This is a genomic window from Microcoleus sp. F10-B2, assembly GCF_036704965.1.
Classification (GTDB): domain Bacteria; phylum Cyanobacteriota; class Cyanobacteriia; order Cyanobacteriales; family Microcoleaceae; genus Microcoleus.
On sequence record NZ_JAUBTB010000024.1, the window covers coordinates 25070 to 82740 of the forward strand.

The 57671-nt window shown below is 45.5% G+C and carries 45 protein-coding genes (1 of these 45 cut by a window edge); 31 read left to right on the forward strand and 14 right to left on the reverse strand.

What is annotated here, in order from left to right:
• A partial coding sequence (locus tag QUA99_RS11810) for a DUF4347 domain-containing protein (protein WP_333343395.1) occupies positions 1–2837 on the reverse strand: 2837 nt, incomplete at its 3' end.
• Between the two features lie 532 nt (positions 2838–3369).
• On the opposite strand from QUA99_RS11810, the gene mtnA reads away from it, so the two are divergent.
• From mtnA to QUA99_RS11825, 3 genes are read left to right on the forward strand one after another with little or no spacing between them, the layout of a single operon-like run.
• Positions 3370–4431 (forward strand): S-methyl-5-thioribose-1-phosphate isomerase, encoded by a 1062-nt coding sequence (mtnA, locus tag QUA99_RS11815; RefSeq protein ID WP_333235015.1) that lies wholly within the window; start codon positions 3370–3372, stop codon positions 4429–4431.
• Positions 4432–4435: 4 nt separating this feature from the next.
• A complete protein-coding gene (locus tag QUA99_RS11820) occupies positions 4436–4957 on the forward strand; it encodes a type IV pilin-like G/H family protein (RefSeq protein ID WP_333235016.1) in 522 nt (173 codons plus the stop codon).
• A gap of 3 nt (positions 4958–4960) precedes the next feature.
• A complete protein-coding gene (locus QUA99_RS11825) occupies positions 4961–5818 on the forward strand; it encodes a rhodanese-like domain-containing protein (protein WP_333235017.1) in 858 nt (285 codons plus the stop codon).
• A 118-nt stretch (positions 5819–5936) separates the two neighbouring features.
• On the opposite strand, the gene QUA99_RS11830 is transcribed toward QUA99_RS11825, so the two are convergent.
• On the reverse strand, positions 5937–6284 hold the full coding sequence (locus QUA99_RS11830; protein WP_333189233.1) for a hypothetical protein: 348 nt from the start codon (positions 6282–6284) through the stop codon (positions 5937–5939).
• A gap of 241 nt (positions 6285–6525) precedes the next feature.
• Between QUA99_RS11830 and QUA99_RS11835 the strand changes: the two genes are divergently transcribed.
• Positions 6526–7485 (forward strand): cation diffusion facilitator family transporter, encoded by a 960-nt coding sequence (locus QUA99_RS11835; RefSeq protein WP_333235018.1) that lies wholly within the window; start codon positions 6526–6528, stop codon positions 7483–7485.
• Positions 7486–7689: 204 nt separating this feature from the next.
• Here the strand turns inward: QUA99_RS11835 and QUA99_RS11840 are convergent, their stop codons facing one another.
• Positions 7690–9096 (reverse strand): TIGR03985 family CRISPR-associated protein, encoded by a 1407-nt coding sequence (locus QUA99_RS11840; protein ID WP_333235019.1) that lies wholly within the window; start codon positions 9094–9096, stop codon positions 7690–7692.
• Positions 9097–9208: 112 nt separating this feature from the next.
• On the opposite strand from QUA99_RS11840, the gene QUA99_RS11845 reads away from it, so the two are divergent.
• Genes QUA99_RS11845 through QUA99_RS11880 form a run of 8 tightly spaced genes read left to right on the forward strand, consistent with a single transcriptional unit; the run spans position 9209 to position 19373 of the window.
• Positions 9209–10468 carry a DUF1887 domain-containing protein gene (locus QUA99_RS11845; RefSeq protein ID WP_333235020.1) on the forward strand — a complete coding sequence of 420 codons (1260 nt, stop codon included), beginning with the start codon at positions 9209–9211 and terminating at the stop codon, positions 10466–10468.
• The gene (locus QUA99_RS11850) at positions 10465–12171 is read left to right on the forward strand and encodes a Cas10/Cmr2 second palm domain-containing protein (protein ID WP_333235021.1); all 1707 of its coding nucleotides are present in this window, start codon (positions 10465–10467) and stop codon (positions 12169–12171) included. Before QUA99_RS11845 ends, QUA99_RS11850 begins: the two co-directional genes overlap by 4 nt.
• Positions 12134–12820, forward strand: a complete 687-nt coding sequence (locus QUA99_RS11855) for an RAMP superfamily CRISPR-associated protein (RefSeq protein WP_333235022.1) — start codon at positions 12134–12136, stop codon at positions 12818–12820. The genes QUA99_RS11850 and QUA99_RS11855 overlap by 38 nt, the downstream gene beginning before the upstream one ends.
• On the forward strand, positions 12817–14382 hold the full coding sequence (locus tag QUA99_RS11860) for a CRISPR-associated protein Csx10 (protein WP_333235023.1): 1566 nt from the start codon (positions 12817–12819) through the stop codon (positions 14380–14382). Before QUA99_RS11855 ends, QUA99_RS11860 begins: the two co-directional genes overlap by 4 nt.
• Positions 14382–15854, forward strand: coding sequence for an RAMP superfamily CRISPR-associated protein (locus tag QUA99_RS11865; RefSeq protein ID WP_333235024.1), 1473 nt, complete (start codon positions 14382–14384; stop codon positions 15852–15854). The genes QUA99_RS11860 and QUA99_RS11865 overlap by 1 nt, the downstream gene beginning before the upstream one ends.
• Entirely contained in the window at positions 15847–16434 is a 588-nt protein-coding gene (csx19, locus tag QUA99_RS11870) for a type III-D CRISPR-associated protein Csx19 (RefSeq protein ID WP_333235025.1), read from the forward strand. Before QUA99_RS11865 ends, csx19 begins: the two co-directional genes overlap by 8 nt.
• Positions 16435–16436: 2 nt before the next feature.
• Positions 16437–17036 (forward strand): Uma2 family endonuclease, encoded by a 600-nt coding sequence (locus QUA99_RS11875; protein WP_333235026.1) that lies wholly within the window; start codon positions 16437–16439, stop codon positions 17034–17036.
• A 27-nt stretch (positions 17037–17063) separates the two neighbouring features.
• On the forward strand, positions 17064–19373 hold the full coding sequence (locus QUA99_RS11880; RefSeq protein WP_333235027.1) for a TIGR03986 family type III CRISPR-associated RAMP protein: 2310 nt from the start codon (positions 17064–17066) through the stop codon (positions 19371–19373).
• A gap of 139 nt (positions 19374–19512) precedes the next feature.
• Here QUA99_RS11880 and guaA read toward each other — a convergent pair whose 3' ends face one another.
• Both guaA and cbiD read right to left on the reverse strand, forming a co-directional pair.
• Positions 19513–21114, reverse strand: coding sequence for a glutamine-hydrolyzing GMP synthase (gene guaA / locus QUA99_RS11885; RefSeq protein ID WP_445251001.1), 1602 nt, complete (start codon positions 21112–21114; stop codon positions 19513–19515).
• Between the two features lie 347 nt (positions 21115–21461).
• Entirely contained in the window at positions 21462–22583 is a 1122-nt protein-coding gene (gene cbiD, locus QUA99_RS11890) for a cobalt-precorrin-5B (C(1))-methyltransferase CbiD (protein ID WP_333235029.1), read from the reverse strand.
• Positions 22584–23007: 424 nt separating this feature from the next.
• Between cbiD and QUA99_RS11895 the strand changes: the two genes are divergently transcribed.
• The 5 genes from QUA99_RS11895 to QUA99_RS11915 all read left to right on the forward strand — a co-directional run bounded on the left by QUA99_RS11895 (position 23008) and on the right by QUA99_RS11915 (position 30568).
• Entirely contained in the window at positions 23008–23436 is a 429-nt protein-coding gene (locus QUA99_RS11895; protein WP_333235030.1) for a hypothetical protein, read from the forward strand.
• Between the two features lie 773 nt (positions 23437–24209).
• Positions 24210–25649: an MFS transporter gene (locus tag QUA99_RS11900; RefSeq protein WP_333235031.1), complete on the forward strand. Its 1440-nt coding sequence runs from the start codon at positions 24210–24212 to the stop codon at positions 25647–25649.
• 739 nt (positions 25650–26388) lie between these two features.
• Positions 26389–27435: a DUF2235 domain-containing protein gene (locus QUA99_RS11905; protein WP_333235032.1), complete on the forward strand. Its 1047-nt coding sequence runs from the start codon at positions 26389–26391 to the stop codon at positions 27433–27435.
• Positions 27436–27519: 84 nt separating this feature from the next.
• The gene (locus QUA99_RS11910) at positions 27520–29166 is read left to right on the forward strand and encodes a peroxidase family protein (RefSeq protein ID WP_333235033.1); all 1647 of its coding nucleotides are present in this window, start codon (positions 27520–27522) and stop codon (positions 29164–29166) included.
• 199 nt (positions 29167–29365) lie between these two features.
• Positions 29366–30568, forward strand: a complete 1203-nt coding sequence (locus QUA99_RS11915; protein ID WP_333235034.1) for a catalase — start codon at positions 29366–29368, stop codon at positions 30566–30568.
• A 351-nt stretch (positions 30569–30919) separates the two neighbouring features.
• Here the strand turns inward: QUA99_RS11915 and rpsD are convergent, their stop codons facing one another.
• Entirely contained in the window at positions 30920–31528 is a 609-nt protein-coding gene (gene rpsD / locus QUA99_RS11920; RefSeq protein ID WP_333235035.1) for a 30S ribosomal protein S4, read from the reverse strand.
• Positions 31529–31689: 161 nt separating this feature from the next.
• Complete coding sequence (locus QUA99_RS11925) at positions 31690–31842, reverse strand: hypothetical protein (protein WP_333460341.1); 153 nt, start codon at positions 31840–31842, stop codon at positions 31690–31692.
• Here QUA99_RS11925 and QUA99_RS11930 point away from each other — a divergent pair.
• Together QUA99_RS11930 and QUA99_RS11935 are read left to right on the forward strand one after the other, a co-directional pair.
• On the forward strand, positions 31832–32350 hold the full coding sequence (locus QUA99_RS11930) for a hypothetical protein (RefSeq protein ID WP_333460343.1): 519 nt from the start codon (positions 31832–31834) through the stop codon (positions 32348–32350). The two genes, QUA99_RS11925 and QUA99_RS11930, sit on opposite strands and share 11 nt — an antisense overlap.
• Before the next feature lie 130 nt (positions 32351–32480).
• Positions 32481–32828: a rhodanese-like domain-containing protein gene (locus QUA99_RS11935; RefSeq protein WP_333235037.1), complete on the forward strand. Its 348-nt coding sequence runs from the start codon at positions 32481–32483 to the stop codon at positions 32826–32828.
• A gap of 15 nt (positions 32829–32843) precedes the next feature.
• Here the strand turns inward: QUA99_RS11935 and QUA99_RS11940 are convergent, their stop codons facing one another.
• Positions 32844–34655: an AAA-like domain-containing protein gene (locus QUA99_RS11940; RefSeq protein WP_333235038.1), complete on the reverse strand. Its 1812-nt coding sequence runs from the start codon at positions 34653–34655 to the stop codon at positions 32844–32846.
• A gap of 302 nt (positions 34656–34957) precedes the next feature.
• Between QUA99_RS11940 and metK the strand changes: the two genes are divergently transcribed.
• From metK to QUA99_RS11965, 5 genes are all read left to right on the forward strand, one after another.
• A complete protein-coding gene (gene metK, locus QUA99_RS11945; RefSeq protein WP_333235039.1) occupies positions 34958–36220 on the forward strand; it encodes a methionine adenosyltransferase in 1263 nt (420 codons plus the stop codon).
• A 200-nt stretch (positions 36221–36420) separates the two neighbouring features.
• Positions 36421–37593 carry a family 10 glycosylhydrolase gene (locus QUA99_RS11950; RefSeq protein WP_333235040.1) on the forward strand — a complete coding sequence of 391 codons (1173 nt, stop codon included), beginning with the start codon at positions 36421–36423 and terminating at the stop codon, positions 37591–37593.
• 559 nt (positions 37594–38152) lie between these two features.
• Positions 38153–40069, forward strand: a complete 1917-nt coding sequence (locus QUA99_RS11955) for a HEAT repeat domain-containing protein (protein ID WP_333235041.1) — start codon at positions 38153–38155, stop codon at positions 40067–40069.
• Between the two features lie 57 nt (positions 40070–40126).
• The gene (locus QUA99_RS11960; RefSeq protein WP_333235042.1) at positions 40127–40489 is read left to right on the forward strand and encodes a hypothetical protein; all 363 of its coding nucleotides are present in this window, start codon (positions 40127–40129) and stop codon (positions 40487–40489) included.
• 154 nt (positions 40490–40643) lie between these two features.
• The gene (locus QUA99_RS11965; protein WP_333235043.1) at positions 40644–42608 is read left to right on the forward strand and encodes an ATP-binding protein; all 1965 of its coding nucleotides are present in this window, start codon (positions 40644–40646) and stop codon (positions 42606–42608) included.
• A 113-nt stretch (positions 42609–42721) separates the two neighbouring features.
• Here the strand turns inward: QUA99_RS11965 and QUA99_RS11970 are convergent, their stop codons facing one another.
• From QUA99_RS11970 to mnmG, 6 genes are all read right to left on the reverse strand, one after another.
• Complete coding sequence (locus QUA99_RS11970; protein WP_333235044.1) at positions 42722–43309, reverse strand: hypothetical protein; 588 nt, start codon at positions 43307–43309, stop codon at positions 42722–42724.
• Positions 43296–43919 carry a hypothetical protein gene (locus tag QUA99_RS11975; protein ID WP_333235045.1) on the reverse strand — a complete coding sequence of 208 codons (624 nt, stop codon included), beginning with the start codon at positions 43917–43919 and terminating at the stop codon, positions 43296–43298. The genes QUA99_RS11970 and QUA99_RS11975 overlap by 14 nt, the downstream gene beginning before the upstream one ends.
• A gap of 4 nt (positions 43920–43923) precedes the next feature.
• The gene (locus QUA99_RS11980; protein ID WP_333235046.1) at positions 43924–44745 is read right to left on the reverse strand and encodes a TIGR04255 family protein; all 822 of its coding nucleotides are present in this window, start codon (positions 44743–44745) and stop codon (positions 43924–43926) included.
• A gap of 383 nt (positions 44746–45128) precedes the next feature.
• Positions 45129–45293, reverse strand: coding sequence for a hypothetical protein (locus QUA99_RS11985; protein WP_333235047.1), 165 nt, complete (start codon positions 45291–45293; stop codon positions 45129–45131).
• A gap of 351 nt (positions 45294–45644) precedes the next feature.
• Entirely contained in the window at positions 45645–46379 is a 735-nt protein-coding gene (locus QUA99_RS11990) for a GDSL-type esterase/lipase family protein (protein WP_333235048.1), read from the reverse strand.
• 269 nt (positions 46380–46648) lie between these two features.
• Positions 46649–48565, reverse strand: coding sequence for a tRNA uridine-5-carboxymethylaminomethyl(34) synthesis enzyme MnmG (gene mnmG, locus QUA99_RS11995; RefSeq protein WP_333235049.1), 1917 nt, complete (start codon positions 48563–48565; stop codon positions 46649–46651).
• Positions 48566–49234: 669 nt separating this feature from the next.
• Here mnmG and QUA99_RS12000 point away from each other — a divergent pair.
• The 7 genes from QUA99_RS12000 to QUA99_RS12030 form a co-directional block, all read left to right on the forward strand.
• Entirely contained in the window at positions 49235–49564 is a 330-nt protein-coding gene (locus tag QUA99_RS12000) for a hypothetical protein (protein ID WP_333235050.1), read from the forward strand.
• 199 nt (positions 49565–49763) lie between these two features.
• Positions 49764–51293 carry a photosystem II chlorophyll-binding protein CP47 gene (gene psbB / locus QUA99_RS12005; RefSeq protein WP_333235051.1) on the forward strand — a complete coding sequence of 510 codons (1530 nt, stop codon included), beginning with the start codon at positions 49764–49766 and terminating at the stop codon, positions 51291–51293.
• A 143-nt stretch (positions 51294–51436) separates the two neighbouring features.
• Positions 51437–51532 (forward strand): photosystem II reaction center protein T, encoded by a 96-nt coding sequence (locus QUA99_RS12010; protein ID WP_006635641.1) that lies wholly within the window; start codon positions 51437–51439, stop codon positions 51530–51532.
• A gap of 216 nt (positions 51533–51748) precedes the next feature.
• Positions 51749–52306 carry a transcriptional regulator NrdR gene (nrdR, locus tag QUA99_RS12015; RefSeq protein WP_333235091.1) on the forward strand — a complete coding sequence of 186 codons (558 nt, stop codon included), beginning with the start codon at positions 51749–51751 and terminating at the stop codon, positions 52304–52306.
• A gap of 639 nt (positions 52307–52945) precedes the next feature.
• Positions 52946–54058, forward strand: coding sequence for a 30S ribosomal protein S1 (locus QUA99_RS12020; RefSeq protein WP_333235052.1), 1113 nt, complete (start codon positions 52946–52948; stop codon positions 54056–54058).
• Between the two features lie 390 nt (positions 54059–54448).
• Complete coding sequence (locus tag QUA99_RS12025; RefSeq protein WP_333235053.1) at positions 54449–55858, forward strand: adenylate/guanylate cyclase domain-containing protein; 1410 nt, start codon at positions 54449–54451, stop codon at positions 55856–55858.
• Positions 55859–56095: 237 nt separating this feature from the next.
• A protein-coding gene (locus QUA99_RS12030) for a chemotaxis protein CheB (RefSeq protein ID WP_333235054.1) crosses the window boundary here: on the forward strand, positions 56096–57671 show its 5' end (the start). It continues 2645 nt past the right edge of the window; only the first 1576 of its 4221 coding nucleotides appear in the window; it begins with the start codon at positions 56096–56098; the stop codon falls past the right edge of the window.

Genomic DNA, 57671 nt, shown 5'->3' on the forward strand with positions numbered 1-57671 from the left:
GCACCGAGGATGCCGTCACCGTTGGTGTCTAGGAAAACAGTCACTCCGGCGACGCCAAGTTCTCCGGCAGCTTGAGTACCGTTGCCGTCAGTGTCGTTGAATTTGATGCCGGTGATGCTGCCGAGTACAGCGGGTATTGCTTGGTTGCCGAAATTCACTGTAGCAGGAGTAGTTTGACCCGCAGCCAGCGTTACTGCAACTGGGTTGGGAGTTGTTGGCTGGCTGTTGGCCGGTACAACTTCCCGGACGCTGTAAGTACCAGCAGGCAAGTTGGGGAAAGTGAAGCTGCCGTTGGCGGCGGTAGTTGTGGAAGTTTCGCCGGCACCGAGGATGCCGTCACCGTTGGTGTCTAGGAAAACAGTCACTCCGGCGACGCCAAGTTCTCCGGCAGCTTGAGTGCCGTTGCCGTCAATGTCGTTGAATTTGATGCCGGTGATGGTACTCAGCGGCACGACAACGGGAACAGGCTGTGCGGAAAATTCAGAAGTGTTGCCGGCGGCGTCGGTTGCTGTCGCGGTGATTAATTGGCCTGCGGTGACTGCTGCTGGGAAAGTTTGATTGAAAGCAGCGTTGCCCGTGGCATCAGTAGTTACCGGGACAGAAGCGATGAAGGTTTGACCTTGGGTGCCGGGGGAAGTGTTGGCGAAAAATTGGAGCGTGAAGTTGGTATTGGGGGTGCTGTTGTAAGTTCCCGCGACGGTGACGTTGCCAGCACTGGCGGTAGCGGTGGTGAGTACGGGGGTGTTTTGGAGGTTGTTTGCACCAGTGTCTGCGTCGCCCGCATCGTTGGCGGTGATGCCGTTGTTGCCGAGGTCGATGCCTAGGCCGGCGTTGGCGAATATCGAGTTGTTTTGGATGCTGTTGCCGGTGCCGGAATTAACTGTGACCCCAGCTATAGCGTTATTGGCTATTGTATTCCCCAGGCCAGGTGCTGTGCCGCCGATCGCATTATTGGAAGAGTCAACCAATACCCCAGGAGCGTTATTCGCCACTGCGGTAGTGCCGTCGGTTCCGACGCCGATGAAGTTTCCCCGCACAAAGTTACCTGTAGCTCCGGCATTAATGATGACACCGCTACTGCTATTGCCAGAAATGACGTTGCGCTCGCCTGCCGTCGAGTCCCCGCCAATTGTATTGTTGGTGGCATTCGCAGTGATGGCAACGCCAAAACCGCCGTTGGCGATGGCTGCCGTACCTGCGGTATTGGTGCCGATGAAATTGCCCCGCACACTGTTCCCTGTGGCACCGACACCCGAGATGCTGATGCCACTGCCAACATTGCCAGAAATAATGTTCCGAACCGCTGCTGTATTGCCACCGATCGTATTGTTGAGCCCATTGTCTATGACGACGCCAGCACCGTTGCTCAAGGTTGTTCCAGCGGCATTGAGGCCGATGAAATTGGCTTGGACAGCGTTGCTGCTGCTATTGTCAACAATGCTGATGCCGCTGTTAGCATTACCGGAAATGACGTTGCCAGCACCTGTTGCACTACCGCCAATCGTATTATTGTTTGCGCTTCCCTGGAGAGCTACGCCCACACTATTTGCAACTGCATTGTTACCGCTGACATCTGTGCCGATGTAGTTGCCTAGGAGTTGGTTGTTGATGGCTGCCGTGCCAGCAATGACTGCCCCAGTACCGTTACCGGAAATAATATTGCGGGCAGCAGCCGTGCTGCCCCCAACTATATTGTTAGCTGCCTCTTGGATAACTACTCCGGCACCGATGTTGGCTACTGCAGCCGTGCCCGCTGCATTAGTGCCGATGAAGTTGCCCTGTACAGAGTTGCTCCCGCCAGCAATGATGACACCGAAAGTAGTATTGCCGGAAATGACATTGCGATCGCCCGGGTTAAGCCCGCCAATTATGTTACCGGTCGCACCGGACTGAATAACGAGGCCAAATACGCCGTTGGGCCTGGGCAGAGTGCCGGTGGCATCAAGACCGATGTAATTGCCAGATACTGTGTTCCCATTGCTTTCAACGGAGATGCCGGCGTTGGTGAAGCCATTGATGATTAATCCCCGCACCGTGCTGCCACCGCTACCAGCAGCAAAGATCAGACCGTTTCCAACAGTATTGTTGCCAGATAGCTCGATAAGTGGGATGCCTGCAAATCCAGCCTGCAAGGTAGCGTTGATGATTACGGGAGCGGTAATAGGTGGCAAGAGCGAGAGGGGCGCGATCGTCTGCGGGCCTGTACCAATGGCAAAGTTAATATTGTGCGGCGGTGCGGCCGCTGCATTGGCATCCGTAATCGCTTGTCGCAGCGAACCCGGCCCGGCATCGTTGGTATTAGTAACAGTGAATATCGCCAAGGTGTGCGCGTAATTTGCCATCACCTCCGGCTCGATCGCCAATCCTGTTTTAATCGCTCCTGTCGCGTATTCAAGTACCCAGTTTCCGCCTTTTTTGGCACTCCCCGTAATATCTGCTGAAGCGGCAATATTAGCTTTTGTTAACTTGCTCAGCTTTTGTACAAAAGCTTCTCCTTTTTTACCTGCTGCTATGTTGCAACCATAAAGCAGAATTTCAAATCGATTTTGAACTGAGTTGACAGATGACGAAAACCACCGTTTCAAACAGCCGCGATATGTTTCTAAATTGTCAGAATTTAGGCTAGTTGGCCCTAGCTGCAAACTTCCCGATTCCCCGTGAGAAATAATGTGAACGCTTTCTATACCTTTGCGGCTCTGCAATGCTTCGGCAATTTGTTCGATGCCATCCCGCGTGCGATCGACTAAAATTACCTCCATCCCCGCTTTAACACCGACCGCCAGACTTTGCCAATCTTCAACTGCTGAATCTACGAAGACTATGTGTAGGTTTTTCATAATTACTGTTGCCCCATGCACCTAAGTAGGTTTTCAAAATGTTGTTTCCGTGCGATGATAGTCGCTACTTCAATCCACCACAAATACGGCTACCACAAAACTCGCCTGCAACTCAGTAAAAGTTGTACAGACAAAGCTTTACAATTATCTATTTTTGTGCTTCTTGTAAATCTGTTGGAGCTGGAAAGTTGCTCGATCGCACTTTTTCATTCTCAACTTAAAAAAAACAGACCCCAGGTACACCTAGCTTGTTCCCGATTACGGAAATTTTTCAAAAAATGTAAGTATAATTTACACAACTTAATGTTCGGTTTTTTACTAAGTACACTTTGGTGAAAAAGAATCCAACTCTGTATAAGTTCCAAACCCAGAGAGTGGTAGGTATTCAGCCATTCTTCAATCTCCAATCTCCAGTCTCGAACCTCAAACCGCAGGGCTGGGATTTTGGCAAATTCAGCGTGTCCCTCATAACATAGAGGAATAGTCGCCTTCATGGCATTATAGAAACTTGTCTCTCACATAATTGAAATAGATGACCGCTCAAAACTCCCCTGTTTCCCCCGTCACTTGGATAGAAGACAGAGTTCTGCTAATTGACCAAAACCGATTGCCGAAAGAATACGGTGTAGTCGAAATTAGCCGCTGCGAAGATATGGCTGAGGCGATTAAAACTATGATAGTCCGAGGTGCTCCGGCGATCGGGGTAGCAGCAGCTTACGGGATGTATTTGGGGGCGCGAGACATCGAAACTGGCGATCGCACCGAGTTTTTAACTAAACTAGAACAAGTTGGCGAGTTATTGCGATCGACTCGTCCCACTGCGGTTAATTTGTTTTGGGCAATATCGCGAATGCTCAAAACAGCCGAGAGAACTAGCGGTTCTGTCGAACAAGTGCAAAAAACTTTGTTAGAAATGGCCAAAACCATTCAAGCAGAAGACTTGCAAACTTGTAAAGATATCGGCGACAAAGGTTTAGAAGTTCTGCCAGCTACACCCGAAAAACTAAACTTACTAACTCACTGCAATGCAGGTGCCTTAGCAACAGCCGGCTACGGAACTGCTTTAGGTGTATTTCGTTCTGCTTGGCGAGAAGGAAGACTCGGAAGAGTTTTTGCAGACGAAACTCGGCCCCGTCTCCAAGGTGCAAAACTGACCACTTGGGAATGCGTCCAAGAAGGAATTCCCGTGACATTAATAGCAGACAATATGGCCGCTCACTGCATGAAACTCGGCATGATTCACGCAGTAGTTGTCGGTGCAGACAGAATCGCTGCTAACGGCGACGCTGCTAATAAAATTGGCACTTACAGTTTAGCAATTGTTGCCAAAGCTCACAACGTCCCGTTTTTTGTCGCCGCTCCTCTGTCAACAATTGATTTTGAACTTTCCGACGGCAGCAAAATCCCCATTGAAGAACGCGATCCAGTTGAAATGTATCAAGTTGGAACTACGCGAATTTGTCCTGTGGGAGTCGAATTTTACAATCCCGCTTTTGACGTAACTCCGGCGGAGTTAATATCGGGAATAATCACAGAACACGGCACGGTTGCTCCTGGGGCATTGAAACAGTTTCAGGCAAAACAATTAGTTTGATTGTATGTTCCTCAACCGCTCATTCCACCTGTTGCCTGTGAAATTAAGCAGGATTTATAGCAGCCGCAACTGGCAGCTCAAAGTTGCACTCGCAGTTCTAACTCTGCCAGTTGTTTTGAGTCCAGTCTCGGAAGCTCAAGTCTCACCAACGCTTAAACCTCAAGAATCGCAAGCGAAAAATTTTGTGGGTTCGATGAATAAAGCCCAGCAAGTTTACTATGCTGAAAAAGCAGGCTTTACAAGTTCTGTTTCCAATCTATTGGTTTATATGGGTCTCCAAATTAAACCTAACGCAGCTAATTACAGCTACTCGATCGGCATGGTGAAAAAAGGTGCTGTATTTAACTACGGAGTATCGAAGCAAGCTAATCTCAAAAGTTTTGTGGGGGGAGTCTTTTTGGTGGGAAACAAGACCCAAACAATCTTGTGTCTAAATGTTGCTCCTGGCAAGACTAAACCAGCTAATCCAACTAATACCAAAGGGGTTTTAGCCTGCGGTGCTAATACAGCAAAAGTTGCTCCATAAAATATGTCTAATTTACTGGGTAATTTAGCAAATAACTGGATAGTAAATGCAGATTTAGCTAAGAAATTGCTGGAACAAGAAGCTACATTACTAGATGCTCGCGCACCTATTTTAAAGTGGTTTTGCCGTCTCCCACCAGCTATTCCGGTAACTTGGCAGGAATTTTCGCGATCGGACTTTCCCCAAAAGGGAAAAATTATTGAAAATAACACAGTTTTAACTCAAAAACTGCAAGCAATTGGTATTTATCAAGACAAACCTGTGATAGTGGTTGCCGATTCTGTGAAAGGGTGGGGCGAAGACGGGCGAATTGTTTGGATGTTGCGGACTTTGGGACACGAAAAGGCAGTTTTTGTCGATGGAGGATATCGGGCTTTAATCAAAGCTGGAATTAATCGAGTAAAAGCTGCACACAATCCACCGAAAACAGGAGATTTTGTAGTATCTCGCCGCTCGAATTGGGAAATTCAGCGGGATGAATTGACAGCTATTTTAGGAGATGAGAATTTAGTAGTTATCGACGCCAGAGAACCGCGAGAATATGCAGGTAAAACACCTTATGGAGAAAAGCGGGGCGGTCACATTATCGGGGCGGTTCACCTCTACTACAAACAGTTAACGGACAAACAGGGACAACTGCTGAGTCGCCGGGAAATTGTCGCTATTTTGCAGCAAAAAGGAGTTTTGCAGTCAACTCAAATTGTGAGTTATTGCTCCGGTGGAATTCGCTCTGCATGGTTGACTTCAGTGTTGACAAATGTGGGATTTTGTGCTAAGAATTATGCAGGTTCAATGTGGGAATGGTCGGCGTCGCCTGCAGATAGTTATCCTCTTTCAATAAGCCTTTCAGGGGCGGGCTAGGAGCAACGGCCCACAAGAAAATTTAATGTTTGTAGAACAGGCCGGAAAGCCTGTTCTTGAGAATGGTATCTGAACTCAGATTCAACCTATTAACTACAAACGATCGAGGTTGAGAATCTCAACCGACTTGTTCGATATACTGAGCGAGATCGTCGCGCAGGCGGCTGAGTTCGGCTTCGGTGGTCACGCGCACGCGATCGTCCCGAACCGTAATCAGCACTTTTGCAGCAAAAGGAGTTGGCCAGATATTCGGGTTGCAGAAAACTTCCAAAAATACATCTCCTGCATACCGGTATTCCATCGGTTTTTGGGGAGAAGCTTTAGCGCCAGCGGTTTTGGCGGCTACAGCTTTCAAGCTTTCCATCAAAGCTGCAATTTCGTTTTGCAAATCCCGGGCGGCTTGCGGGGAAAAGCTAAAGGAGACAGAACCTTCGACTAAATTCAGTGTCAGCGGAGAAAGAGACATGGGCAATGAAATTTAACATACAATTGTTAATGATAAAATATACAATAACCTAAAAGAAGTACCTGCCAGCTAAATTGGGATGTGAAACTGGTATTAATTAAAACTTATCTCAAGAAGCTAGCCTAAATTAATGAATATAAATCCAGTCGCAAGCTAGATTCCGCAAGAGTTTTAACCTGTTATGACTTGATAAGCTTTAAACTAGAAACCAGAAAACTTGACGGCTGAGCGAGGAGATTTTATGGTTGCCGATAACCGTTCCGAAGTCCGCAAGGTTTTAATAATTACTTTATTGCTAAATTTGCTGGTGATGGCAATAAAAGCAGCCGTGGGATGGCTGACTGGTTCCCTCAGTTTGTTGGCAGATGCTTTGCACAGCGTCACGGACAGCGCTAATAATATTTTAGGATTGGTAACTAATCATTATGCCAATCCGCAGCCCGATCGCGATCATCCCTACGGACACCAGAAATTTGACGCTCTCGGAGCTCTGGGAATTGCTGTTTTTCTGGGAATTGCCTGTTTTGAAATTCTCAGCGGCGCTGTCGAAAGGCTGATTAACGGGGGTAAAGTTGTCAAAATATCCCCAAATGAACTGTGGATTTTGCTGATTGTACTGGGGATTAATATTTTTGTCACTTTTTATGAGCGCACAGTTGGCCAACGTCTTGGTAGCGCGATTTTAGTGGCTGACGCTCAGCACACGATGAGCGATGTTTGGGTGACAATTATGGTCATCGGCGGGTTGATTGGTGTTTGGCAAGGAGAGGTTTTAAACATACCTCAACTGCAATTCCTGGACGTGTTTTTGTCTTTTCCTGTGGCTGTTTTGGTGTTTAGCAGCGGTTGGAAAGTTTTAAGGGAAAATCTGCCTTGGTTGGTGGATGAAATGGCGATCGCACCGGAGGTTATTCACGCGATCGCAATGGATGTGCCCGGCGTTGTTAATTGTCACTCGATCGCCTCTCGTGGCGTTGTAGGGCGTCAAGTATTTATTGATATGCACATGATTGTGGATGCTGTCGATGTAGAAACAGCTCACCGGATTACAGAAGAAGTAGAAGCCCGTTTGGAAGAACGTTTCAGCCCTGTACGCATCTTAATTCACGTTGAGCCGCCAGCTTACGAGTCCGACCAAATTAGCTACGATTCTGAAGAAAAGGAAGAAGGAAAGAGGAAGCAGGAAGGAGGAAAAATGTAGGCTGTATCCCCAGCAAACAGCAGGTTGAGGGATGAAGGAGGAAGGCGGTTTTTGCGATCGCAATTCCTCCAATTTTTTAAATGCTATCAAGGGAATTAGAGCGATCGCACTTAATTTAGTGCTAGTTTTCCACAGGAAAATGGGGTTTTTCCACAGAAATCAGCAAGTTTTCCACAATAGCTTTGATAATTATCGAGCACAAGACTATTGGTACAAGTTCCGAGTTTTTTGGATTTCTACGGCCATTTTCTGTCGCAAGTCCCAAGGTAGCAGAATTTCGACTTCTGAACCTAAAGCGCGCAACCACCTCAGCGGGTAGTAGTCTGTCTCTCGGTAAGTGACTTGGTAGTAAGCATCGTCGGTTGGGCGAGACTGGAGGATTTGTAAAAGTGCTTCTCGCTGTTCTGGGTTGGGAGTATATTGTTTGATTAATGTGGCGGCGCGATCGATATCTATGGCGGTAAAAGTATTATGGATGCTGATTCCTTGAAGGTAGGAGCGAGCAAAAGTGCGATCGAACCGCAATACCATTAGCGCAGTTTCTTTATAAAAATCGCAGCCCCAAGCTTCTTTTAACATATCGTTAACTGTTTTGGGAGTTGGCAGGTTATTTTCCTGATATTTTTCCTTGAGTAATTGGGGAACCCGAGCATCTTGCCAATCCAAGGATTCTAGACGTTTTGAAATAATGCGATCGAGCCGATATTTGTACCAATTAATTTCATCTCTGGGAGTGCTGCCGTAGGCACACAAATATTTAGCTCGATCCATAAAGTAAATACAAACAGGATAAACAACGCACTCCTTAATTTGATTTTGATGAGCGCTGCGATAAGTTAATAGCAAAGGAGCGATGTTGCCCGACTCCCAAATTTCCTGCAATTCGCTCTGAAATTGATCTACAGCATCTTCGAGGATACTGGATTCTGGCACTAAATAATCAACATACAAAAAAACGCGATGATTATTTTCATCTCCTGCTGCTAAAACTTGTTCTGCCAACAAAGGCAAACTCGGATCGAGAAAACTAAACATATCCAGATAAATCTGTGCTTTAAAACTCAAAGTGCTATCCGTATTAGAGTCTTTCGATCTATCGAACATTGACGGTATTGTTTCTACTCGGCGATAACTCTTACTTCTGCCAGGAGTATCAGTGACTCGTTGCAGCCAATTCCGACTCACCAGCAAATCGAAATCATTTTGCAGAGATTTGCGAACTTGAGCAAATAACTTTTCTGCCAATACCTCGTCTAAATCGAGTTCGGAAATTGCAATCTGTTTTTGTAAAGAGTGTCGCCACTCGTTTACAGACACGTCCTCTTTAATCAACCACTGTTTCGTTGTTTTGTTGCAAGCACAATTTTGCTCTGGATAGTTGGCAATATCTTCTTGCTTTTCATCTTTGTAATTCTCGCCAAAGAAAGCTGCGCGCCAATCAGCATAGGTAAAAGAATTAGCAAGGGCATTATATCCTTCGTCGCTGTAAAGCCAACTTAACAAAACCCATAACCTGATGGCGCGGGTCAGATTTTGCATTTGGTCGATCGAGCCGTTGGCTAACTGCTGTAAAATTTTGGGGTTGGGGGGATCGCGAAAGGTTGCGCTCATGGTGGTTTGGTGAATTTATGTTTTTTATAGCTTAAGGGCGATCGGAAGGGGGTGTTTCCGATAGTATGCAATAATTGGCGTACAAGTTGAGCAAGACGGAGAGACAGGCTTTATGAGTACATCTGAGTTCGACAAGTACAAAGTTGACCACCTGTTTTTGCTGATTGGCGAGAACCCTTTGCCTAATTATGTGGCGGCGAATCTTTTGTTGAAACAGGGAGGTACGCTCTATCTTGTGCACACAACTGGTACATATAATCAAGCCAAGCGTCTAGCAAAAATCTTGGGTGAGGAAGGTGTGAAAACAATTGAACTGTTGTCACTTCAGCATTACGAATCCGATGCTCATCACATTAAAGAGACAATTCGCCCCAGACTAGACAAAATCACAGAGGGAAAAATTGGGCTGAATTATACTGGCGGTACGAAAGCGATGGCTGTACACGCTTACAGAACTGTTTTCAGCAAAAAGTCTCCTGATACTGTTTTTAGCTATCTCGATCCGCGTAGATTAGAGATGTGCATAGATAGAGAATCTCTCCCTCGCATTCCTCTTAAAGTTAAACCAGATTTGTTAGAAGTAAAACTGAATAAGCTTTTTCAAATTCACGACTTAAAGTTAGAGAAGATCCCCACAAAAGACGCACAATCACCTAAATTAGCAGATGCACTCGCCCAAGTATTTAAAGATAAAAATACATCGAAGCATTGGTTTGATTGGTACTGCGGTGTTTTCTGTGAAGAGGCTCGTAAAAAGAGAAATGGTAAGTGGGGTGATTGGAAAAGCAAGTCTGACTTAGCGGGATTATCGATATCTCTCGCAAAAGCACCGCCAGAAATCATTACATACCTTAAACAAGAAAACTTAGTTACACCGGATGATAAACTCTCATTGCAAGCAGTACAGCAACAAGGATGTTTTCCGGCAATCCAAGATTTTTGTAAATACCTGGATGGTTTGTGGTTGGAACATTATGTTTTGCAGCAACTCACTAAGATTGCTAATAGCAACTCTATAAAAGACTACGGAACTGACTTTAAAATACCTTTGCCAGGGACTGAAGGTGGATTTCAATTTGATGTTGCTTTTACCCGTGGTTATCAGCTTTTTGCTATTTCTGTATCAACAACCAGCGATAGAAAATTATGTAAAGGAAAGCTGTTTGAAGCATACCTTAGAGCAAGGCAAATGGGAGGTGACGAGGCGAGAGTAGCTTTAATTTGTTGTACTGATGAACCAGATTCACTGAGATCTGAGATAGCTGTCTCCATCGATGACAAAAAGATTGCCGTGTTTGGACGTGACGATCTAATGGATTTAGCGAGCAGGATTGCAGAATGGATTCAACAAAATGATAATGATGCAAAATGAAAAATTTTACTGTTACTGTACTAGACACAACGGGAATTCAACCCTATATTTTCGGTAGTAACCGCTTGCGCGAAAATATTGGTGCATCTTACCTAGTTTCTCAGGCAACAGATGAGTGGGCTAGAGAAGCTTTACATACCTTCGCGCGCAAAGATATAAATCGAAAAGTTTACGCTTTCAATCCTAAAGATCCTGAAAAACATCAACCGGATGCCAAACCACGTATTGAAGATGATGGACTAGCTGCTGAATTAGTTTATGCAGGTGGTGGCAATACAATCTTGCTGTTTTCTGACAAGCAATATGCGGTGGAATTTACTCAAATTTTGAGCAAGCGAATCTTAGAAGAAGCACCAGGAATTAATCTTGTAGCTGTTCATGAAGAGTTTGATTGGGATAGTCAATCTTTATATGATGTGGTTCAGAATTTGATGAAAAATGACTTGGATGCAAAAAAACGCAGCAGGATACCTTCTGCACCATTGCTAGGTTTGGGTGTGACAGCGACTTGTCGATCGACTCAGTTAATTGCTGTAGGTGAAAGTGAAAAATTTGAAGATGACGAACCCTACTTAATTTCTAGAGAAATCCAGAAAAAACTGGACGCTGTTCGTTTAGCAAACCGTCAACTTCGACAAGAATTACTCAACACTACTTCAGAAATTTACGAATTTCCATTCAAAACTGACTACATGGGTCGTTCAGAAGGAGATTCCAGCTATGTTGCGGTGATTCATGCTGATGGTAATGGTATGGGTAAACGCTTTCAAAAATTTGGCGAAAATCTGTCTAACCGCAACTACATTATCGCCATGCGTACACTTTCCCACAGTGTTAATCAAGCTGGAATCAATGCACTAAAAAAAGTGGTAGAGGTACTGGTTAATTCCCTTGATGGAGATACAGATGGGAAGAGAAAGGTAAAGGGACATTTTGAAATAAGAGATAATTACTTACCATTCCGTCCTCTCGTTTATGGTGGTGATGATGTCACCTTTGTTTGTGATGGACGCTTAGGGCTAGAATTGGCTGCAATTTATCTTAAAGCACTTGAAAACCAGCCCATTGCCGATGGTCAGCCTATCAAGGCTTGTGCTGGAATTTGTGTTGTTAAAACTCACTATCCCTTTGCAAGAGCTTATCAACTAAGCGAAGACTTGTGCCGAAAAGCTAAGAGCTTTGTTAAAGATGAAAGGAAAGAATATGGTAAAGAAGATTTCTCAGCTTTGGATTGGCATTTGGCAGCGAGTGGCTTAATTGGGTCAATTTCTGAAATTCGCGATCGCGAATATCGGGTAAAATTTCCTGATTGCGAGAAAGCTGCCTCATTAGAAATGCGACCTATCAGTTTAAAAAAAGAAATCGATAGCGATTGGCGTACTTGGCAAGGTTTCACGAAAGTAGTCAAGCACTTAAATGAAGATGAAGATTGGAAAGGTCGTCGAAATAAGGTGATTGCCTTACGAGATGTACTCCGTCAAGGAATTGAAGCAACTCAGAAGTTTCTCAAAAACTACAGAATAAAAGATGAGCAATTACCTCTTTTTCCAGAATTTAGCGGTCAAAGTAGAGATTTAGCCGAGAAAGGTTGGCTAAATGGAGTTTGTGGTTACTTTGATGCCATTGAAGCGATGGACTTTTATATCTCACTGAGGGAAGAATCAGATGCCGATTTACAGACTGAAAATAAAACTGCTGAGTGATACAACTTTTGGACGGGGAGATGGAGTCGCAGGTTTAATTGACCAAGAAGTCGAACACGATCCTTTTGGTTTTCCATACTTGCGGGGACGCACCCTCAAGGGATTGCTGAGTGAAGAAGGCGATAATTTAATTGCAATGTTGACTAATCATAAACAGGATTGGGAAACAGTTGCTTGCAAGCTGTTTGGTACGTTGGGCAGTACCATAGGGACAATGGGTACAGTTCATGTAGGTGATGCTTGTTTGCCAGAGGATTTACGTCAAGCTGTTGGTCATCAGATTCAACAAGAAAAGGAACAAGAGAAAAGATTAACAGAAAAAGATGTACTTTACTCTCTAACAACTATCCGTCGTCAAACTGCAATAGACCCACAAGCGGGTACATCGGATGAAGGGAGTTTGCGTTCATTTCGTGTAGTTTTACGCGACTTTTCCTTCACGGCTGACTTAATTTTTGAGAAGATGCCAAGTGATGAAATGCTATCGCTTTTAGCAGTTGGTGCGTTGGCACTCCGACGCTTGGGTAGCGGGAGAAATCGAGGTCGCGGTCACGTGCAATGTACGTTACATGATGATGCAGACGGTAATGACATCACCCATCACTATGCAAACCATTTTGGAAGAGAAATTAAGGAGAAAGTTGTATGAAAGCAATTACTTTAACATTACAAACTCAGCAACCAGTTCTTGCTACTTCATTTCAAGGCGATCCCAACAGTGATGTTTCCTATTCATACGTTCCTGGTAGCATGATTCGCGGGGCAATGATTGGGCGTTACATGAGGCAGCATCAGTTGTCTGAACTTGATTTAACTAATGCAGAAGTGAAGCGATTGTTCTTCGATGCCAACTGTACGCGCTACTTAAATGCTTATCTTTTGAGTTACGAAAAGCAACCGCAACGCACTCTTCCCCTGCCTTTATGTTGGTTCAAGGATAAGGATGAAGAACTTAAGGAGGATTCGCCTATAACTGTCTATGATTTCAGTATTGAGAGAGGAGACTATCCAGAAACTCCAAAGTCTGTTGGTGAATACTTCTGGAGAAAGGAACGGGGAGTTTTCAAACTATACAAAGAAAAGCGGCGGATTAATATTCATAATTTTCGCGATCGCAAAAAAGGACGCTCTACAGACAATCAAGGTGAACTCTTCCGCTACGATGCCTTAGATGCGGGACAAACATTTCAATCAGTCATCCTCTGCGAAGATGGAGACGCGATCGCAATTCAGATGTTATTAGTCACCGAACCAAACATCTGGTTAGGCGGTTCTCAAAGTGCCGGATACGGACATACCAAGATTATCGACTTAAAAATTCTCGATCGTTGGGATGAAATTGGAATTCCAGCAGAAGATCGTGAAAATGATGAAAATTTAAGCATTATACTTTTCAGTGATACACTTTTAAGGAATGAATGCGGTCAGCCTGTAGCCGCTCCAATGTTAATTAAACAAGCTGTCGAGGAAGTGTTAAATATTTCATTACCTGAACCTAGCAATATTTTTGCAGGTAGCACTTTAATTGGTGGATTTAACCGTAAATGGGGATTGCCTTTACCTCAAGTACCAGCATTGGCAGCAGGAACTGCGATCGTTTTTGAAGGTATTGAGATTAATGAATCACAAATTCAACAACTTGAAGCTCAGGGAATTGGAGAGAGAAGAGAAGATGGTTTTGGTCGAATTGCTGTCAATTGTCAGAAAAAAGAACATTTTCAAGCCAGTTTACCAAAATCATCGGATACATCTAGTTTGCCTCCCTTAAAAAAAGAAGGTTCGCATCTTTTGGCTGAACAGATGGCACAAAGATTGTTAGAACAAAAGCTAGAACAATATCTTCAAAAAGAGGTTGGACGTTTAAGCTTGGATGAAGGCATCACTAACAGCCAACTGTCACGACTACAATCTGTTGCACGACAAGGACTTCCCAATGGCGATTGTAGTTTAGTTATCTCGCTGCTCAACAATTTACCATCGAATGCTAAGAGTCAGTTCGATCGCACAAAAATTGGCGATAAATCATTCAGACAACAGCTAGATGAGTGGTTGAGCAACCCGACGGATTGGATTAATGCTATAAAAGTGAAAATTTCTGATATTGAGCGCAGGTTTGATGACGATCGCGCTAGACAAGATAAGCTAGCTGAAAAGTACACGCTGCGGCTGATTATGGCGGTAGCGAAGAAGGCAACTAAGGAGAAAAACTGATGAGTCAAGAACGTCTCAACCGCCATCAGCATCCGATCGCCAAACGCATCATTGTACGGGGTACGTTAATCTTAGATACGCCGACTTGCTTGGGAAGCGGTGACGCAGAGAGTCCAACAGATATCGCATTGCTCAGAGATAGCGTGAGCGACTGTGCGCTTTTAACTGGTGCATCCATTGCAGGTGCTTTGCGAAACTACTTGCGGGAGTACCAACACGGATATGGTGTAGAGGAACAAAAGGGCGATCGGGCTACTCGCTTATTTGGTGGTACTCGTCGCGATCCTGATGGCGAACAAAGTCCATTAATTATCAATGATTCTATCAGCAGCACTATCCCGACTGTGGAATTAAGAGATGGTGTAGAAATTGAACTCACAACTGGCACAGCCAAACCAGGTCATAAATATGACTTGGAACTGTTAGCGGCAGGAACAGAATTTACACTTTCCTTTGAATTGCTCATAGAAAAAAATAAAGCTCAGACAGAACAGCAAGCATTAATTAATGATTTAGCATTGGCTTTACGAGGTTTAGAGCAGTATGAAACCGGCATTGGCATGAAAAAGCGGCGCGGTTTTGGTCGCTGTCATGTAAAAGAGTGGCAGGTTTGGAATTTTAACTTAGAATATGCCAGCGATCGCACTTCCTGGTTAAATTTTGAACATTGGCATACAGGTTTATTTGCCGATCGCGAAACTTATTCATCAATTGCTACAGCTCTGGGAGTATCATTAGAGAATGAGAATGATAAGCGCGATCGCTTCCTCATCCACGCCGAATTCAAATTACTCGGTTCTCTCCTCATCCGTTCCGGTCAAGATTCAACTGGACGTGCTCCCGATGTTGTACACTTGAAATCTCATCGACCAGATCAATCAGACTCAGTACCAGTATTATCCGGTACGAGTTTAGCTGGAGTATTGCGCCATCGAGCCGAGCGTATTGTTAACACATTGGGCGGTAATTCAACACTTGTGAAAGATTTATTTGGTTTTGTTGAAGAGAAGGAAGCCAAATCAAGTCGTTTAGTCGTTCACGAGAAAGTTATTGAAAAGGCAAATGAATTAGTACAAAATCGGATTGCGATCGATCGTTTTACAGGAGGTGCATATCACGGCGCATTATTTGACGAACAACCTATCTTTGGTGGTGATGAAACCATTGTCACTATTGAACTAGAGTTACGGAAGCCTGAAAAGCATGAAATTGGATTACTGTTACTTTTGCTGAAAGATTTGTGGACAAGCGATTTACCTGTGGGAGGTGAAAGCAGTATTGGACGGGGGAGGTTAAAGGGAAAAAATGCCACATTGACTTGGTATCAAGGGGGGCGAGAAAATGAGTTAAAGCGTGAAGAAAAATGGACGATCTCTCAAAAAGATGAAAGCCAAGCTCTAGAGGTGAGCGATCCTCATAGATTACAAAAATTTGTTGATGAATTAGTTGACGAGGTAAAAAGCAATGAATAAACCTGATTGCAAACCAATCGAAGATGCTCAAGATATTATTGATAATCCCTCTCTGTGCAATTGGTTACAAGCTAAGGCAAAGGAGTATCAATTACAATACTTATTAGCTCACGCTGATGATGGTGTCATTTGGGGTAAATTTAGAGGTAATGACAACAAGTTGGTGACATCAGGAGATGACGATGTATTTCCCAAATTAGCTCAATTGCGTCTTTGCACCCTCCAACAATGTCGAATCTTTGGTAAAAAAGCTGAGGTTATGCTGTGGAAAGTTGGTCAAAACTGGAAAGCACGTTCGATTGAAGATGGACATCTTTCAAAAAAAGATGATTATATTTACGAAGAGCAAATTCTTTTGGGAACTCAGTCGGAAGGGAAACCCAAACAGGATTTTACTTTAGTTTCAGATGGTTCACAAGGTCTAAAACACGCTGTCCCTTTAATTAATATTTCATGTAGCCAAGACACAAAGAATCTATATCGTCCGATTCGTTTACTCGTGCATCACTATATCGACTATGATGATAGTGGGGTGGCGAAAATTTATCTCAGTCGATTAGTTCATTTACGAGGAACCTAATTATGATTGCTGAACCTCAATACAATCAAAAAATGACGGCGGAAGAATACGTAGAATGGGAAGCCAAGCAAGAACTTCGTTATGAATATATTGATGGCGAAATTTTGGCAATGACTGGGGGTACTCTTCCTCATAACAGCGTTGCTCTCAACTTTTATACAGCCCTAAGACCTCATTTACGTCACAGAGGTTGTCAAGCTTATGTGTCAGATGCGAAAGTTCAACCCGTTAAAAGTAGTCGTTATTTCTATCCAGATTTAGTTGTAACCTGCGACTCATATGACCTGAAAGCGCGCGATTTAATTCAAAATCCTAAAGTCATTGTTGAGGTTCTTTCGCCCGGGACTGAAACTTACGATCGCACAAAAAAATTAAAATATTATCGCCAGATTCCGAGTTTGCAAGAATATGTCTTAGTTGATTCAGAAGACATAGTAGTTGAGGTTTATCGTCGAGGAGAAGGTAAAATGTGGCTTTATTATGAGTATGAAGCTGGCGAGGCAATCTCTTTAGAAAGTATTGAGTTTGAATGTGCGATCGAACTTTTGTATGAAGGGGTTAGTTTTGAGCAAGAGTTACAAAATCAATATAGATTAAGTTAATTCACAGAATCTTAAGGAGATTGAACTATGAATCCCAAGCATATCAAGAAGATTGAACAAGTCGATCGTATAGCTAAAGCACCTTACAACTTTGTTGAATTACCTGACAAAGTTGTTGAAGCCGAGGATTTACCAAATGGCGATCGCTATCATTTAGAACGTCACACTGGCAGAATTGAATGCACTCTAACAACCAAATCTCAACTATACACTCGTTGTGGTTGGAGTCCAAAAGATTTTGCAGAACATGGTGAAAAAGCTTTTAAAGACTTACCAGACGATATCAAGCATAAGAGAGCTAACTTTTTTATCAATCCTGCTACTCAGAAACCGATTGTACCCGGTAGTAGTATACGGGGAATGCTGCGAACGTTAGTTGAAATTGTAAGTTTTGGAAAAATTGACCGCGTAACTGAAAATAAACTATTCTATCGTTCACTTGGCGATCCGGCTTTAAAATATATTTATCCAGCTAACTTTGTTGACAACCTTGGAGATGTACAGCATTCACCAAATCCTAAAGCTCCGTGCTATCACTCTAAAGTTCATGCAGGTTTTTTATGCAAGCGTAACAACTCTTACGTTATTGAAAAATGTGGTTATGGACGAATCGATCGACATTCTAATAATAGAGTTATTCCTAACCTTCCCAGTCAAGCCAATCTTCCAACTAAACCGATATATCAAGGGACTGGCCCAGGAAAAATACCAAGCTGGACATATCAACATCAAACTGTTTATGTTGCAATAGATCGATCTGAACAAGATTACTTTTTCCGCAAACAAATGAATAGGAATGGCGGACAGCGCCATCCCGATTTTTATTTACGCTTACGTAAAATTCACTCTGCCAGTTTTACTGCTGCACCAAACTTACAGAAAGGAACGCTTGTAATAACAGGAGATATGCAGCACAAGCATCTAGAGTTTGTGTTTTTAGACGAAAATTTAAAAGAGTATCCAGTGACAGAGGAAATGGTCAGGCGTTTTCAAGATGATGACCAAATAACCAAGTGGCAAAAAGATGCCTATCCTCAAGATAAGCCGTCTAATGGTTGCCGTCAGCAGAATGGATATATTCGAGATGGCGAACCTGTGTTTTTCTTGCTCAATAATGATGGAGAGACTGTTCGCTTTTTTGGACGAGCACAGATGTTTCGTTTACCCTACGAGCATTCTCCGTTAGATTTTGTCCCTCCCAAATTGAGAGATACTTCACGTACAGATATTGCTGAAGCTATTTTTGGCTATCTAAATGGTAAAAAACCGAGAGAACAAACTTGCGCTGGTCGAGTATTCATCAGTGATGACACACTTAAGCCCAATCAGGAGGAAAAAGTAAAACCAAGTTTGGATAAAACACCTGAATCAATTCTCCTTTCTAGCCCCAAACCTACCACATTTCAGCATTATCTAGTTCAGCAGGATGTAACTCAGGATAATCTCAAACACTACGCTAATAAGCCACCAACTGATACAGAAGCAGGAGAAACTGTTATTCGAGGACATAAGCTGTACTGGCATAAACCCTGTAAAATTGCAGTTCCCGCAGATTCAGATACTCAAACCAGCTTAGTTAAACCTATCGATCCAGAAATTGACTTTACTTTCAAAGTTTATTTTGAAAACCTCAGTAATGTTGAACTGGGTGCACTGTTGTGGGTGTTGAGTCTGAGCAGTGATAAATCACAAACACTCGAAACTGGCAAACAGGGCGAAAAATACTGTTTTTCTCTTGGTATGGGTAAACCGCTGGGGATGGGTGCGGTGAATATTGACTATGAATTGCATTTGAGCGATCGCAAAGAACGCTATAAAAATCTATTTAACGGTACTAAGTGGAAAACTGGCGAAGAAGACCAATCTCAAACGCCTGAAAAAGAAGAAGAATCTGTGAAAGCATTTGAGAAATATATACTTGATTGGATTTGTTGTCAGGATTATCCAAAAGAGCGAAATAGAGAACAACTCCAACACTTAAAGCAATTGCCACGAATTGAGATGTTATTGGCGATGCTACGGTGCGATCCTCCAAATGCAAAACAGACTCGATATATGACGATTAAACCTGACAATGAGTACAAAGATCGTCCTGTCTTGCCAACTCCTTTAGATGTGATGAGGATACCGGATAACCGCAGATGCGATGGCACTTCAAGTAATTCAAATTCTAACTTGCCAAAGCCAATAATTAAAAAATCATCCCCAGAAATATCAAATCAAAAAACGCACTTTAATTCGCCTAAGCCAGAACCTAAACAGAAGACCGATCGAGATGAAGGTGGAAGTGGCGTGAATTTGGCAACTCAAAGACCCTCAAAACCACCCAAACGTTGAGCCGATCGCCCTTCCCACTCCTTCATCCCCTGAAGCCCGTGAAGCGTAGCTATCCGGTAGGGAATCGCCCTTTTATCCAAAATCACAATAAGCAGACAGACAACAAAATCTGTCCGCCTGCTTAATGACTAACTACAAATCACTCCCACTCGATCGTACCGGGCGGCTTAGAAGTAATATCGTAAACCACCCGGTTCACCCCCTTAACCTCATTCACAATCCGATTCGAGATCAGTTCCAACAAATCGTAAGGAACCCGCGCCCAATCAGCCGTCATCCCGTCTTCACTCTTAATAAACCGCAGAACGATCGGGTAAGCATAAGTGCGCTGATCGCCCATCACCCCTACACTGCGAATCGGTAGCAAAACTGCAAAAGCTTGCCAAAGTTCACCGTACAATCCGTGGCGGTTAATTTCTTGGCGAACAATGAAATCAGCATCCCGCAAAATATTTAGTCTGTCTGCGGTAACTTCTCCTATAATCCGAATCGCCAATCCCGGGCCGGGGAAAGGCTGTCGGTTCACGATTTCTTCGGGAAGCCCGATCGACCGGCCGACTTTTCGCACCTCATCCTTAAACAGTTTTCGCAGCGGTTCGATCAGCTTAAATCGCAAATCTTTCGGCAAACCCCCCACGTTGTGGTGGCTTTTAATTTTAACAGCAACTCGCTCGCCGCTTTTCGGGTCTACATTAGTGTCAGCCGACTCAATCACATCTGGATAAAGAGTACCTTGTGCCAGGTAGTCGAAGGGGCCCAGACGCTTCGATTCTTCTTCAAATACGTTGATAAACTCGTGACCGATCCGCTTGCGTTTTACTTCCGGATCGGTAATCCCTTCAAGTTGAGCTAAAAAGCGTTCGCGAGCATTAACATACTCAACGTCAATGTGGAATTGCTCTTTAAATAATTTTACCAACCGTTCTGGCTCATACTTCCGCATAAACCCTTGGTCGATAAACATACAGGTAAGTTGGTCGCCGATCGCCTTGTGCAGCAAGAAAGCCAAAGTAGAAGAATCTACACCGCCCGATAGAGCCAGCAAAACTCGTTTCTCTCCCACTTGCTCTCGAATTTCGCGAATCGATTGCTCCACAAAAGTAGCAGTCGTCCAAGTCGGTTCGCACTCGCAAATGTGGTAAACAAAATTGCGAATTAAAGCTATCCCCCCGATCGAGTGAACCACTTCTGGATGGAACTGAACGCCGTACAAATTTTTCTCGTGGTTAGCAACAGCAGCACACGGAGTATTGTCCGTGTGAGCCAGGATCTCAAAACCCGACGGCAACTCGGAACAGGAGTCTCCGTGGCTCATCCACATCGTGCTGCCTTCTTCGACATTTGTCAGCAAATCCGTAGGATCGTCAATAAATAGCGATGCCTTGCCGTATTCGGCTAATTTAGCCCGCTCAACCGTTCCTCCGAGCTGCTTTACCATCAACTGCATCCCGTAACACACTCCCAACACCGGTATTCCTAAATTCCAAATTTCTGGGTCGCATTGGGGTGCTTTTTCATCGTATACAGAACTCGGGCCTCCTGAAAGAATAATTCCTTTAGGATTGATAGCTCTTAACTGTTCTGCCGTAGTGCGGTAAGAAATAACTTCTGAATATACTTGAGTTTCGCGAATGCGGCGAGCAATCAGTTCGGAATATTGGGAACCGAAGTCGAGAATCACGATGATCTGGCGATCTATCTGCCCCAGAGAAGAGTTTGTGAGGACTGATTCAGTTTTTATTTGAGTAGTCACGGTTATTGCGTAATTGCTAATTGCTAATTGGGTCGAACGTAGCGGAGATATCTGTCGCGCTCTCAGTACAATACTGAGGAAGGTAAGTAATTATTAGTCGCTAGGAATAAATCTTATTTATACTAGATTGCTGTCAGCGATGTTAGCCGATTAATCGGGCACAGGGCAAGCATAGATTTACTTCGAGCCTTACCCTAATTAATTGAACTCTTGCGTCAGAAATTGCGTCCCAAAGCAACCTAGTATAATTAAGGTCTAGGGACTAAGAATTATTACTTGTTAAATATTATCCCTGATTGATGTTTTAAACATAATTCAGGGATATTCACACTACATTAACAAATTTGGGTCAGAAATGTATCTCCTATGTCACTTTTAACAATAATTTTGCGATCGCGCCCGAACATCACCGATCCCACGGGGATGCGCAGGTTAGTGTGAGTAAAAATGCAATCCGATGAGCGCAAGTCTATTTGTCGGGCGATGTCGCCGTAAATTCGATCGACCCAATTGCTCCCGCACTCGCCGTCCAAAGCCCGCAGTTGGCCGAGAGCGTCTTCGGCTGTCGCGGCGGCAAAAATTGCGGAACACGCATCCGCAGGCATTCCAGCCTTAGCACAGTAAGCTGTGAGAATTTCCCTGCGCCCGTCGGCGAGGTGGTGGTGAGTGTGAAAAATTCCCGCCGCCAATTTCATCAGTTTCCCGTGATAGCCAAACAGCAAAATTGACTGCACGCCCTGATATCCGGCTTCTACCAGCAGCGGGCCGAGCCAGTTAGCGGTTTTGACGAGCCTAGAGGGATTAATCCCCAGTTGTTGCGCCAAATCCAAGCCGTTTTCGCCGATGCAGAAGACTAAAGTGTCAAACAGTTCGGCTTTTTGTTGCAGTTGTTCGCGGTAAACTTCCAACTGTCCCGGGGCACTCAGCGGTTGAGAAATGCCAGTTGTACCCAGCAGCGAAAGTCCTTCTACCACGCCGAAAGCTTCGTTAGAAGTGCGGGTGGCCAGTTGGCGCCCTGACGGCAGAATCAGGGTGACAGTAATTTTTTCAGACGGTGCGAGTTCTCGGCTCAGATTCGCACGCAACAGTCGCATCGCGTAATCATAGATTGCCGCTCCTCCGCCTGCTTTGTGATGTCCAATTCCCTCGCCGCCAACAATCTGTATTTGTTCCCCCTCTTCCCCTCTCCCCAATTCCACCATTGCCCAAACGGGGGTATTCCGAGTCAGATCGAGGTTGTCCCCCGGATCGGAGCGAGTCACGCCCAAAGCGGTACCTGTTTTGAGTAGAGACGCCTGCTCGATCGGAATTTCTGCCGTTATTGGCGGTTCCAGTAAATTTACTGATACGCTATCTAGAAATTTAATACCATCACGCAAGCACCTCAAGGCTGCAAGTGCTGCCGCACAGGCAAATACTGGCAGTGTATACCCGGATAAAGGTTGAGTTTTTGTCACAATCTAATGCAGAGATCCGTAAATTTGCCGGCGATCTAGATCACGCCGTAGCAGTGATACCCCTCAAACATTTAAGCTTAGTTTTAGGGTTTGCTATTATCAGCAGTTAGCGTAATTTTTGTCAAGTAATAATTTTGTCCTCGCAGTTCCCGAGCTCAGCCACACTTTTTTTGATGTGCGATTGCCAACAACCTACTCCGAAGCCTTACGGGCACGTGCGGGGGATTTCCACAAACAACCCGGAATCTCGATCGGGAGTGCGTCCTGGACTGACGAACTTATTCCTGGAATTAGAGACAAATACTATAAACAGGTTCAAAAACAAGATGGTTATAGCTATCTTCCACAGACGTTGCACCCTTTTTCCTCCCATCTACCCCGTGCTGAGTACAGCTAGGGTGAGGGTCTCCCTGGGGGAAGAAATATGAAGACCCCCACTACCCTCATCCAGTCAGTTGTTTCGGGTTCAACCGCTCAAATCGATCCCGAAACCAGCGAACCCCACACCGTTGTTTTGCAGCCCAAGGGCTGTCTCGGTGGCATCGCTGTGGTAGATTTCCAAATTAATTTGGAGCAAGCTTTGGAAAGGGCTGCCCTTGGAGTTGTCGTGGATATGCAGCAAGTAGATGCTGTCGCCCCAGAGGGAATTGCCGCGCTCGCTCGAGGGCTGGAGTTAGCAGCTATACTCGGCAAGTCGATCGTCCTTCATTCTATAGATTTAGCTAGCCGTAAAGGTTTGAGAGCCGAGTGGAGGCGCTCGTGCGAAATTTGTTTTGGCCCTTGGGGCGACTTGTTAGATGGGGAATTTGAGCAATTTTTGGCAGGCGAAATGCTGCGATCGCTTCCTTGTTAAGCCCTCAAACATACTTTTTTACAATTAGCCAATTTATATCTCCCAAGCGGTTGATGTCCTGGCGATCGCTTGGCGTCTATATTGATAACAATTACCCGGAAGTGCCAGTCTAGCTTTCAACCTAACATCTTGAAGGCGCGGCTGGCTTTATCTTACCATGCTAACTCAGCAATTACCCTTATAAAGATTAACTTTTCTCGGTCAAAACCTGTCTCCGAATACAAGCTCCTGATTTTAATTATCGTGGAGAAAAACAAACTTGTTGCCTGGATTTAAAGTCTCCTGATTTATAGTAGAAATAAGAAGGCTTTAGCTATCGAGGAGAGAAGGAATAATATCGTTTCCGGTGGCATCGGAATGATACCGAGGACACGGCGCCGTGCCGTCTAGAAAGCTGTGGGCAATATTAATTCAGATGCTACCGGAGTTGATATAAGCAATCGACCGCATGGGTTTGGGAAATTAAGAAATTCCTAAGCGTCTGGCGCAGTTGCTATATCAGTAAAGTAAGTCTTTTCCAGGAAGGTTAGAAACCCAATTTCTAGGAAAAATACTGAGTTGAGCAACCATAAATAAGTAGATATACGGGAAAATACATAAGTATGTCATTGCGAAGAAAACTAAGCAATCGCTATTGTTATGAGAGGTTGAGAGGCTGTTACACTCAAATTTATTTGTGTCTATCTACTTAGACGGATCAACTAGGTTTCCAATCGAAGTCTAGGTAATTCCTAAGTAAATTCAGTCTTTCGCAATCTAAAATCTAAAATTTTATGACTATGGTTGAACCAGTTGCAGAGTTAAATCAACCTCTATCTCTTCAGACTGCAGAAATAGTAGACCAGAAAATATTTCAGCTCGTTCTCTCTCCAAAAATAGCTCTCAAATTTTCCAAAAAAGACGTTCGATCGACCCTGAAAGCCTCAACTCTAGACGGCGTTTTTGCCAGTGTCTTCGAGTCGGCGACCGCCGGCGTGCTGCTGAGCAACTTCTTGCTGCAACTCGGTGCCAGCAGCGTGGAAATAGGTATATTCTCTGCTATTCCGATGGTGGTAAATCTCCTGCAACCATTAGGAGCCTACATTGCAGACCGCACAACCAGTCGCTACTGCTACAACCTAGGGATATTCGGCGCGTCTCGGCTGCTGTGGCTGGTGCTGGCGGTGGCAATTGTTTGTGGTTCCCAACACGCAGACTCCCACCAACTGCTGCTGTGGACGCTGGCAACCGTCTTAGCAGCTAGCGTGTTAGGAGCTTTTGCCAGTGCTAACTGGTTTAGTTGGCTTGCCGCGGTGGTTCCTCACCGTTTGCGGGGACGCTATTTTGGCTTTCGCAACAGTGCTACGAGTTTGATTAGTTTGCTGGGAGTGCCGCTTATGGGAATGTTTGTGTCAACTTGGGGCGCAGATCCAATTTTGGGCTACGGTGTTGTTTTATTGGTGGGTGTTTTGGCGGGAATGATTAGTTTGGGGTGTCAATTCTTCATGGTTGATGTGAATCCGCAGGTGTACAAAAAAGATGCACAGAGCGATCGACTTACAGAGAAAAAAGAAAAGGGAATAACAGATTTTGTCCCTTCTGCACTCAAAAATTATAATTTTTTAATGTTTATTCTTTACTTCAGTATCTGGACATTTGCAGTTAATCTCTGCGCGCCTTTTTTTAATATCTACCTGCTGAAAGAATTAAGCTTGGATGTGAGTTTGGTAACGATTTACGGCAGCTTGAGTTCCGGGGCAAATCTACTGCTGCTGATGTTTTGGGGCAAGTTGGCCGATCGCTTGGGAAATCGCCCCCTGCTAATTGCGGTAGGGCTGGTGGTGGCGATAACGCCTTTGCTGTGGTTGGGTACGGGCAATTATCCGTTTGCGGTTTGGGTGTGGCTGCCGCTGCTGCATATGCTGGGGGGAACGACTTTAGGGGCGATCGGCTTGTGTACTAACAATATTCAAATGGAGATAGCGTCGATCGAGCAACCCTCGACTTATTTTGCGATCGCCGCAGCAGTTTCGGGAGTAGCTGGGGCTTTGGGAACTACTGCAGGCGGGTTTGTTGCCGAACTTCCCGGCATGAGTTTGGGCTCGCTGTTTGCCCTCTCGGCTGCTGTGCGCCTGATTGGCCTTGTGCCTTTGGTTTTGGTGCGAGAACCCCGCAGCCAGTCGCTGCGGTCGATCGTCCCCACTTTTGGACGCTTCAAATTTAACCGGAGCTAGAAAATTGTCCCACAAATTTACCGATCGAGAAACCAGAAAAGCCCACAGATTGTTAAAAACTTAAAGCACATCGCAGAAAATCTGAGAGTTGCTGCAACAAATTTTAATCCAAAACACAGTCCAAACCTGATACAGCGTATTCCAGGTTTGTGAAGTGTAGGGACACGGCGCCGTGCCGTGTCGAAAGGAGGGGAAGCTCACGATAGGCGGGTGTACTTCATAAACGTGGAATTTGCTGTATTTGTTCGGCCAATACGTCAGCATTATCTTGCAGCAAACTGACAAATCGATAAGATATAGCTGTTGTAAAAACTGACCAGACAGAGCGTAAATCTGTTTAAATGTTTGTTAGCTATGCCATCCGATCGTTATTCATGTTAGGAGAATCAAGCATTTTCCCACAACCAAACCTACTATTTCACGCTCTGAATTTTTTACGTTTTAGGTAAATCGAGGACTTTCCCAGAACCCAACCTACTATTTCACGCTCTGAATTTTTTAGTTAAGAAATATAAATAAAATTAACATTTTAATACAGCCAACTAGACTAGATGGTGTTTTGAGACTACTATCCTGAGAATCGAAAAAGCTAAAGATTGCCAGCAAAATATCAATTTCCAGCAATCAATGATCGGCGATCGCTGTCAGGCGATAGAAACACTGGAATTGGCAATTGTCTTGTAACCGATTACCAAAGACAGCTCGCTCTCAAATTTTAGTTCAAAGAGAGAATATAAAAATGACGAAACCAGGGAAACGTCTGATCGTTTGCTGTGATGGAACTTGGAACAAACTAGATACTACTTGCCCAACTAATGTGGTTAAGCTTGCCCAGGCCGTGAAACGGACAGCCAGTGACGGGGTTCCGCAGATCGTGTTTTATGACGAGGGAATTGGAGTAGACAGTAACAAGATTGTGGGCGGAGTCACTGGGCTGGGAATCGATAAAAATATACAAGATGCCTATCGTTTTCTTTCTTTCAACTACGATCGGGGTGACGAAATCTATCTATTCGGGTTCAGTCGCGGTGCTTACACAGTCAGGAGTCTAGCGGGGATGATCTATTGCTCCGGTCTCCTATCCCGCCGTAACGTTACCATGGCATCACAAGCTTACGAGCTTTACCGTAAGCGAGAGATTTCACCAAAGCATCCGGAAGCAAAGAGTTTCCGCGAAAAATTCGGCAAAGATAAGGGCGATCGCGTCCCGATTACCTTGCTTGGTTGTTTCGACACCGTTGGAGCCCTTGGTATTCCTCTTGTACCCGCCTTGAAGAAGTTTGAGGGACAGATCAAAACAAGGTACAAATTCCACGACACCACTTTAAATAAGGATATTGAGAATGCGTTGCACGCCGTTGCGATCGACGAAATTCGCGAAATCTTTGATGTTACCCTGATGAAGAAAAATCCTGATGCCCCGAAGCAGAAGCTTCGTCAAGTTTGGTTTCCAGGCGAGCATGGCTGCATCGGCGGTGGTACGCCAGCATACCGCGGGTTATCAGATGCTGTCTTGAAGTGGATGTTGGATCAAATCAGTGACCTTGAATTGAAGCTGGAATTCGAGCCAGAGGCCATTGAGGATATCAAGCCTGATTATAAGGCTTCATTTCAAAATAATCCTGGGTTCTTCAAATTGGCAGGAATCAAGTGGCGCGAGGTGGGGGAGACCCTTGAGGATCTTCATGAAAGCGCGATCGAGCGATTGAAAAAACGCCAAGACTATCGGCCTAAGAATCTGCAAAAGATTCTCTCCAAAGTAATTGATGAAAATCGAGAAAAATGATAAAACTTTATCAAAATCTCAGAACCGAACATCAGAAGACTTTGTAATCTACCTAATCTACAACAATCGAAAGGAAAAGCAATCATGACAAGAGATACATCTAGAGATGGATTCAGCAACAAAGCTTTAGCATATACGTTGACTCATTTCAAACCAATTTGGGATTTAGTTCAAAGTTACGAGCCTCTGAAACGTAAACTAAACAAATTTTTTCTCAATAGCATCATTTACAAACTTCCGACTCGCCCGCTTCCCTATAGCTTAATGGGCTTAGATCCCAAAATTCCAGGGACAGATATTCCCAAGAAAACTGATACCTACATCTCTTGGGATTCACTTACAGACAAGACTTATACTGGGCGACATTTACCTCCCGACCCAGAATTCAACAAAGAAGGCAATTTACCACCACTCGACAAAGTAAAGACCTTATTCCAAAAAAGAGATGGAAAAACCATTTATTCGGAAAAATCCACTCTGCTATTTCCCTATTGGGTGCAGTGGTTTACAGATAGTTTTCTCCGGATCGATCAGGAAAACCGCTTCAAAAATACCTCCAACCATCAGATTGATATGTGTAATGTTTACGGGTTGACCCGCAAACAAACAAATATGCTCAGAGCTTTCAAAGACGGTAAATTTAAAACCCAAAAACTCAAGCGCAAAGATGGCGTAGAAGAAGAGTATCCACTCTTTTATTATGCCGATCCTGAGCAGGGTATTATCGATCCTCAATTTGAAGGTCTTCATGCACCCCTTAATGATGAGAAAAGACAACCCCCCGAAAAGAAAAGCAAGCTATTTGCAATGGGAGTTGAACGGGCAAACGTCCAAATTGGCTATGTCATGCTCAACACTTTATGTATCAGGGAGCATAATCGAATTTGTGATGTTTTGTCCAAAAGCTATCCGGAATGGGACGATGAAAGGCTCTTCCAAACCGCGAGAAATATTCTTATGGTGATTGTTCTCAATATCATTATGGAAGAGTACATTTTCCACATTACGCCCTATAATTTTAGGTTTTTTGCCGATCCTGAAGCTTTTACCAAGGAAAGTTGGTATCGAGAAAATTGGATGGCGATTGAGTTTAGTTTTGTCTATCGCTGGCATAGTGCGATTCCGGAAACCTTTATCTATGACGGAAAAGAAAAATCCATGTACGATTCCCTCTGGAATAATCAGATGTTAATCGATAAGGGGTTGGGTGCATTGATGGAAGAAAGTTGTTCCCAACCAGGTACTAGAATTGGTTTGTTTAACACACCTGATTTTAAGATCGCAGGAACACCCTATACATTTATTGATGCTACCGAACTAGCATCTGTTAAACTCGGACGGCAGGCGCAGTTAGCCAGTTATAACGATTACCGCGAAATGTGTGGTTATCCCAGGGTGAGTGATTTCAATCAAATTACGGGTGACGAATACGCTCAACAGAAATTAAAAGAGTTGTACGGTCATGTTGATAAGATTGAACTATTTGTCGGATTGTACGCTGAAGATGTCCGGAAAAATTCAGCAATTCCGCCTTTAGTAGCACGGATCATTGGCATTGATGCTTTCTCCCAAGCTTTAACTAATCCTTTGTTATCGCCTAAAGTCTTCAATAAGGAAACTTTTTCTGAGGTTGGTTGGGAAATTATCCAAAATACCAAAACAGTCTCTGATTTAGTGAATCGTAATGTTCCTCCAAGCGATCCCAAGTACAAAGTCTCTTTCGATCTTTAAGTTGTAGCTGACAACTAAGACTCAAGGTAGTGGGCGGCGCAAACACACCTGCGCCCTCAAAAATGAGGAAGAAAAAGGCGATATTTTCGCAAGCGCTCGGCTACGGCAATTCGGAAGCAATTGCACCAGCATTTATACTATTTAACAGATGCAACGGTTTGTGTAGAGCCTTTTTTAGCAATTAACCGAAGGTTATGTGATGAACAAGAAGTTATTTACCGAATATCCCGAACAGGACGAACGCAAATACTACGATCTTTTGGTTGAGCAAGCCAAGCTTCGGATGGATAATCTTTACGGGGATAAGGAGCGGGCGCTGCGAGATACTCACGCCAAAACTCATGCCTGCGTTAAAGGAACTCTGGAAATTTTTGACTTTGATGAGGAAGCGATTAAACGGGAATTGGGCAAACGCGCTTCGTTAAGTTCTTCGCAACTCAATGCTATTTCTCTGAAGCAAGGTTTGCTGGCAAAACCCAAAGAATATCCTGTGTGGTTGCGATTTGCTAACGGGGCTACCAAAGTATACCCTGATTACCAAAAAGATTCCCGCTCAATGTCAGTGAAAGTGATGGCAGTGGAAGGGGAACGGCTGGCGCAAAGCCACGAGTCAAAAACCCAGGACATTATTGTTCACAATTCAGAGATATTTGTGAGTCAAACCATCAAAGACTACTACGGCTTTTTTTCTGCTCTGGTTGAATCACCAGAGACATTGAAAAAGTGGCTAATACGACATCCCAGACACTTTCTAGCGGTCTCGACGCTTACGGGTAGCCGGACTCCGAAGAGTTTGCTAACAGCCAAATATTGGAGCGGTTCACCCTCTGCTTTGGGTCTCTATCCCGATTTCGATCCCTCTAAACCTGGTCTAGTGCCTGTCGAATATCCTGCTGTAATTAAGTATGGGTTTACTCCGGTTTCATGCAAACCGCCGCACGAGATAATTCCAGAACAATCTCGACCGGGAATTCCTAAAATTCCCTTTGTCGATCGCGCTAAAGCCTTGCGTTTAGATCCCAATAAACCAGACAATTATTACCGGGACGATCTAATTCAAGCCTTGGCGAAACCTGATGCCCAATACTGGTGGGATTTTGGCATCCAGTTCCAAACTAGCCTAAAAATGCCGGTCGACGATGGCATCAATGTCTGGAAGGAACAGGATTCACCCTTCTTGAGAGTAGGTCGTCTCACCGTCAAGCATCAGATTATTGATTATGAAAAACAATCTGATTTCAACGAAAATCTGAGATATTCTCCCTGGAACGGCTTAGCAGTTCATCGTCCAGTAGGTGCGATCAATCGGATACGCGGTGTTGTTTACCCTGTTGTAGCGAATTATCGCCTTCAAAAGCGAGGTCTCGTCCACCACGAACCAACAGGAGAAGAAACATTTTAAGGGAATAACTTGAGGCTGGGACATCATTTAATGCCATCAGGCAGGTGTCGTCCTAGCAAATGGCAACTGAAGGAAGTTAACAAGCGAAACCTTCAAAAAATCCCATCCCTTTTTAGAGGGTGGGAGTGTTGAAAATTATTAATTCTTAGTCCTCAGTCCTCAGTCATCAGTTTTGTGTGAGTAGAAATTGATTAATCCCCGCAGGGACACGGCATTGCCGTGTCCCTAATCGACGCTCGACCTGGAATACACGTCAATGCCGTGTCCCTACTCGATCGACCTGGAATAGGCTGTAATAATTCCACCTTCAACCAACTGATGACTAATAACCAACGACTGATGGTTAATAACTTAGGCTTGCCGTGAGTAGTATTCCACCACTAACAGTTCGTTAATCTGAAGAGCAATCCACTCGCGTTCGATAACGCCGTTAACTTTGCCAATCAGTTTTTGCTTGTCAAATTCCAAGTGATTGGGCAAGTGAGCCAAGCCTGGGTCTTTGAGATTGGTTTCAACCATTGTGCGCGATCGCTCTCTATTTTTCACCGCAATCACATCACCAGGCTTGCACTGATAGCTGGCAATATTGACTTCACGGTCATTGACAGTTATGTGACCGTGATTTACCAATTGTCTAGCGGACGGAATGGTTGGAGCCATTCCCATCCGAAACACAGTATTGTCCAAGCGCATTTCCAAAAATTGCAGTAACACTTGACCTGTGGAGCCCGTGACACGGCGGGCTTTGCGGACGTAACGGAGCAGTTGGCGTTCCGTCACACCGTAATTGAAACGGAGTTTTTGCTTTTCTTGCAAGCGAACAGCGTACTCAGAGAGCTTTTTGCGGTTTTGACCGTGCTGTCCGGGCGGATAATCTCGTCTGGGAGTTTTGCGGGTTAGACCCGGCAACTCTTTCAGACGACGGACGATTCTCAATCGGGGGCCTCGATATCGAGACATTTATTTTCCTCTCTAATATCTGTATGCAATTTTATGCAGACTCTATATTATATGTTTGTAACGGTCAAAATTCCAACAAAGATCGATAAAAAAACGATCGACCGCAGCGCGATCCATAATGTGCGGTAAATTCTGAAGGAAAAGCCGATCGATCGCCCCAATCAGCCAAAAAAACTCACTACTCGATCTGCCATGCACAACCGCAATTTTTCCAGCACTTGTTCCCCAAAGCCAGCATCAACAGGCTCAAGCCCTACCGGGCGCTGGATTTTGGCTTTCGGCACGCAGCTAGCAGCACTCGGTTTGTTAGCCACAGCACTGCCAATCTCCCCAGCCTCAGCCATCACTATTAGAATTCCTCGCTCTAGGAATCCCTATCGCGTCTGCGCCTTGGAACTAATCGAAGCGGGAGTGGGGGCAGAGACAGCCGCCGCTGCTTGTGCGGACGCGCTCCGCCCCCGCGACATATCTAAATGCGCTCTCCAAATCAACCGCAAAACCAATATTTCTGGTGTCGAAGCGCTCTCTAGCTGTCGGCGGGTGAGGCGTCCCGCCGAATTAGCTACTTGCGTAGTGAATATTAACGGCAAAAGTCGAACTCAACCTGCGGCTCCGCTGGTAGTGCTCGATGGATGCCGCCGCAGTTTATTGCCACAACAGTTTTCTGAATGCGTAGTCGGTTTGAGCGGCAGGCTCGACTTTCCCACTGACAGGTTAATCGCCACTTGTCTTGACCCGAGAGACAGCGTGAGCCAGTTGGACGGGCGTCCTGCACCTACCCCTCCTGTGGAGCTAATTCCACCGCCTTCGCCCCTCAATTAATCACTGTTAACAGTTGACTGTTGAGGGTTGACTGTTAACTGTTGAGGGTTGACTGTTAACTGTTAACAATCTAAAATCTAAAATCTAAGATCTAAAATCGATTGACTGATGACTACTTTTTTATAATCAAATGTCAGAAATTTTTGCTCAAATTACAGTCGAAGAATTAGCTCGCCAATTAGCAGAAACCAATGCTGATAAATTGCAGCTTGTAGACGTGCGGGAACCTTACGAAATTGAACTCGCGGCGCTGCCGGGATTTGTAGCTTTTCCGCTGAGCGAGTTTGCCGAATGGTCTGGTGAAATTGACGCTAGACTCGATCGCGACACGGAAACCCTAGTTTTGTGCCATCACGGAGTGCGATCGGCTCAAATGTGCCACTGGTTAGCCGAGCGAGGATTTACCAACGTTAAAAATATCGTTGGCGGCATCGATGCTTACTCAATGGTGGTCGATCGAACTATCCCACGTTATTAACACCAAATCGAGTTTTCAACTATCCTGTACTCTACAGTCTGCCTCTGCCGATTTTGTATTCGCGCTCGCGTTGCTGAGCGACTTACAGTCGCCCTCGATGCAATCAACAGGGGCAAATCTAAAATTTAAAAGCGTACTGAGAGTAGATCGGTCGCGCCCCTGTCTTTTCGAGTAGTAAAGAGCCTTATCAGCCGCCAGTACCAGCGTTGCCACATCATTTTCCGGCCCCGGAATGACACTCGCAATTCCCAAACTAACCGTCAGCACAGAATTAGGCAAACAGTCAACTATCGAAGGTGTAAAAACAATATTCAGAGCTTTAACTTGCGCTCTAATTTTTTCAGCAACAACCAGAGCCACCGACCCATCAGTTTCAGGTAAAATCACAGCAAACTCCTCGCCCCCGTAGCGAGCAGCTATCTCAGCAGGATGCTCGAGCGATCGGCTAATTGCCTGAGCTACCAATCGCAAACAATCATCTCCCCGTTGATGTCCGTAGGTGTCATTGTAAATTTTGAAATAATCAATATCGCACAAAATTAAAGATATAGGAGAACCCCTGCGATCCATGTGCTTCCATTCAGCTCGCAGACAACTGTCGAAGTACCGTCTATTGCCAATTTGAGTAAGTTCATCCACATTCACCAAAGCTTGTAGCCTTTCATTTTCTTGCTGCAACTCCTCAAAACCAACCACCGATAAATTGTCCTCGCACAACTTTTGCCATTTAAAATACAAGCGATATAATTTACAAGACACGCGACAGTTATCTCCCTCTAATTTTACCAGTCCCATACTGTCTAACTGATATGCGATTAAAGGTTCTAGACGAATGCTATTTTTAGCAGCAACAACCTTTTGGAGCGCGGAGGCCAGTTTTGGCTGCTGTTGGAGGAAGAACGAGTGATTTCGCAGGTGGTCGCTATAAATTCCGGTTTGAGTAGGAGCCGCTTTTAACAGTTGATTTAACTCTACTTGAACCCAATCCTCACCTCGATTATTTACCCTCTCACGCAGGGGATTTTGTTGTAGCGAAATTGCCAGGTAATAGAGCGCTAAATGCACTAAATAAGGATGTCCCCCTACCATGTTCATTAATTGCCCGACGGGATAGCTGTCGCTCCATTCCAGTCCGTGTCGCCTCGCCAACTCTTGCACTTGTTCAGGAGTAAACTCTGACAGTTTAATTGGCAGCCCTACATTGAATGGAGATTGGTTGATACTCAAAGAAATATTGATTCTTGTCGAGTGAATTACTGCTATACGGAGTTTTGTCCAAATTTCAAATTGTCGAGATTGTTCGTACCAAGAACGCAGGAGCGGCAGGAATTCTTGAGCAATATGGGGGCGTTCAAATACTCGATTTACTTCATTTAGTACCAAGAGAATAGGACTGTCAATTTGTGCGAGCAAATAGTTTTCAAAATAAATAGTGCAGCTTACCTTGCTGCCCATATCTTCATCCCAAAAATCATCGAGATGTGGTTCTAGTTTGAGTTGCCTCGCAGCATTGACACAAAGCCAGCGCAAAAATTTATCTAAGCTAGCAAAAATTGCTTCATCGGCCTGCTGAAAATCTACCGTGACAGTGGGGTATCCCCGTGCTGTCGCCCCGTGAATTATTCGCAGCATCAGAGAACTTTTGCCCATTTTTCTGGGAGCTTTAATGCGAACGAGGCCTCCGGGTTTGCTAATTTCTGCACAGGCCAGGGCTTCGGCCCCCGAGCGATCGATATAAAATGGAGAGTCAAGCGGTATTGGGCCGCCGGGAAATTCTAGGTCGGCAACTGTTTGGATTAAGTTTGGTGATTTTTGGACTCCTGCCATAGTCGTTCCGCAAGGCGATACCCTGACTGTATCTTACCTTTGTCAGGTTAGGAGGTAGACGAGCGGTGTCCGAAATCGATCGACAATCCTACAAAATCTAAGTTTTTAGGGACTTCCCGGAACTGACTTTGCTATAGTAGTGTCACTTTACCCAATCTCAAAACCTGCTTCAACACGGCTCTGCAGACCGACAAAAATTCGACGGTAGCCCAGACCCGATCGTTCTTGGCGTTTACCGGAAAAATAACTCGTCGGTCGTCGGTGTCGCGCAGGAAGAGCCCCCATCAAAGGAGAAACAATCATTGTCACGCCGCTACCTGTTTACCTCTGAATCGGTCACTGAAGGCCATCCCGATAAAATCTGCGATCAAATTTCAGATACGATTTTAGATGCCTTACTGACTGAAGACCCCAAAAGCCGCGTCGCAGCCGAAGTTGTCGTCAACACCGGCTTGATGCTGCTGACGGGCGAAATTACCACTAAAGCTCAGGTAAATTACATAGAATTAGCGCGGAAAAAAATAGCCGATATTGGCTACATCCACGCTGACAACGGCTTTTCTGCCAATAGCTGCTCGGTGTTGGTAGCTCTTGATTCTCAGTCTCCCGATATTGCTCAAGGGGTGAATACAGCCCACGAAAGCCGGGAACAATCGAGTGAAGAGGAATTAGACGCCATTGGAGCCGGCGACCAAGGCTTGATGTTCGGCTTTGCTTGCAACGAAACGCCGGAAATGATGCCTCTGCCGATCAGTTTAGCGCACCGGATTTGCCGTCAACTGGCAGCAGTCCGCAAAACTGGTCAGTTATCTTACCTGCGTCCCGACGGCAAAAGCCAAGTTACAGTCATCTATGAGGACGGCAAACCCGTTGGCATAGATACGATTTTAATTTCTACGCAGCACACCGAAACGATCGGCGACATCACAGAAACGGCCGCAGTTCAAGCCAAGATCAAACAAGACCTTTGGACTGCAGTCGTCCAACCCGTGTTTGCCGATATTAGCGTGAAGCCGGATGCAGAAACTCGCTTTCTTGTCAACCCCACCGGCAAATTTGTGGTCGGCGGGCCTCAAGGAGATTCGGGTTTGACGGGCCGCAAAATTATTGTGGATACCTACGGCGGCTACTCCCGTCACGGCGGCGGCGCTTTTTCTGGGAAAGACCCCACCAAGGTAGACCGCAGCGCGGCTTATGCTTGTCGCTACGTTGCTAAAAATATCGTGGCGGCTGGTTTGGCCGACAAGTGCGAAATGCAGTTGAGTTATGCCATAGGCGTGGCGCGGCCGGTCAGCATCACGATCGAAACTTTTGGCACTGGGAAAGTTGATGACGATCGCCTTTTGGAAGTTGTGAAGCAGCATTTTGAACTGCGTCCTGCGGGCATCATTCAGGCATTTAACTTGCAGAATTTGCCTGCTGAAAGAGGCGGTCGTTTCTATCAAGATGTGGCGGCTTACGGTCACTTCGGGCGCACTGATTTAGACTTGCCTTGGGAGCAAACCGATAAGGCAGAACTTTTGAAAGAAGCTTTGAGCCAGCAGTTGTCTGCTGTCGCTGGATAGTACAATTTTGGGGTGCGCGCCGCGCACCCGATCCATAAATAATATCGGGTGCTACGAATCAAGGTAGGGTGCGCACTGCGCACCTTATCCATAAATAATATCGGGTGTTCTTCGGCGCATCTTATCCATAAATAATATCGGGTGCTACCAATTAATAACGTAGCGGGCGCAGTGCCCACCTTACAACAAAAAAAGAATAAATGCGATTTTTCACACCTTTTCAATCAGCAATTCGCAGTTTTGCCTCTTCGATCCAACAGCGGTTGGTGGCTGGATTTTCGGCACCAAATTCAGCAGCGCTGCCAAGTTCGTTTCCGGCTGACAAGGCTGCTGGAATTCGCGGCGTTTGGATACCCAACACTGACTGCAAAGTTCTCACATCAAAAGAGCTAATTGCTGAAGCCATGGACTTTCTCGCCGATACGGGATTTAATACAGTTTTTCCTGTAGTTTGGAGCAAGGGTTTTACGGCTTATCCTTCTCAAATTATGCGAGAAAAATTTGGGGTCGAAATTGACTCGCACTATCAAGGTCGCGACCCCTTAGCAGAAATATGCGTTGAGGCAAAAAGAGTTGGTTTAAAAGTGATTCCTTGTTTTGAATACGGATTTGTCAGTTCTTACAATAGCAAGGGCGGTCATTTGCTGGCGAAAAAACCTGAGTGGGCCGCCCGTGATTCCAGCGGCAATTTACTTAAGAAAAATAACTTTGACTGGATGAATTCTCTTGACCCCGAAGTGCAAGACTTTGTGCTGGGATTGATGCTGGAAGTTGCTAAGAATTATCCGGTAAACGGCGTTCAAGGAGACGATCGCATTGCGTTTCCGGTAGAAGGCGGTTACGACGAAAAAACCGTTAAACGCTATCGAGAACAGTGCGGTAGAGAAGCACCGCCGGATTGCAAAGAGCAACATTGGTTGCAGTGGCGTGCTGATATTATTACTGAGTTTGTTGCTCGTTTACACCGAGAAGTGAAAGCTATTAATCCTGATTTGTTGCTATCGATGTCGCCGAGTCCTTATGACTGGGGACTGGTGGAATATTTGCAAGATTCTAAAGCTTGGGTTGACAAAAATTTGGTCGATCTGCTTCACCCGCAGTTTTATCGCCGCGATTTTAACGCTTACAAACAATTGGTAGATAAAATGATGTCGGGACAGCTTAGCGGGCAGCAAGTAAAGTCCGTTTCGCCCGGGATTTTGTTGACGAATCGAGGCAGCAAATATAGCATAACTCCCGAACTGTTGTTGCAAGTAATTGCTTACAATCGCTCTCGCGGCATTCAAGGAGAAGTGATGTTTTTTTACGAAGGTTTGCGAGATAACGGTAACGCTTTGGCTGAGGTTTTGAAAAAAGGGCCCTATGCTCGTTGAGAGATTGTCCCGAAATCAAGCTGTTTCCGGTTGGCAGCAGTCAATCGATTTTAGATTTTAGATTTTAGATTTTAGATTCAACAATTGAAGCATTGACCCCACGGATAAATTCGGGGGCTTGTATCCTGGATGCTTGATTGTCAACCGAGCCGATCGCTATTTCCAACCAACTTGCTATAAAATAAGATGTTGCACCATTCTCAATAAGCTTTGATTAACAGGCTTTCCGGCCTGTTCCACAAAGGGGGAATTTGCTTGTGGAACAGGCCGGAAAGCCTGTTGCTGACAATGGTGCAAGATGTGAGTATAAAATGATATAGCAGAGTTAGGCTATCTAAAAACCCAGGGATGCTAAGCAGCAAGCGCTACTAATTGTCAAGCCGATTGCCCAAACAAACCCGATAATTAATAATTGGGGAGTTGCAAAAATAGTGGAATGAGACATATTTTAGAAGTGGTGCAAACTTTTTTGAGAAGTAGCGTTTTGTAGACGCCATATTTTTTTAAGACAGTTTAAAAGAGCCATCTCAAGCGCTCGCCAAAATATTAGGATAAATCAGTGAACTCAGCAGCAACACTCATCCAACAGCTACCCGAGCTCAGCGATGCTCAATTCCATCAAAAATATTTGAAACAAAAACAAGGGATGCGCACCTTGGCGACAATATTGCCGCAAGTAGAACAGCAAAGTCTGGCTTTGCGGGCAGTAAAACTAGCTCTAAAAGTAAATTTAAAACTCGGGTCGAAGCTAGCAGGAACGGTAAAGCCAGAATTTCAAACAGCCACCATAAAATTAATCGAAAAAATCCCAACTTCGCTGCTGCTCAAAATTCAACTGCTGGCCCTAACAAGTTCCGATCGCGCAATTCCGATCCTGGTGGCCGCATTAAACCACAAAGACAGCGCAGTGCGCCTTCATGCTATTCGCGCGATCGGGAAAATCGGCTCCGAGGCGGCAGTAATTGAATTAGCCCGATCGCTCGAATCCCAAGATTCCCAGATGCAAGCTTGGGCAGCTTGGGCTTTAGGAGAAATTGACTCGAAACCAGCCGCCGCAGCACTGCTGAAAGCCCTCAAACACCAAAACTCCCGGGTGCGCGCCCGGGCTGTTTGGGCCTTGGGCAAAATTAACCCGAAAACAGCCGTCCCCGCGCTGCTGAAAGCCCTCAAACACCAAGACTCCGAGGTGCGCTGGCGGGCGGCGGTCAACTGCGGGAAAATCGGCGTCTCTGAGGTAGTTCCCGGGCTGCTGAATGCCCTCAGAGACGAAAATCACATCGTCCGCGCTAGGGCCGCGGCGGCTTTGGGGAAAATCGGCGATTGTGAGGCAGTACCCGGCTTAGTAGAATTGCTTCACGACGATCCAGACTCCTATGCAGTTTCTTTGAGGGCCGCCGAAGCGTTGGGACAAATCGGCACGGAAACGGCTGTGGCCGGGCTGGTACAAGCCCTCAACCATGAAGACTCAGACGTGCGCGGCAGTGCAGTTTCTGCCTTGGGGGAAATCAGCAGCGAGGTGGCTGCGGCGGCGGTAATGCGATCGCTCTCGGATCGGGACATTTTCGTGCGCGGCAGGGCTGCGGTTGCCCTCGGAAACATCAATACCGAGGGAGATGCTAAATTGCAAAAAATGGTGGTCGCGGGACTGGCGATCGCGATTGGGGACAGCGAATCTTATGTCCGATGGAGAGTTGCTGCTGCTTTGGGGCAAATTCCGACAGAGGAAGCTGTAGCAAGTTTGGTGCAGATGCTGGGGGACGAAACCTCTGGAGTGCGCCAAAATGCTGTTAAATCCCTCGGTCAAATTGGCTCAACGGCGGCTATTTTGGCTCTAAAAACAGCTTTAAACCTCGAATTTGCTGACGTTCGAGTGCTGGCTGCCCAATACTTGGCGGATGTCAGGAGTGAGGCAGAAACAGTTGATTTTGAACCCTCAGTTGCCGCAGATTTATCGGATCGAAAATTGCCGAAAATCCTGATTGCTTCGCAAGCAGAAGCCAGCGAATACATTGTCGATCGCGCTGTGGGGCGGGGGATCGAATACCTGATCTCGATCGGCAGTCCGGGTGTTCCCGAACCCAAAACTTTCGATCGAATCCCGAACCGAATCTGCTTGGAGTTTAACGACCTCGACACCCCCGTTGACGACCCCGATCAAATCTTGCCTACCCTTGAGGATGTATTGAAAATTATTGACTTCGCCCTCAAAATGTCGCCGCAGGGAGGCAGTTTGCTGATCTGCTGCCAAAGCGGGATCAGCCGTTCAACTGCCACAGCTTTGATTGTTTGTGCTGCGCTGTTGGGTCGCGGCAAAGAACCGGAAGCTTGGGCAGTTGTGCTCGCCGCCAGACCCCAAGCCAAGCCGAATCGCTGGATGGTACACTTGGCGGATGAAGCTTTGGGTAGAGACGGTAAGCTAGCACTGGCGATCGAATTGACCGCTGCCACTCCAGAACTCGCAACCGCCAACAGTTGACTGGCAGAAACCCGGTTTCTTTTGGTAAACCCTACAGTTATACTCAATAAACGACACTTGACCTCAGACTTCTCTTTGCGGGGCAACGGTGCCAAAAGTCGATCGCCAGGGTGCAAAAGTTCGATCGGCTGCTGCATTTGTGACATTCTGTGCTACAAAGTCGTCGGATGCTCAACAAAAACCGTCAAGCAATCGTCGCATTGCTGGCAGCAAAACTCCAAAGCTGAGGAATCGGGTGCATTGTCAACAGACAATATCAGCTTGGGGTATCTCACAGGCAAAACGCATCAGACAGAATTTTCTGGCTGTAACGTTCCACGCGGGGATAATTCACTGCCGGGATTAATTTTTATCTATTTTGCCTGCTGCAGACTTTTACGAGTCGAAAAAGTAATTTGGCAACAGCCATCAACAGCCTAATTATCTATTAGACATCAACCGAATTTAAGTTTCTCCTCGGACTCGACAAGAGTTTTAGATACTTTTTCCCCGATGTCTACTAGAAAATAGACAAGCTTTTCCGTTTGGAGAATTTAAGAGCGTGGTAAATTTTAACAGAATACAGCGGTTGCATATGTCAAAAATTAACTTGCTCAAAAAAACAGGGGACGAAGCAAGTCTATCGGTTGCCGTTTGCGAAGGCAAAGGCGAAGTAAATTCCGACTTAGAACCATTTAATCAGCAGGAAAAACCTGTAGGAACGCCAAAGGTTAACCCTAAAAATAGCAATGTAGGTAAACTGATGCCGCTCTTTATTTCGGGACAAGTAGCTTCTGTAGAAACCTCTATCCCAAAAACATCCAGCCATGATTTTGCACAAAAAATATGCTTAAAACTTAGCAAAAGTTGGCCATCTAAAATTGGCAGTTTGCCTATCCATCAAAAAATTGGTGGCGGGTATTTGCTGGCAATAGGAATCGGCTTTATTGGCTCCCTGAGTGGACTGGTAATCGCCGACTACTACCAAGGACAAGGAGTAAACCAACTCAATGATGCTCACCTGCAAGCCCAATTGCTGGGAAATTTTAAAGATGCAGCGCTGGCGGCGCAATTGCAGGGAGCACAGCTAGATTCTTTTGTAGACAATTCAGCCCAACTACAACTGCAAAAAGAGCAGTTGGTCGCGAGCGTTACTAAGGCAAAAAACCTGCGCTTGCGCATAGAAAAGTTTGCCTACAGCCAACCCGCTTGGCTGGCAGCAAAGCCGGAAGTTCTCAAAACTTTACTGCAAGAGTGCACGGAAGATTTAGAATCCTACGCCGATACTCTCAAGTCAACTTTGCAGCAAATCCAGCAATCGCAACTGTCGCCTCTGGAGATAGAGTCGGCCAGAAAATTGTTGGCAACAGAAAGCGGAGAAGGTGTCAAACAGCTCAACAAAAGCCTTGAGGAATTGAGCAAAATCCTGGATATTGCCCAGCAGCAAGAGGGGCAAGGGAGTGAAGTGATGGAAGACGCTCAAGGAATGGAAAAAGCCATAATTATTATTAGTATGCTGCTGTCGGTAGTGGTGGCGGGAATTGTGGCTTGTCGCACCAGTCGGGCGATCGCCAAACCTGTTATCAGCGTCACTCAGGTGGCCCAACAAGTAGCCGCCGAGTCTAATTTTGACTTGCGAGCCCCCGTCACGGCACAAGGCGAAATGGGCTCTCTGGCTGTCTCTCTCAATCACTTAATTGAGCGAGTTTCGGAACATACAAAAGAATTGAAACAAGCTAAGGAAGCTGCCGTCACCGCTAACACTGCTAAAAGCCAGTTTTTAGCAAATATGAGCCACGAATTGCGGACGCCTTTAAATGCGATTATCGGCTACAGTCAACTACTTTCAGAAGATGCCCAAGATGCGGGATTTGATGAGTTTGTACCCGACTTGCACAAGATTCAGAAGGCTGGCACGCACCTGCTATCTTTGATTAACGATATCCTCGATTTGTCAAAAATTGAAGCCGGGGGGATGAAACTCGAAATCGATGAGTTTGACATCCAATCCCTGGTTGACAATGTTACGGGTGCTGCGAAACCTTCCATAGAAAAGAATGGAAATGTTTTAGAAATAGAGTGCGATCGAACTGCGGGTATCATGCACGCAGATTTCAAAAAAGTGCGGCAGGTTTTGATGCACCTGCTGAGTAATGCTGCTAAGTTCACCAAAAACGGCAGGGTGAAATTGAGTGTCAGGCGCATTGAAGGAAGCGGCAAATTGAATGCAGCAGGGCGATCGGCGATTGAAAATTCAATGCCTGCCGATGAAACTCCTTCTGCGGCGATCGCTTGTCCTTTGGTGAATGTTCAAGAGTCGGATTGGATTTGTTTATCTGTTAAAGATACCGGAATAGGTATGTCGGAAGAACAACAGCACAAATTGTTTGAAGCTTTTGTGCAAGCTGACTGTTCGTCAACCCGACCTTACGACGGCGCGGGATTGGGGCTGACACTCAGCCGCTACTACTGTCAGATGATGGGTGGGGAGATTTTGGTAGAAAGCGAGGAGGGAAAAGGGTCTATTTTCACTGTACGCCTACCGGCGGGAAATGGCTAATCAGGCGCTCTAGATCCCCGACTTCTTAAAAAAGTAGGGGCTCATGGTATTCTGTTACCAGGTATTTCTTAGTAGGAACTGCTTAAGATATCCAGTGATTCGAGATTGAGATATTACCAAATCTTTGTTATTCCCGTAGGAAGACCGACTCGCATGAAGAATCTAGCAAAAGCTTGAGATAAATGCTCACGGTAGGGAGGAAGTAAACGAAGCCTAGATTGCTCTCTGCTTTGCAATAGAGATTCAAGAAAAGTACGCGGTAAAGTGTATACATCATGAAAATCAACAATACGGTGAGTTAATCTCAGTTCCCCAATTTCTCCCTCATTAAGCATTGCCAGATTCCAGATGTATCCATTCTTGATATCGTCGCAAACTCTTCCCCAGGCTTTGGAAGTCGGATTTTGACTCGCATCTTTCATCGCCTGCTCCCAGCCCTCCTTATACTGACTTAGTGAGAAATGGGGACAGATGATTACATTTTCTACTTTCCTATTTTCTAAATCACATCCTTGGGTCATTACCACAGCATCAATCTCATATGCCTCAACTAAAGACTTGAGTTTTTCAACTTCTGGGTTAATTGCTGGCTCAATATGTTTAGAAGCCCAATGAACCACAGGACAATTGAGAATAATGTCTCCCTGTGTTAATTCAACACTTGCTTCTACCGCCTCATACCACAGCTTATTCGTCATCATCTTCGAGTCGGTAGCTATCGATTATAATATTAGGTTTCCAAGTGGAAAGCTTATTTGTTTTGAACTCAATTTCTTTGCGAAATAAAACTTTATGCTGATGAGGTACAACAAATACACCTCTCCAAAATGGTTCTTCTTCATCTGCTTCCAAATCAGCATCTGCTTCAATCTTTGGAAATTTAGGTTGCGAGCGTGGAACTGCTTTTGACAGGGGATTTGTGGAAGGAGTTAAAAATTTTCCACGCCTCGCGCTTGCTAATGTCTTAACAAAATCAACATACTGTCCAACAAGAGATCTAGCCAAGTCATGTACAGCTATATCATCAGATCTCAGTTCTTCAGATTGCTCATCAATAGTTCTAAGTTGGTATGGTTGAGGCCTCAAAAATACGGTTATACAACCTGTAAGATGTGGAGAAAGATAATAGCTCTTAGCACCACTATCGATATCTTTAGTTGAGGCTTGTCGTAACGGATGTACCGAAGGAACCGGATCAATAGGACGAGAGGGAAATTTTTGTCCCTGTCGTTTTTTGAAAGTTGTTGCAACAATTGCAAACTCTTCTTGTTCCTGGTACAGTGCTTCAGCTTGTGACAAAATTGTAGCCATAATTTTATCCCCTCCGCTGCCAAATTTTTGTTTGAGTCTCCCGATCTGTCAAATCAGCAAATGCACATACGATCCACTCATGTGCTATGTCAAACCAATTTTGTAATCTCTCCCGCGAAGTGTAATTTCCAATACCTCGTACAGTAAGCTCGAACAAAAGAGTTGGCTTTTCATTAAGAATAACTGGCTTGACTGATGTGTGCAATCTACCAAGTTCATCAGGTAAATCGAAAACTGTAGACCAGCTAATACTTTGAGGATGAGCGAGAAACCTTGGAGAATTTGCTTTCCAGCTAATATCTGGAAAAATCTTACCAATATCTTCAACTCTCAACCAAGCCTGTCCTTGTGGAATTTGGTTAACATAAGTTAGCTCATATTGGAGTGGTTGAATCTTTCCTAGTTCAGCCTCCGCTAAGAAGTCATCAAAGCTAGCCAGATGAGCTTGAAAATTACTAATCAGATTGTCATACCTCGGATATTCGCTTTCTACGCTAACCTTTCTCCAATTATGAATAAATCGATCTCGCTGAATCTGAATAATTCTCGTCTCATCTTCGCTGATAAACCAAACTCTAGGTAACGGCACAATGTTGGTGAGTTCCAATTGTGGCTCAACATTGCGATCGTCAAATATCTCGACTCTTTGTGGGATCTGAAAAACATCATCACAAAATGGATATTCAGGCTGAAATCTTTGCCATAGCAACCCGATATGAGGAGAAAGCAGTTCCTCTAGAGATGGAAACATCACACTACAAGCCACTTCTATAACGGGTGGCCGATCGTAAGACGGTAGTTTTCCGGTGTCTGCTCCGACTGTCACATTAACTGTCCCATTTACTCAGTTCACTGATACACAGATTATACTTTACTATCCCGAGTAGCTCAAGCGCCAGCAGATTCATGTAGTACAGCTTACCATCCCTGTTTTGTTAGTGAAGGAGAGACACACAAAGGGTCTGGGGCTTCTTAAGTGCATATAGTCAGGCATCTTATTTATTTTACCTGGGTTCTCTTCATCCTGAATCTGTCTTATGCCCAAATGCTTCACCCTCGCCAGTGGGGGCGATCGAACAGAAAGATGTTGTTAGGCAATTTTGATTAACTAAGGATTATTCATACTATGTATAATTCCACTATATCTTGAAGCTAGTAATAACTCTATTTCTTCTGGATCTTGCATTGCAAAAGCACATTGACACTTAATCAGGTATCGGGTATTTGATCGCCGGCCAACTCCCCCTGCTCAAGTTGTTCGTCGATGACGGGTTGTATATCATTCCGAATACTGCGATATTTCTTGGCAATAGCGCGTAGATTTCGGTTGAACGTGGGCGAAACTTCAACTTGAATTAAAGGCTGCTCAGACATTTTCAAGCCCTTCCCAAAGTTTAGCAACTGAGATAGTTTGCCCAGTCATGGCTTCGTGCCAAGCTTGCCGGAAATCTGCTAATCCTTCGGATTGAAAACTATCGTCTATATCGGCTTCTTCTGGAATTAGAACAATGATTTATACACGGCTATTTTTATCAGTTATTAGAGGCTGCTCTAAGGTTAGTTGTCCCTGCTCATCGATCGTTGCCATGACTTTAAGTGCTTTCATTGCTACTCGCAGATCCTTTAGTTTGTAATGGTTAGATTTATTTCCATGGTTTCAAGTTGGTGGTTTGTCCAATCGGTTGCAACTTCATTGGTTTTGATCGTTAGACATCTAGCATGATCCTACGGCACCAAGATACCAGCAATTGCCTGGTTGAGTGCCGCATAGCCTTCTGAGTTAATATGCAGAAAATCTCGACTGTATTTGGGATCGACAATCGCCTGGGAATTCGCCAATACCTGACTGCTATCAAACACAGTTACTCGATCGCCCGCCAGCGTTTTGATATAATCGTTTACCTCTTTAATTGCGATCGCCACATCATCCGACCAAAACGGCCTTCTTTCTATTGGCAACCTTCCTAACGGAAAGATAGTTGTTACCACAACCTTAGCTCCCGTGTCAAGAGAATTTTTCACTATTTGCCCGATATTTGTTTCGCAATTTCGGATAATCGCTTCTTTTTGTTCTGGAAATAGAGGAATTGCCTTGAGGTCGTTGACACCAACTTGAATCACAATCATCTTAGGCTTCAGCGAGGCTACGTGCTGCTGAAAACGTCCCAGCACCTGCGCCGTAGTCTGACCACCTATGCCGCGATTAATGATAGTTGCGTTTTTGATTTGGTCAGGTGCCGGCCAAGTCTCAGCGCGTGAATCGCCGTAAAAGACAATGATAGGCTGTTCTGTCTGTTCTGCTGAACTGGGATAGGAATTGAGACCCAGTGGGTCAAGTCCCGCAGCATTTAATAGGAGGTAATACTTTTGCCCTTGCTGGTAGAGAAAGACATTCAATCCTGCTGACCCTAACAAAGCTAAAGAAAGCCCTACTATTGCTATTTTTGTGGGTCTGTTCATGAGCCGGAATAGTATTTACGCTGCCCAAAAATATAGACTTCAGCAGACGGCGTGGCACTTTGCATCATATATATCTCTATACGCAACTGATTAAAAGTTAGCAGCAAAACCATTCCTTCTTTACGATGGTTATATAGCAGATTCCACATTTATGAAGTACACCTGCCTATCGTTAGCTTCCCTGTAGGGACACGGCACTGCCGTGTCCCTACACTTCACAAACCTGGAATACGCTGTATAGCTGGATGCGATCGCCCATCAAATCCGAGTTATTTTCCCACACCAGCCGGCTGCTGACGGTTTCGCACTTCCAGAAAAATCAACAAAGCATTAACATCAGCCGGATTCACCCCGCCAATTCTCGCCGCTTGACCAATAGTCAGCGGTTTCACCTTAGCCAACTTTTCCCGCGACTCCTTCGAGAGAGTTGTAATTGCCATGTAATCCAAATCCGCAGGCAATTGTCGGCGTTCGTGTTTGGCAATGTCATCGATTTGATTTTGCTGTCTTTGCAGGTAGCCGGAATATTTGATGTCAATTTCTGCACCATCTTTCTCAGCCAACTTCAGACTAGAATTGCCTAAATTGTAGCGTTCCAAATCCACATAATGAAAACCTGGACGGCGCAACAAGTCAGCGAGAGTAATCGAACCTTTAATCGCTTGTTGGGTGTCAGCAAAAATTGCCTTGCCAACTTCCTCGTGCTCTTTCACCCGCGTCGAGTACAAGCGTTCTTTCTCTGCCACAATATTAGCTTGTTTGCGATCGAACAACTCCCACCGGCGATCGTCAATCAAGCCAATTTCCCGTCCCAGCGGAGTCAAGCGTTGATCCGCATTGTCCGATCGCAATAATAGCCGGTATTCCGATCGCGAAGTCAACATCCGGTAAGGTTCCCGCAAATCCTTCGTACACAAATCATCAATCAAAGTCCCGATATAACTTTGCTCGCGCGGAAACACAATCATCTTTTGATTTTTCGCAAACCTAGCCGCATTAATACCCGCCACAATCCCCTGTGCAGCCGCCTCCTCATATCCAGTCGTACCGTTCACCTGTCCCGCGCAAAACAGCCCTTCAATCTTCTTTGTCATCAGCGTCGGAAAGCACTGAGTTGCCGGCAAATAATCGTACTCCACAGCATAAGCTGGACGCATCATCTCGCACTTTTCCAAACCCGGAAGAGTCCGCAGCATTTGCAATTGCAAATTTTCCGGTAAACCAGTCGAAAATCCTTGAATGTAAAGTTCAGGAATATCTCTACCTTCCGGTTCAATAAAAATCTGGTGACTTTCCTTATCTGCAAACCGCACAATCTTATCTTCAATACTCGGACAATAGCGCGGCCCCTTCGCATCAACCCAGCCGCCGTAGACTGGAGAAAGGTGCAAATTGTCTCTAATTAACTGGTGAGTTTCAGGCGTAGTTCGAGTCAAATAACAAGGCATTTGTTCGCGTTCCACCCAAACTTCTGGATCGAAGCTAAACCAGCGAACCTCTGGATCTCCCGGTTGGGGTTCCAGGTTAGTATAATCGAGAGTACGTTTGTCAACTCTTGCCGGAGTTCCAGTCTTCAACCTGCCAGTTTCAAAGCCCAAACGGTTGAGAGTTTCCGTCAAACCAACGGCGGCAAATTCTCCTGCACGTCCGGCGGGCATTGACTTGTTTCCAACCCAAATTGTGCCGCATAAAAAAGTTCCTGTGGTCAGAATTACTGCTTTGCATTCAAAGGCGACGCCGAAGTATGTTTCGACTCCAATAACTTCTTCGTTTTTGCCCAAAACTAAGTCTGTTACCATCGCTTCTCGGATGGTCAAATTCTCTTGGTTTTCAACAATATTATTCATCACAGCGGCGTATTCCCGCTTGTCAGTTTGTGCTCGCAGCGCCCAAACTGCGGGGCCTCTCGAAGCGTTGAGGACGCGCTTTTGCAAATAAGTGCGATCGGCCATTTTGCCAATTTCCCCGCCTAACGCATCAACTTCGTTAGTAAGTTGGGTTTTAGCCGGGCCGCCGACAGCCGGATTGCAAGGTTGCCACGCAATTTTGTCGAGGTTGAGGGTGAGGAGAAGAGTGCGACAGCCGAGGCGAGAAGTGGCGAGGGCGGCTTCGCAGCCGGAGTGTCCGCCACCAACTACGATGATGTCGAAACTGTCTTGGAATTGTACTGGTGTTTGTGCGGTCATGGTCTGCGTTTGAGCGGCAAGTACTCGTATTTTATTTTAGCAGTAATGTCGATCGTTTTGGGATTGGGTTTTTAGCAAAAATATTGATGGGTGATTTTTAACCGCAGATGAACGCGGATGGATGTCTGGTGTCATCTGAAGTTGGTTGGTCGATCGCGATCAAATTCGAGCATATTAATTGAGATTAAGATGATGCGATCGACTGCCAGACCAAAAGGGCAAAGTTACCACAACCTTGTTAGCGCCCGAAGGCACATTTGAATGTTTATAAACTCCTGGCGCAACCGAGCCGCTGTGAGGAGTATTCCCCCGCCCAATGCTAGGAATTGCACTCGACTTGAAAAATCTAAGATTGAAAGTTTTGCCGATTAGCCATACCGCAACTTAGGATCGCGAATTAAATAATTTACACTCTTGAAAGTGGGGTGGGCGTCCCGCCCGCCCAGAAAGGGCGGGCGGGACGCCCATCCCACAAGAACATCACGCATTGTAAGTTATTTAATTCTCATTCCTTATCTGACAATTCTGTAGATTTACCCAACAGCTTGCAGATTACCTACATCTTCTCTACTCTTCCTTTGCACCCTTCGCGTCTTCGCGGTTCAATAATTCCGTACTGTTGCAGTTTTGCGCTATGTTAGACAAAAAAATCTCAACAAGCGTACACAAGTGAAATACTTCTTCTTATCCGACGGCTGGAAAGTGGGGCGCGTCTGGGGCGTAGGTGGCGAGTGGACTCACGCCGCCTGGAGGCGTCAGCCGGACATCCAACAGCTCAACCTCTGCCTCTGGGATCAAAAAGAAAAAATGTGGCTCTACCGCGTAGAAGACGCTGTACTGATGGTAGAAGTCAAACCCACAGCCCCGGTAGACCAGAACGATCCTGGCAAAAACATCGGCAACGTCGTGCTGACGAGACTCATAGATGCCGAGCAAGTCCTCGAACGCCTCGGGACGATCGCCGTCCGCTGCGAAATGGGCAACCCGCAACTAATATAATGCCCAACATATTGCAATCGGTTCTAACACTCGATACACTTCTTTAAATAACTTTCATTTTTATGCTTCCACCTTTATAAGGTAGAGGGCATTCGGCAAAAGGCAGAATTTAAAGCCCGCAGGTAACTGCTAGGGATTGAGAATCTGAATTTTCCGTCAAAATAGACATCATCACTTACACCTTGGAGAACCGCAGTCAATGGGACTACCCTGGTATCGCGTACACACAGTCGTCTTAAATGACCCAGGCCGATTGATTTCTGTACACTTAATGCACACCGCCCTCGTGGCAGGTTGGGCCGGCTCAATGGCCCTTTATGAACTAGCAGTTTTTGACCCTACAGACCCTGTTCTGAACCCGATGTGGCGTCAAGGGATGTTCGTGCTCCCCTTCATGGCCCGCTTGGGAGTAACGGGCTCTTGGGGCGGTTGGAGCATCACCGGCGAAGGTAACGTCGATCCGGGCTTCTGGTCTTTTGAAGGCGTCGCTGTCGCTCACATCATCCTCTCGGGCCTGCTGTTCTTAGCAGCAGTCTGGCACTGGGTATTTTGGGACTTAGAACTTTTCAGAGACCCCCGCACCGGTGAACCAGCGCTCGACTTGCCAAAAATGTTTGGCATTCACCTGTTCCTCTCCGGCTTGCTCTGCTTCGGCTTCGGGGCATTTCACCTTTCGGGACTTTTTGGCCCGGGAATGTGGGTGTCCGACCCCTACGGTCTGACCGGTCACGTCCAGCCAGTGGCACCTGCTTGGGGTCCTGAAGGCTTCGATCCGTTCAATCCGGGCGGCATCGTGGCTCACCACATTGCAGCGGGCGTAGTCGGCGTAATTGCCGGTTTGTTCCACTTGACAGTGCGGCCGCCGGAACGTCTTTACAAAGCCCTGCGGATGGGGAATATCGAAACTGTACTTTCTAGCAGTATCGCTGCCGTGTTCTTTGCAGCCTTTGTGGTTGCCGGTACGATGTGGTACGGTTCTGCTGCTACTCCGATCGAACTTTTTGGCCCGACTCGCTATCAGTGGGACGGAAACTATTTCCAACAAGAAATCGATCGTCGAGCTCAAGCTAGTTTGGCCTCCGGCGCTAGCATCCAAGAAGCTTACGAACAAATTCCCGAAAAATTGGCTTTCTACGACTACGTGGGCAACTCTCCAGCTAAAGGTGGTTTGTTCCGCGCTGGCGCGATGGTTAATGGCGACGGTATTGCTAAATCTTGGCTGGGCCATCCAGTATTTACTGACAGCGAAGGTCGGGTATTGTCGGTTCGCCGCCTCCCCAACTTCTTTGAAACTTTCCCAGTGATTTTGACGGACAAAGATGGGGTAGTTCGCGCTGACATCCCCTTCCGCCGTGCTGAATCAAAATACAGCTTTGAACAAAGCGGAGTTACCGTCAGCTTCTACGGCGGCGAACTTAACGGTCAAACGTTTAATAATCCTCTAGATGTTAAGAAGTTTGCTCGCGCCGCTCAAAAGGGTGAAGTGTTTGAATTCGATCGCGAAACCTTGAATTCTGACGGGGTTTACCGCACTTCGACTCGCGGTTGGTTCACTTTCGGACACGCTTGCTTTGCTTTGCTGTTCTTCTTCGGTCATATCTGGCACGGTTCTCGGACTATTTTCCGCGACGTGTTTGCTGGAGTTGAGGCTGACATGGAAGAACAAGTCGAGTGGGGCCTGTTCCAAAAGGTGGGCGACTTGACTACAAGAAGAGAAGACCCTCTCTAGATTTCTCCAGCCTCCGGGTAGGCGAGAAACTTCCCCGGTGCACAAAAACCCGGTTTCTTCAAGAAACCGGGTTTTTTTAGTTAATAATAAAACCAGCAATTAAGATAAAATAATACGGCAAGGGAAGATAGGGAAAATTTAACATGGAAAGTGTTGCTTACATTTTGATTCTGGCTTTAGCCATAGGCGTACTATTTTTTGCGATCGCCTTTCGGGAACCTCCCCGGATTGGCAAATAATTAGCTATACGCCTGCGGCAAGTCCAAAATATCCTGAACCGGACTGGGGTTAGCCCGCATCATAGCGATCCTCTTCGAGGGCTGCGCTAACGAATTTGGTGCGGGACTATTTCACCGCTGTTTGCTTTCGTTATTTTTCTAGTCCAGCCATTCATCTAACCCCGCGGAGTTAGATGAATGGCAATTTGGTGGCAACGCCTGTTAAAATCAGCAATCATGCGCTGTTCCTCCTGCCAACACACCAATAGCCGCGTTTTAGAATCGCGTTCAGCCGAATCAGGTCAAAGCATCCGTCGGCGGCGCGAGTGTTTGAGCTGTCAGCACCGCTTCACAACTTACGAACGCATAGAATTTGTGCCGATTACGGTGATCAAGCGAGACGGCAAGCGCGAATCTTTTGACAGGTCAAAATTAGTCAGAGGATTGGTTCGGGCCTGCGAAAAAACCGGTTTGTCTTCCGGGCATCTCGAAACCCTGGCAGAAGAAATCGAGGCACAACTCCAAGGTCGATCGCTCCGAGAAATCGCCAGTTCAGAAATAGGGGAACTGGTGCTTTTACACCTGCGGCCGCTCAGCGAAGTCGCTTATGTCCGTTTTGCCTCTGTATACCGGCAATTTCGAGGCATCCGAGACTTTGTAGATACCCTAAATCACCTTCAGAATCCCCTCAACGAAGCTGAAAATCCAGAAACTCGGCCACATTTTGACGCAGCTTTGCCGGATGCGGATGCAGTCGATCGAGAAAGCCCAGCATCCTGCGCTACTCCCAGCTAAGCTCGCTTAAATTAATTTATAGAAATATTCTGGGAGAGTGAAAACCGTGTCGCTAGGAAGGCCCGGAGGAATAGCGACTCAAGGGACTCTCATTCGAGCGAGTGTTCTTTTTTCTCAGTAAGAGTGCTGGGTGTGATATGATCGTCATCGGTCTAAAATAGAGTATAACTAGACAACGTAAAAACTTAACTGGATTAGTTGAGTGCGTAGTCACACCTAACGGTGTTGCAGTTTAGGAAAGCTCGCATTTGAACAAAACCTAACTAAAGATCGGTGACTAATTAAATACGGTAGGGCATACCGAAATTTACGCTTCTGGAGAAACCGACCTCTACTTAGACTGGAGTAATCCTGTCGCCAGCAAGTCGGCTCGTTGAATGAAGAATCTCAGTTTATTTATACCTGAGAGTGTCAAAATAGTCTACTTGACTCGGAATGTTAAGATTAAACGTTTTAACACAGAGTATGGAGTAACAGTAATGGCAAGCGCTGGTGTGCAGTTGCACCCGGCAAAAGTTAGCAAAAACTGACTTTAGTAAAAGATTTTGAAAAAAGTTAATCGCTTTTTCACCAAAATCTCGAAGATCTGCCGGCACAAACGAAAAACATGAAGGAGAGAAATCCTAGGAAACTATTCGCATGGTCAATCTCAAAACCACAGTCAAAGACATCGGCTTTACTCACGAAGATTTTGCAGCCCTACTTGATAAATATGACTATCACTTTAGCCCGGGCGATGTAGTAGCGGGTACAGTTTTTAGTATAGAACCCAGGGGCGCTCTGATTGATATCGGTGCTAAAACAGCAGCGTACATTCCCATTCAGGAAATGTCCATCAATCGAGTGGAAAGCCCTGAAGAGGTATTGCAATCAAACGAAACCAGAGAATTTTTCATTCTAACCGATGAAAATGAAGACGGACAATTAACCCTGTCCATCCGACGCATCGAGTATATGCGGGCGTGGGAAAGAGTGCGACAACTGCAAGCAGAAGATGCCACAGTACGATCGCAAGTATTTGCCACCAACCGCGGCGGCGCACTCGTGAGAATAGAAGGGTTGCGAGGCTTTATTCCCGGTTCTCACATCAGTACCCGCAAACCGAAGGAAGAATTAGTCGCCGAAGAATTACCATTAAAATTCTTAGAGGTAGACGAAGACCGCAACCGCCTAGTGTTGAGTCACCGTCGCGCCTTAGTTGAGCGCAAGATGAACCGCCTCGAAGTTGGGGAAGTGGTCATCGGTACAGTACGCGGTATCAAGCCTTACGGTGCCTTTATCGACATCGGCGGCGTCAGCGGCTTGCTGCACATCTCGGAAATTTCGCACGATCACATCGATACGCCTCATAGCGTCTTCAATGTCAACGACGAAGTGAAAGTGATGATCATTGACTTGGATGCCGAGAGGGGCCGGATTTCTCTCTCCACCAAGCAGTTGGAACCGGAACCGGGCGCGATGGTCAAAAATCGCGAATTGGTATACGAAAAAGCTGAGGAAATGGCAGCTAAGTTCCGCGAGAAAATGCTCGCTCAAAAGCAAGCTAAAGCAGGCATAGATATTCCTGTAGACTCGATCGATGTTGATGATGAACTCTCCGACGAAATACTCGAAGACGTACCCTCAGCAATGGAAGAAGATCTGCCAGAAGATGTAGCACCGGAAGCAGCAGCACCGGAAGCAGCACCGGAAGCAGCACCGGAAGCAGTATTAGATGTAGAGGAAGAAATCCCTCCTGCGACGGAAGAATAACATCGCAGTTAGTGTGATTAAAAGAGGGAATTTTCCCTCTTTTTTTTTTTAGTTAGTCATTAGTTATTAGTCCTTAATCGCTGCTGGGTGGTTGACAATTCCCAATTGCCAATTGCCAATTCCCCATTCTTAATTACCGAGATTTAACATATTTCTGTAAACCGATGCAGCGATTGCACTTTGAATTAAAACAAGTGGCAGCGCGATCAATCTGCCTAAATAGGCATCGCCTTCATGGTGCTAATTTGTTAAGATTTATAAAGGTCAGAGACATCGGCCCAGGTGCAAACTCATCAGAAAGAATTCTCACGCCAGAAGCAACCAAACGAGAAAAGTATACAACCAAATTATTATAAATTTCTTGCCCTGACGCTCACAGGCAAGTGGATCATGAACATCGAACTATTAAAAGAAAAATTAGAACAGCTAAAAAAACGTCCCAGTTGTAGCAAAGGAACGATCGACCAAATCGAAAACTGGTTAACCAGTTCCCACATTTTGCAGAGATTGAGAATTAATCCTTACTACGTAGCAGGCGATACAGTCAAGAATGTTAAAAAAATTACTTCCGAATTTCTGCACGGAGTGAAAGCTGGTGTCTTCGACTTGCACTGGGATATTCACTGTCCCCACTGCAACATGATTACAGAAGAATTTAAGGACTTGGCAGACACATCAGAAATGTCTTTTTGCCAGATGTGCGATCGCGAGTTTAAAATTGATTTGCTCGATCGTGTCGAAGTTACTTTTTCCCTAAACAAAGAAATCGAAGACCCGCAACTGCGGCCCGTCTGCGCTCCCCCTCCCGTACTCCAGAGCAAAATGCAACTGGTAACGCCTTTATACTGCACTGAATCGGAGACTGTCACCTTAGAAGAAGGTAGATACCGCTACTGCTGTCCCCTGACTTTAGCTAAAGGGATTTTGAAGGTTGAAGGCGAAAAAACAGAAGACATACAAGAAATTCAACTCAAGCAGTTGGCCGGCCCAGATTTTGACAAAAAAGAGCTTGCCATGCGTCCCGGAAAAGTTAAGATTGAACTAACTAATACCGATCGCAATTTGTCCGGGTTGATTTTGCATTCAGATGAATTGCCCGATGAACTGACATTAGAACAACTGCCCCTGCGGCTGTCAGGAATGCAACTGCTTCATCACCCGGATTACAAGCGTTTGTTCGGCGATCGAGTAATATCCGAAAGAGAGCGAGTCAAGATTCGGGCGATTACTATTATGTTTACCGATATTACCGGTTCTACCAGAATGTACGAAACGCTGGGAGATACCAAAGCTTACAATATTGTGCGCGACCATTTTGAAATTTTCTTTGAGTCGATCGAGAAATTTGGCGGTAAAGTTATTAAAACCATCGGCGATGCCGTCATGGCTTCCTTTATCAGCAACGAACAAGCAATTATGACAGCCACAGCATCGGTGGCTAGTTTCAGGAAGTACAACTCAACTCGCCCGCAAGCAGAGTGGATTCAAGTCAGAATTGGCATTCACCGAGGGACGGCTTTGCTCGTAAATCTCAATAATTCGATCGACTATTTTGGTTCCACAGTCAACAAAGCCGCCCGGATTCAAAATCTTTCTAAAAGTGACGAAGTTTCGTTTTCCGAAGATGTTTACAGCGACCAAGCATTTTTGACAGCATTAAAAGCTGCTGGAGTGTCCGAAATTCACAAACGAGTTGAAGATTTAAAGGGTATACAAGGCGCACAAGTCGCTTATACTGCTAGAATTAATACGGAATCTGTAATCGCGCTGTCTGCTAAACGGGTCGCTAGAAAAAGCTAAGTAGGTAAACAAATATACCGGGTTATTGCTAGCCTTTTGTTGCGATCGTTCCAACAGCAGATAGAGCTGTTCAATACCCCTCAGAGCGTGGCTCCCACAGTGTAGCTCATCCTTAAGGGATATTCATAATAATGCCGACAAATTAAGTAGGCTCTGATACAAATATTCCGAATTAATCAGCCGCACGCTTACCAGATATGTTGGCGGCTAAATAACTGAAGTCGAGGACTTCAAATCATGACTTCTCCTCAATTATCTCCAGAAAATACACCCGAATCGATCGCACCACCCGCCCTCGACATCGAACAATCAGCAAAAACCGATGCCCCCTTTCCCATTGTTGGAATTGCCGCCTCAGCAGGAGGGTTGGAAGCATTCACCGAGTTACTCAGCCATTTACCGGTAGATACGGGTATGGCGTTTGTGCTGATTCAGCATTTAGACCCCGCTCACAAAAGTCTGCTGACCGAGATTCTCGCGAGAACCACGCAAATGCCTGTTAGTGAGGTACAAGACGGCATAGCTGTAGAGCCCAATCAAGTCTACATCATTCCGCCCAACACCAAAATGGTGCTATGTAAAGGCGTGCTGCAACTATCACCCCGCGAGAAGATTTATGGCAAATATATGCCGGGAGATGCGTTTTTTACCTCATTGGCGATCGATCGCGGACACAAAGCGATCGCCGTAGTATTATCCGGGGGAGACGGAGACGGTTCACTCGGGCTGATGGCAATCAAAGCAGCCGGAGGCATGACTTTTGCTCAATGTCAAGGCACGGCAAAATTCGACAGTATGCCGAATACCGCTGTTGCCACAGGGAATGTCGATTTTGTTCTGCCACCGGAAAAAATTGCCGAGGAACTGGCAAACTACAGTCACAGTCGCCTTCTAACTTCCACAATTTCCCTAGCAAAAGTTGAAGAATCGCCCGCACCGGGAGATCCCCTGGCAACTATTTTTGCGCTGCTGAAATCGACCACAGGCGTTGATTTTAGCCACTACAAACCCACCACGATCGCTCGACGGATCCAGCGACGGATGGTATTGTACAAGCTAGAGAGCTTGGATGATTACGCCGGATACCTTCGACACCATTCGGCTGAAGTCACAGCTTTGTATGAAGAAATCCTGATCCACGTTACCAGTTTCTTCCGTGACCCGGAAGCCTTTGAAAAGTTAAAAGAGCTGGTTTTCCCCACGATTGCCCAAAATAAATCGGCAAATGCTCCCATTCGGATTTGGGTGGCGGGATGTTCCACAGGTGAAGAAGTTTACTCGATCGCCATTTGCTTGTTAGAGTTTTTGGGCGATCGAGTTATGCCGCCGCCGATCCAGATTTTTGCCACGGATATCAGCGAGGAGGCCATCGGCAAAGCGAGGTCTGGCTTGTACTTAGAAAACCAGATCGTAGACATTTCACCAGAACGGCGTACTCGCTTTTTTATGCGCGCCGAAGAAAGAGGTGGTTATAGAATCTGCAAGGCAGTCCGCGAACTGTGTGTATTTGCCCGACAAGACTTGGGCAGCGACCCGCCTTTTTCCAATCTCGATTTAGTTAGCTGTCGCAATGTGCTGATCTACTTGGCAGAGTCATTGCAAAAAAAAGTGATGCCGATTTTTCATTACAGTCTTAACCCAACAGGCTTTCTCCTGTTAGGCAGTTCTGAAAGTACCGGAAAATTTTCATCATTATTTACTTCAGTCGATAAAAAGTCTAAAATTTATGCCAAAAAGCTGACTGCGACTCGTCCCATTTTTTCGTTTACCCCGAGTTCCTATCCCGTAGCTAAAGCTGCTAAACAACAGGGAA

What these genes read in the sequence shown, in the direction of transcription:
- QUA99_RS11950 (WP_333235040.1), top strand. Translation starts at nt 36,421, where the DNA reads ATGCGATTTTTCACACCTTTTCAATCAGCAATTCGCAGTTTTGCCTCT.
- QUA99_RS11985 (WP_333235047.1), bottom strand. Translation starts at nt 45,293, where the DNA reads ATGTCTGAGCAGCCTTTAATTCAAGTTGAAGTTTCGCCCACGTTCAAC.
- QUA99_RS12010 (WP_006635641.1), top strand. Translation starts at nt 51,437, where the DNA reads ATGGAAAGTGTTGCTTACATTTTGATTCTGGCTTTAGCCATAGGCGTA.
- mnmG (WP_333235049.1), bottom strand. Translation starts at nt 48,565, where the DNA reads ATGACCGCACAAACACCAGTACAATTCCAAGACAGTTTCGACATCATC.
- nrdR (WP_333235091.1), top strand. Translation starts at nt 51,749, where the DNA reads ATGCGCTGTTCCTCCTGCCAACACACCAATAGCCGCGTTTTAGAATCG.
- csx19 (WP_333235025.1), top strand. Translation starts at nt 15,847, where the DNA reads ATGAATAAACCTGATTGCAAACCAATCGAAGATGCTCAAGATATTATT.
- QUA99_RS12020 (WP_333235052.1), top strand. Translation starts at nt 52,946, where the DNA reads ATGGTCAATCTCAAAACCACAGTCAAAGACATCGGCTTTACTCACGAA.
- QUA99_RS11845 (WP_333235020.1), top strand. Translation starts at nt 9,209, where the DNA reads ATGAGTACATCTGAGTTCGACAAGTACAAAGTTGACCACCTGTTTTTG.
- QUA99_RS11875 (WP_333235026.1), top strand. Translation starts at nt 16,437, where the DNA reads ATGATTGCTGAACCTCAATACAATCAAAAAATGACGGCGGAAGAATAC.
- QUA99_RS11880 (WP_333235027.1), top strand. Translation starts at nt 17,064, where the DNA reads ATGAATCCCAAGCATATCAAGAAGATTGAACAAGTCGATCGTATAGCT.
- QUA99_RS11935 (WP_333235037.1), top strand. Translation starts at nt 32,481, where the DNA reads ATGTCAGAAATTTTTGCTCAAATTACAGTCGAAGAATTAGCTCGCCAA.
- mtnA (WP_333235015.1), top strand. Translation starts at nt 3,370, where the DNA reads ATGACCGCTCAAAACTCCCCTGTTTCCCCCGTCACTTGGATAGAAGAC.
- QUA99_RS12025 (WP_333235053.1), top strand. Translation starts at nt 54,449, where the DNA reads ATGAACATCGAACTATTAAAAGAAAAATTAGAACAGCTAAAAAAACGT.
- QUA99_RS11865 (WP_333235024.1), top strand. Translation starts at nt 14,382, where the DNA reads ATGAGTCAAGAACGTCTCAACCGCCATCAGCATCCGATCGCCAAACGC.
- QUA99_RS11895 (WP_333235030.1), top strand. Translation starts at nt 23,008, where the DNA reads ATGAAGACCCCCACTACCCTCATCCAGTCAGTTGTTTCGGGTTCAACC.
- QUA99_RS11965 (WP_333235043.1), top strand. Translation starts at nt 40,644, where the DNA reads ATGTCAAAAATTAACTTGCTCAAAAAAACAGGGGACGAAGCAAGTCTA.
- QUA99_RS11860 (WP_333235023.1), top strand. Translation starts at nt 12,817, where the DNA reads ATGAAAGCAATTACTTTAACATTACAAACTCAGCAACCAGTTCTTGCT.
- QUA99_RS11910 (WP_333235033.1), top strand. Translation starts at nt 27,520, where the DNA reads ATGACAAGAGATACATCTAGAGATGGATTCAGCAACAAAGCTTTAGCA.
- QUA99_RS11905 (WP_333235032.1), top strand. Translation starts at nt 26,389, where the DNA reads ATGACGAAACCAGGGAAACGTCTGATCGTTTGCTGTGATGGAACTTGG.
- QUA99_RS11820 (WP_333235016.1), top strand. Translation starts at nt 4,436, where the DNA reads ATGTTCCTCAACCGCTCATTCCACCTGTTGCCTGTGAAATTAAGCAGG.
- QUA99_RS11835 (WP_333235018.1), top strand. Translation starts at nt 6,526, where the DNA reads ATGGTTGCCGATAACCGTTCCGAAGTCCGCAAGGTTTTAATAATTACT.
- QUA99_RS11850 (WP_333235021.1), top strand. Translation starts at nt 10,465, where the DNA reads ATGAAAAATTTTACTGTTACTGTACTAGACACAACGGGAATTCAACCC.
- QUA99_RS11990 (WP_333235048.1), bottom strand. Translation starts at nt 46,379, where the DNA reads ATGAACAGACCCACAAAAATAGCAATAGTAGGGCTTTCTTTAGCTTTG.
- QUA99_RS11975 (WP_333235045.1), bottom strand. Translation starts at nt 43,919, where the DNA reads ATGGCTACAATTTTGTCACAAGCTGAAGCACTGTACCAGGAACAAGAA.
- QUA99_RS11915 (WP_333235034.1), top strand. Translation starts at nt 29,366, where the DNA reads ATGAACAAGAAGTTATTTACCGAATATCCCGAACAGGACGAACGCAAA.
- QUA99_RS11970 (WP_333235044.1), bottom strand. Translation starts at nt 43,309, where the DNA reads ATGATGACGAATAAGCTGTGGTATGAGGCGGTAGAAGCAAGTGTTGAA.
- QUA99_RS11900 (WP_333235031.1), top strand. Translation starts at nt 24,210, where the DNA reads ATGACTATGGTTGAACCAGTTGCAGAGTTAAATCAACCTCTATCTCTT.
- psbB (WP_333235051.1), top strand. Translation starts at nt 49,764, where the DNA reads ATGGGACTACCCTGGTATCGCGTACACACAGTCGTCTTAAATGACCCA.
- QUA99_RS11855 (WP_333235022.1), top strand. Translation starts at nt 12,134, where the DNA reads ATGCCGATTTACAGACTGAAAATAAAACTGCTGAGTGATACAACTTTT.
- QUA99_RS11830 (WP_333189233.1), bottom strand. Translation starts at nt 6,284, where the DNA reads ATGTCTCTTTCTCCGCTGACACTGAATTTAGTCGAAGGTTCTGTCTCC.
- QUA99_RS11940 (WP_333235038.1), bottom strand. Translation starts at nt 34,655, where the DNA reads ATGGCAGGAGTCCAAAAATCACCAAACTTAATCCAAACAGTTGCCGAC.
- rpsD (WP_333235035.1), bottom strand. Translation starts at nt 31,528, where the DNA reads ATGTCTCGATATCGAGGCCCCCGATTGAGAATCGTCCGTCGTCTGAAA.
- QUA99_RS11840 (WP_333235019.1), bottom strand. Translation starts at nt 9,096, where the DNA reads ATGAGCGCAACCTTTCGCGATCCCCCCAACCCCAAAATTTTACAGCAG.
- QUA99_RS11825 (WP_333235017.1), top strand. Translation starts at nt 4,961, where the DNA reads ATGTCTAATTTACTGGGTAATTTAGCAAATAACTGGATAGTAAATGCA.